The organism is Myxococcus sp. AB036A (genome assembly GCF_006547355.1).
Lineage (GTDB): Bacteria > Myxococcota > Myxococcia > Myxococcales > Myxococcaceae > Myxococcus > Myxococcus virescens.
This window is the reverse complement of record NZ_VHLC01000079.1, coordinates 1-42,611: the sequence shown is the minus strand read 5'-3', so window position 1 is coordinate 42,611 and position 42,611 is coordinate 1. Positions and strand designations below refer to the sequence as shown.

At 69.7% G+C, this 42,611-nt stretch carries 32 protein-coding genes; 18 read left to right on the top strand and 14 right to left on the bottom strand.

From position 1 onward, the window contains the following. Window positions 1-52: 52 nt before the first annotated feature. Both FL344_RS27295 and FL344_RS27290 read right to left on the bottom strand, forming a co-directional pair. The gene (locus FL344_RS27295; protein WP_228565414.1) at window positions 53-2,146 is read right to left on the bottom strand and encodes a hypothetical protein; all 2,094 of its coding nucleotides are present in this window, start codon (window positions 2,144-2,146) and stop codon (window positions 53-55) included. 112 nt (window positions 2,147-2,258) lie between these two features. Further along, a complete protein-coding gene (locus tag FL344_RS27290) occupies window positions 2,259-2,450 on the bottom strand; it encodes a hypothetical protein (protein WP_090486295.1) in 192 nt (63 codons plus the stop codon). 132 nt (window positions 2,451-2,582) lie between these two features. Between FL344_RS27290 and FL344_RS27285 the strand changes: the two genes are divergently transcribed. Next, complete coding sequence (locus FL344_RS27285; protein ID WP_141593023.1) at window positions 2,583-3,356, top strand: alpha/beta hydrolase; 774 nt, start codon at window positions 2,583-2,585, stop codon at window positions 3,354-3,356. 10 nt (window positions 3,357-3,366) lie between these two features. Continuing rightward, window positions 3,367-3,939, top strand: coding sequence for a DUF2378 family protein (locus FL344_RS27280; protein WP_171452352.1), 573 nt, complete (start codon window positions 3,367-3,369; stop codon window positions 3,937-3,939). Window positions 3,940-3,944: 5 nt separating this feature from the next. Here the strand turns inward: FL344_RS27280 and FL344_RS27275 are convergent, their stop codons facing one another. The 4 genes from FL344_RS27275 to htpX form a co-directional block, all read right to left on the bottom strand. Then, the gene (locus FL344_RS27275; RefSeq protein ID WP_194863276.1) at window positions 3,945-5,108 is read right to left on the bottom strand and encodes an acetyl-CoA carboxylase biotin carboxylase subunit family protein; all 1,164 of its coding nucleotides are present in this window, start codon (window positions 5,106-5,108) and stop codon (window positions 3,945-3,947) included. A gap of 150 nt (window positions 5,109-5,258) precedes the next feature. Next, entirely contained in the window at window positions 5,259-6,869 is a 1,611-nt protein-coding gene (locus tag FL344_RS27270) for a LysM peptidoglycan-binding domain-containing protein (protein ID WP_228565413.1), read from the bottom strand. A 183-nt stretch (window positions 6,870-7,052) separates the two neighbouring features. Beyond that, window positions 7,053-8,387 carry a porin gene (locus FL344_RS27265; RefSeq protein WP_194863275.1) on the bottom strand — a complete coding sequence of 445 codons (1,335 nt, stop codon included), beginning with the start codon at window positions 8,385-8,387 and terminating at the stop codon, window positions 7,053-7,055. Window positions 8,388-8,589: 202 nt separating this feature from the next. Then, the gene (gene htpX / locus FL344_RS27260) at window positions 8,590-9,507 is read right to left on the bottom strand and encodes a protease HtpX (protein ID WP_090486319.1); all 918 of its coding nucleotides are present in this window, start codon (window positions 9,505-9,507) and stop codon (window positions 8,590-8,592) included. A gap of 531 nt (window positions 9,508-10,038) precedes the next feature. Here htpX and FL344_RS39955 point away from each other — a divergent pair. After that, window positions 10,039-10,947, top strand: a complete 909-nt coding sequence (locus FL344_RS39955; protein ID WP_141620589.1) for a peptidoglycan-binding protein — start codon at window positions 10,039-10,041, stop codon at window positions 10,945-10,947. A gap of 14 nt (window positions 10,948-10,961) precedes the next feature. Then, window positions 10,962-11,207, top strand: a complete 246-nt coding sequence (locus tag FL344_RS27250) for a hypothetical protein (protein WP_090486325.1) — start codon at window positions 10,962-10,964, stop codon at window positions 11,205-11,207. 60 nt (window positions 11,208-11,267) lie between these two features. Here FL344_RS27250 and ettA read toward each other — a convergent pair whose 3' ends face one another. Beyond that, window positions 11,268-12,947 carry an energy-dependent translational throttle protein EttA gene (ettA, locus tag FL344_RS27245; protein ID WP_090486328.1) on the bottom strand — a complete coding sequence of 560 codons (1,680 nt, stop codon included), beginning with the start codon at window positions 12,945-12,947 and terminating at the stop codon, window positions 11,268-11,270. Between the two features lie 291 nt (window positions 12,948-13,238). Between ettA and FL344_RS27240 the strand changes: the two genes are divergently transcribed. The 7 genes from FL344_RS27240 (at window position 13,239) to FL344_RS27210 (ending at window position 20,548) form a co-directional block, all read left to right on the top strand. Further along, a complete protein-coding gene (locus tag FL344_RS27240) occupies window positions 13,239-14,069 on the top strand; it encodes a metallophosphoesterase (protein ID WP_141620588.1) in 831 nt (276 codons plus the stop codon). 123 nt (window positions 14,070-14,192) lie between these two features. Continuing rightward, entirely contained in the window at window positions 14,193-15,125 is a 933-nt protein-coding gene (locus FL344_RS27235; protein WP_141620587.1) for an ABC transporter ATP-binding protein, read from the top strand. A 24-nt stretch (window positions 15,126-15,149) separates the two neighbouring features. Continuing rightward, window positions 15,150-15,896 (top strand): ABC transporter permease, encoded by a 747-nt coding sequence (locus FL344_RS27230; protein ID WP_194858580.1) that lies wholly within the window; start codon window positions 15,150-15,152, stop codon window positions 15,894-15,896. A 124-nt stretch (window positions 15,897-16,020) separates the two neighbouring features. Continuing rightward, the gene (locus tag FL344_RS27225) at window positions 16,021-17,691 is read left to right on the top strand and encodes a serine/threonine-protein kinase (protein ID WP_141620586.1); all 1,671 of its coding nucleotides are present in this window, start codon (window positions 16,021-16,023) and stop codon (window positions 17,689-17,691) included. A 95-nt stretch (window positions 17,692-17,786) separates the two neighbouring features. Beyond that, on the top strand, window positions 17,787-19,001 hold the full coding sequence (locus FL344_RS27220; RefSeq protein WP_228565412.1) for a hypothetical protein: 1,215 nt from the start codon (window positions 17,787-17,789) through the stop codon (window positions 18,999-19,001). A gap of 14 nt (window positions 19,002-19,015) precedes the next feature. Then, window positions 19,016-19,990 (top strand): HEAT repeat domain-containing protein, encoded by a 975-nt coding sequence (locus FL344_RS27215; protein WP_141620584.1) that lies wholly within the window; start codon window positions 19,016-19,018, stop codon window positions 19,988-19,990. A gap of 27 nt (window positions 19,991-20,017) precedes the next feature. Next, on the top strand, window positions 20,018-20,548 hold the full coding sequence (locus FL344_RS27210) for a hypothetical protein (RefSeq protein ID WP_141593038.1): 531 nt from the start codon (window positions 20,018-20,020) through the stop codon (window positions 20,546-20,548). Window positions 20,549-20,632: 84 nt separating this feature from the next. On the opposite strand, the gene FL344_RS27205 is transcribed toward FL344_RS27210, so the two are convergent. Continuing rightward, the gene (locus FL344_RS27205; protein WP_141620583.1) at window positions 20,633-21,205 is read right to left on the bottom strand and encodes a glutathione S-transferase family protein; all 573 of its coding nucleotides are present in this window, start codon (window positions 21,203-21,205) and stop codon (window positions 20,633-20,635) included. Between the two features lie 20 nt (window positions 21,206-21,225). On the opposite strand from FL344_RS27205, the gene FL344_RS27200 reads away from it, so the two are divergent. The 4 genes from FL344_RS27200 to FL344_RS27185 all read left to right on the top strand — a co-directional run bounded on the left by FL344_RS27200 (window position 21,226) and on the right by FL344_RS27185 (window position 26,129). Then, entirely contained in the window at window positions 21,226-22,539 is a 1,314-nt protein-coding gene (locus FL344_RS27200) for a hypothetical protein (RefSeq protein ID WP_141620582.1), read from the top strand. Window positions 22,540-22,542: 3 nt separating this feature from the next. After that, window positions 22,543-23,850 (top strand): cupin domain-containing protein, encoded by a 1,308-nt coding sequence (locus FL344_RS27195; RefSeq protein WP_141620581.1) that lies wholly within the window; start codon window positions 22,543-22,545, stop codon window positions 23,848-23,850. A gap of 52 nt (window positions 23,851-23,902) precedes the next feature. After that, on the top strand, window positions 23,903-24,085 hold the full coding sequence (locus FL344_RS27190; RefSeq protein WP_011550677.1) for a hypothetical protein: 183 nt from the start codon (window positions 23,903-23,905) through the stop codon (window positions 24,083-24,085). A gap of 118 nt (window positions 24,086-24,203) precedes the next feature. After that, the gene (locus FL344_RS27185) at window positions 24,204-26,129 is read left to right on the top strand and encodes a type 2 lantipeptide synthetase LanM (protein WP_228565411.1); all 1,926 of its coding nucleotides are present in this window, start codon (window positions 24,204-24,206) and stop codon (window positions 26,127-26,129) included. On the opposite strand, the gene FL344_RS27180 is transcribed toward FL344_RS27185, so the two are convergent. From FL344_RS27180 to treZ, 3 genes are all read right to left on the bottom strand, one after another. Then, a complete protein-coding gene (locus FL344_RS27180; protein WP_194858581.1) occupies window positions 26,119-27,555 on the bottom strand; it encodes a M20 family metallopeptidase in 1,437 nt (478 codons plus the stop codon). The genes FL344_RS27185 and FL344_RS27180 overlap by 11 nt on opposite strands. Window positions 27,556-27,714: 159 nt before the next feature. Then, window positions 27,715-29,067 (bottom strand): discoidin domain-containing protein, encoded by a 1,353-nt coding sequence (locus tag FL344_RS27175; RefSeq protein WP_141593044.1) that lies wholly within the window; start codon window positions 29,065-29,067, stop codon window positions 27,715-27,717. A 306-nt stretch (window positions 29,068-29,373) separates the two neighbouring features. Continuing rightward, window positions 29,374-31,239 (bottom strand): malto-oligosyltrehalose trehalohydrolase, encoded by a 1,866-nt coding sequence (gene treZ, locus FL344_RS27170; protein ID WP_141620579.1) that lies wholly within the window; start codon window positions 31,237-31,239, stop codon window positions 29,374-29,376. Window positions 31,240-31,489: 250 nt separating this feature from the next. Here treZ and FL344_RS27165 point away from each other — a divergent pair, with 250 nt between their 5' ends. Both FL344_RS27165 and FL344_RS27160 read left to right on the top strand, forming a co-directional pair. Then, window positions 31,490-32,635: an AAA family ATPase gene (locus tag FL344_RS27165; protein WP_194858582.1), complete on the top strand. Its 1,146-nt coding sequence runs from the start codon at window positions 31,490-31,492 to the stop codon at window positions 32,633-32,635. A gap of 108 nt (window positions 32,636-32,743) precedes the next feature. Continuing rightward, window positions 32,744-33,124, top strand: a complete 381-nt coding sequence (locus tag FL344_RS27160) for a DUF5335 family protein (RefSeq protein ID WP_194858583.1) — start codon at window positions 32,744-32,746, stop codon at window positions 33,122-33,124. A gap of 127 nt (window positions 33,125-33,251) precedes the next feature. Here FL344_RS27160 and FL344_RS27155 read toward each other — a convergent pair whose 3' ends face one another. Continuing rightward, window positions 33,252-34,082: a M57 family metalloprotease gene (locus FL344_RS27155; protein WP_194858584.1), complete on the bottom strand. Its 831-nt coding sequence runs from the start codon at window positions 34,080-34,082 to the stop codon at window positions 33,252-33,254. Window positions 34,083-34,621: 539 nt separating this feature from the next. Between FL344_RS27155 and FL344_RS27150 the strand changes: the two genes are divergently transcribed. Continuing rightward, window positions 34,622-36,082 carry a phospholipase D-like domain-containing protein gene (locus FL344_RS27150; protein WP_141620577.1) on the top strand — a complete coding sequence of 487 codons (1,461 nt, stop codon included), beginning with the start codon at window positions 34,622-34,624 and terminating at the stop codon, window positions 36,080-36,082. Here the strand turns inward: FL344_RS27150 and FL344_RS27145 are convergent. Together FL344_RS27145 and FL344_RS27140 are read right to left on the bottom strand one after the other, a co-directional pair. Further along, window positions 36,079-37,473, bottom strand: coding sequence for an MBL fold metallo-hydrolase (locus FL344_RS27145; protein WP_194863274.1), 1,395 nt, complete (start codon window positions 37,471-37,473; stop codon window positions 36,079-36,081). The genes FL344_RS27150 and FL344_RS27145 overlap by 4 nt on opposite strands. A gap of 264 nt (window positions 37,474-37,737) precedes the next feature. Continuing rightward, window positions 37,738-42,585: a DNA topoisomerase 3 gene (locus FL344_RS27140; RefSeq protein WP_228565410.1), complete on the bottom strand. Its 4,848-nt coding sequence runs from the start codon at window positions 42,583-42,585 to the stop codon at window positions 37,738-37,740. Between the last annotated feature and the right edge of the window lie 26 nt (window positions 42,586-42,611).

The following is a 42,611-nucleotide window of genomic DNA, read 5'->3' as shown; positions in this document are numbered from 1 at the left end:
CCCAAGTACCTGCCCCAACCCTTCATTCCCTGCCCCCTCACGTTCAGCTCCGTCAAAAGCGCGTCTCCAACTCCAGGTGGAAGAGGTGGCGCGGCGGGTCGGGAGGCACACGCGCCACGCGCGCGTCCTTCAAGTCGAGCACCCACGCGTACCGGCCCCGGGCGGACACGGCGCTCGACACCCTCCACGCGACATCCAGCGCGGTCCGCAGCTCCTGTTGGAGCCGGCTGCGCTCGGAGAGGTCCTGGTCCTTCCACACCAATCGCCCATACAACTTCAGCGACGAAAGCGGCTGGGCGCGGACATCCAACACGGCCTGCGCGTCGTAGCGAAGCCCCTTCGTCTCGGGGGCCTGCACGCGCGCGTGTCCGTACTGGAGCGAAACCGTCAGCCCCTTCGCGACGTCGGAGCGCACCCGGGCGGTGACGCCGTACCGCGCGCTGGCGCACAGGTCCGCCACCTCTTGCTCGGACAGCGAGTCATCCGCGCACGCCCCCATCCCGCCCACGCCGTTGTCACGCAACTCCACCTGGAGCGAGGGCTGCAACCAGGGCCGCACCCGAAGGTCCCCGCGCACCGAGGCACGCGCGTGCAGCGTGCCCGCGCTCCCGGACACCGCCCCATCCGCGGGCAGCGTCCAGGCGTCCACCTGCCCTCGCAGTCGCCATGCGCCTTCCTCGCGGTGGAGGTAGCGCAGCCGGGCGCCCAGCTCGTTGCGAACGCGCAGGCCTTCCAGCGCATCCGGGCCTGATGGCGCGCCGCTGTAGGGATTGGCGAAACCGCGCCCGTAGTAGCGCAGCGACAGCTCCAGCTCGCGCGACTCCCCTGACAGCACGGTGCGCTGCACCGCACCGAAGTCCCCGCCGCCACCCGGCGCGGCATCGAAGCTGCGCGTGCCTTCCAAGAAGACGTCCAGCGCGCCACGCCCCCACGCGGCGTCGAGCCCGACTGCGCCAAAGGCACCGCCCGCCGGGTAGCGGGCGCTGGGTTGGAAGTCGAGCTTCGCCCCCTCCTGACCCCACACGGGCCGAGCCATCCAACCGGTGAGCCCCACATGGCTCCGCGACGACAGCGCCAGCGTCGCGTTGCCACCGCCCGCCAGCTCTCGGAACATCCCTGGCAACGTCCGCGCCGTGAGCTTCTCCCACCGGCCCTCCGCCACGGACACCCAGACGTCAGGGGCCTTGCACACGCCACGGGCGGACGACGGACACAACGAGCGGTCCAGCACCGCATGCCGTGCCAGCGCACGGGACTGATACGAGCCGAAGCCGGTGAGCGACAGCGCGGCCCACGTCCCCAATGGGCCTCGCACCGTGCCCGCGACGCCCCGGAAGCCCTCGTCCCAGCGGAAGTCCGGGGTGACGTCCGACAGGCGTTCCTCGGGCTCGCAACCCGCACTGCCCACCAGGCACGCGCGCTCCAATCCCGCCGGAGGACGCACGTCATCGTCAGGCAGGAACCCGTCCGGTGACGGCAGCGCCGTGGTGTCCAGCGTGAGCCGCTGCCCGAAGCCCAGCCGGTACGCCCCCGCCAGCAGCGACGCGCGCGCTCCCGTCCACTGCACGTACAGCTTGGGCAGCGTGACGGACGTCCCGGGCGCCTCCACCACGAAGGCACGCCGCCGCGCGTCCCTGCGCGGAGGAGCCAGCGTCCGCCGGGCCAGCGTCGTCATCAGCCCCCCCCGAAGCCCCGCGAGCCCTCCAGCGCGGACCTGCAACGCCAGCGGTGGCGGCAGCCCATCCGACGCCGCGAAGGCCATCATCAACCGCGCATCACCCGACAACCGCCCCGGCGTCCGCACGTCCAGGAACGGCGTGAGCCGCCGCGACGCCGCCTCCGTCAACGCGCCCCCCGCGGCGCTGCCTTCTCCCCGCGACCGCAGCAGCACGTCCACGTCCGAGTACGTCAGCCCCGGCAAGCCGTAGAGCGAGGCACGCGACGCCAGCCCCAGGTCCACGCCTGTCCGTCGCAAGGCCAGCAGCGCGGAGAGTGTCTCGGCGGAGATGGCACCCTCTTCCACGAGCGCGAGCAGGTCCTGCACGCCCACGGACTCGGGCTCCACTTCATACGGCGCGGCATGCACGGGCAGCGCGCCCGCCAGCCACCAACCCAAACACCATCCCACCCAGAGCACCCGACGCACGCACCGCGCCTTGTGCACATCCGGGACCACGATTCCCTACAGCAGCACCCTGCTCACAGGTCGTCCGGCAGGCGGACGCGCCGTCCAAAGGCGGGACACGCGGACCAGGCGCTCAGGCCCGGCCCATGCGCGGGTCGACTTCCAGCAGGTCCCACGCCAGGAAGTACGCGGCCTCCGCGCGGCTCTCCGCGGCGACGTAGCGAAGGCGTGACTCCTCGCTGCCATCCAAGGCCTCGCGCGCCTCGCGCAAGTCGGCCTCGGTGGTGAGCAGCAGGACCGCCAGATGCGGATGTTCCAGCTCCATGAGGGAACTCCAGATTAAACAGCATTCCGCGCAGATTGGGAGCACCGCGCGGTCCGCCCGTCGCCTGTGCATCCCCGGGGCCAGCGCTTCCCGACCGGTCACCCCCTCCAGGTATGCTGGCACCCGGTTCCCATGGGCCACGTCCACATCGTCCGAGACTTCCCCTCCCCCCAGGAGGGCTTCGCGCGCACCGTGCGCGTCTACACCCCCCACGCATACGATGCGATGCCGGGCCATCGGTTCCCCGTGCTGTACATGCACGACGGGCAGAACGTGTTCGCCCACCCCGAATCCGCCCTCTTCGAGACCTGGTGCGCCAACCTCGCGTTGGAGCACGGCGTGGGCGAAGGAAGCCTGGAGCCGTGGCTCATCGTCGCCGTGGATTCCGGCGCGGGGCGCGTGCACGACTATTCGCCGTGGAATGAACCGCGCAGCCCGATGCACGCGCGCGGCGAGGCCTACGGCCGCTTCCTGGTGGAGCACCTCAAGCCGCTGGTGGACCGCACCTACCGCACCCGGCCGGAGCCGCAGTGGACGGGCGCCATGGGCTCGTCGCTGGGCGGCCTGATTTCGCTCTACCTCGGGTGCCGCTATCCGGAGGTGTTCGGCCGTATCGGCGCCCTGTCTCCCACCGTGACGTGGGGCGCCAACCAGCTCTTCGGCGCCTGGTCGGCGCACAGCCGCCGTTGGACGCGCATCTACCTGGACGCGGGCGCCCACGAGTACACGGACGCCAGCGGCGTGCCCGTCTACTACGGCGAATCCACACGCGCCTTCTACGAGCACCTCAAGCACCTGGGCTACGCGGACCACGAGCTGGCGCTGGTGTTGGATCCACACGGCGGGCACCACGAACGGGACTGGCAGCGGCGCCTGCCATCCGCCATGCGCTGGCTGCTGGGGTGAGGTGCTTCGAATGAAGCACCGCGGGACGGTCCCCCTGGAGCAGCGGCTCGTCTACGTCCAGGTGGTGGAGGGCCTGCTCGAGCACGGGCTGCGCGGCAGCGTGTCGCCCCGCCTCAAGCATCGGCTGCGGCAGGCGGGCATCGACCTGGACCGGCCACTGCTGCCGGGCTACCCGGTGCTCCTGTGGGGAAAGTGCCTCGACGTCATCGTCGAGGAGACCCTTCCGGGCCTGCCCCGGGAGGAGGCCTTCCGCCAGCTCGCCGAGCGCCACGTGCAGGGCTACGGGCGCACCGTCGTGGGCCGCGCGGTGTACGGCGTGATGCGGCTGCTGGGCCCCCGCCGCATGGTGCAGCGCCTGCCGCAGACGCTGCGCGCCACCGACAACTACACGGAGGTGGAGCTCACCGAGCAGGGCCCCACCACCTACGCCATGCGGATGAACTCGCGGGTGGACGCGCCCGGCTACGCGGAGGCGCTCTTCGAATCCCTGCTGCGCCTGGGCGGCGCCGAGTCCCCCCGCGTGGCGCGCATCCACGAGGACGCGGACAGCACCACCTACCAGCTCACCTGGACGGAGCGCTGAGCGCGCTACGCCTTGTCCTGGATGAAGCGCACCGTGTCCCGCAGGGCGTCCATGTCCGCGTGGCGGGTGAGGTACATCTCCTCGCCCAGGAGGCTGTGGTAGATGCTCGGCAGCTCGCGGTGGAGGATGAGCGACGTGCCCAGCTTCTTCTCCACGTCCGCGTGCGGGTGCCGGTAGCGGCGGGACTTGCGGCGCGCGCTGTGACAGACGTGGTAGCGCGGCGTGAAGCGAAAGTCCGCCACCGGGTCGCCCGTCACCACCCGCGCCCAGAGCCGGTACACGTCGATGTCACACGTGTAGTTCATCATGTCCACCATGAAGCCGCCGGGCGGCCGCAGGTTGGCCTCCAGCACCATGAAGCGGCCATCCGGCAGACGGAAGAACTCCAGGTGGAACCAGCGCTCGCGCAGGCCGAAGGCGGCCACCACCTGCCGGCCCAGCACGTCCAGCGCGGGGGGAATCTCCGTGTGGCTCCAGAAGGAGATGTCGCGCTGCTCCACCACCGTCTCCATGCCTCCGTCGCTGTACTCGTGACTGAGGTTGAAGACGATGACGCCGTGCCGGTCCACGATGCCGTCGTAGGTGACGATGGTGCCGCGCACGAAGGGCTGCGCCACGTAGGTGGTGGGCAGCGGATGGGACAGGGCCGCGTCCACCTCCGCGTCGCTGGCCACCTTGAAGGTGTTGGCGGCGCCCACGCCCACGTCCGGCTTGAGCACCAGCGGGTAGCCCACGCGCGCGGCGAACGCCTTCACCTGCGCGGCGTCCCGGACGCGGATGAGGTCCGGGTGCGGCACGCCCGCTTCGTGGAACACCTCCGCCATGCCGGACTTGGAGCGCAGCCGGTGGATGTCCTCCGGCTGCAGGCCCGGCACGTTGAAGTCCCCACGCAAGCGCGCCTCCACCTCCAGCCAGGACTCGTTGAGCGAGTCGATGCGGTGGATGCGGCCGTGCCGCCACGTGAGGTAGCCCGCCGCGCGAGTGAGCGCATCCTCGTCCATGAGGCTGGGGACGAAGTAGTACTCGCGCAGGGACGCCTTCAACTCGGGACGGAGCGACTCGTAGGACGCGTCACCGATGCCCAGGACCGTGACGCCCCGCTCCCGCAGCGCTGAGATGAAGTGAAGGTAATGCGGAGGGAAGTGGGGGGAGATGAAGACGAAGTTCATGGCTCCTCGGGGCACAGGCGACCATATCGCGCCGCGCGCCCGCGCCCAGTTCCTGACTGAACGCCCAGAGGCGGGGAGTCACTCCTCCCCGCCCCGGGTGCGCCTGGAATCTGGGCTTCCCAACGCCCCGCCCGTCACTCAGCGGAACGACTAGGCGTTCGGCCGGACCATCGACACCTCGAAGTGCCGCTGGACGACGTTGCCCGTGGTGGGACCCTCCCGGTAGAGGTTGCCCGTGTCCTGGTCCACGTAGAAGCGGTTGTTCGGGTTGGTGTCCGCGCCGCGCTGCTGGTGGTTCGTCGCCGGGTCGTGGAACGTGTAGTACGTGCGGCCCTGCTCGTCCGTGCCGCGGCCCGTAATCACCACGAAGTGGTCGGTGATGCCGTCCACGTTGTCCGAGTTCCGGCCCGAGCGGTGGTCCACGCCCACGACGACGGGCTTGCCCGCGTCGAGCTGGCCATCGATGTACTCACGGCCCCGGCGCGCCGCCGCGGCGTTCACCGTGACGCCGCCGTTCGGGTCATCCCCGGTGGCCACCTGGATGCGGTTGTCCGGCCCCGTCACGGTGGCCCCGGCGCCCGCGGCCATCACCACCGCGGCGCGGAAGCAGGCCTTGTCACCGGCGCGCTCCACCTTCGACGCGTTGTACTGGCTGACCCACGGCGTGGCCGTCTGCACCGCCGGGCGGTCCGCCGCGGGTGCGATCTCCGCCGTGTCGTTCAAGTCAGTGGGCGTCGCGCCCCCGGTGGTGTTGGAGGCCTGGAGGTTCTCCGGGCGCGGACGCGGGATGGGGACCTCGGCGGGCAGCGCCGTGGTGCCCGACGTGAGGTTCTCCGGACGCGGGCGCGGGATGGGCGCGTTCTCGACCGCACCACCCCCGTCGCGGTAGCCGCGCGCGTCCAGGGCCCGGACCAGCGCCGTCTCACGCCGCGTCTGGTCGGCGCGCAGGCGCTGCTCGTTGTGGTCGAAGCCGGAGGCGCTGATCTGCCCGTTGTCCGTGCGGTACGCATTCACGCGCGCGTCGACGAGCGCCTCGGGCGTCACGCCACGCGGGTCCTGCGCCAGCCTGGGCAGCTCGCGCTTGAGGAAGTTCTGCGCCGCGCGGGGCGACTGCGTGTGCAGGTCGTAGAAGGTGGAGGCCAGCAGCGCGTTGTTCGGGTCCAGGCCCGCGCGCTCGGCGGCGCGCTGGTACTGCGGCGTGACGCGGCCCAGCTCGCGGTTCCAGATTTCGTCCGCGTGCGACGGAGAGTTCGCGCCGCCCCCCTGGTAGGAGAACGAGCCACGGTTGTGCTTGGCGTTGCCCGGGTCGGTGTGGCCCCCGTAGCTCGCCGTGAAGCCACCGTTCGGCGTGCGGTTGCCTTCCGAGGTGCCAACGACAATGGCGGACTCGGAGTTGGACCCGCCCTGGCGGAAGGTCGTCAGGTCGACGTTGCGATACCCATTCTGGGTGCCAGACACCCCAGCGGTCCCCGCCGGCGTGACGCCCTGCGTCGCGGTGCCCTGCGCGGTGCCGGGCTCAAAGCTGTCACGGTTCTGTGACGTCCCCGTCGGCCGGTTGGCCGGGCGCGGCATCGGCCGAGGCGCATTGGCCTCGAAACCATCGTTGGCGCCCGGGATGATCAGGGTCTTCCCGGCGATGATGCGGTCCGGGCTCTGGAGGTTGTTCGCTCGCGCCAGCGCATCGACGGTCGTGTTGTGGCGCCGGGCGATGGCGCTGAGCGAATCACCCTGGCGGATTCGATAGGAGTTGCTACCAGTCATCAGCGGCTCCATGGGGGCGAAGTAAGTCAGACGCCTCCATGATTTTCCGGATCAATGTCCGAAAGTTGCGCAAGCCACCAAACAACAGCCAGGGTGTTCGAATCCAGTACCCATGAACAAACCCTGACGCGCCGCACCAATCACAGGACTGTGACAGCCCCCCGCGGCAGCCTCCAGAATTGCTCAATAATTGACTTGGAGCTGGATGCGCGTCACGTGTCCCTGCTCCTGGATATACGGATAGCGGGACGAGGTGCGGTCCGAGATGAGGTAGGTGCCCGTCAGCTCCAAGGCCTTGTTGAGCTGCCACTCGGCGCCCATCTCCAGCTCCCGCACGTCGTAGAGCGGCGCGTTCGTCTCGAACTTCTTGCCGCCGTCGTAGAGGGTGCCCCGGATGTAGGGGATGAGGGAGATGCCCAGCACGCCGTCCAGCTTGTACATGAGCTGCGCATAGCCGCCCCGGAGCCGGCGGCTGTCGATGAGCAGGCCCTCAACGGGCCCCTCGCCCAGCGAGGGACCGCGGCCCAGGTTGAACTCGGCCAGGAGGCCCAGCGGCTGCGGGTAGATGACCAGGCTGACGATGGCGCGCGCGTCCACCATGTCGGCGCCCCGGGCGAGCGCGTAGGGCGCGCCGTCACGCGGCGAGGCATTGAGGTTGAAGCGGCCGTAGTAGCCGCCCACGCCCGCCTCCACGTACTGCGAGCCGAACAGGAAGGGCCACGTGACGCGAACGACACCATGCGGCGTGTCATTGCGCTCGGCGCGGTTGGCCGTCTGGCCGTTGAAGACGCCGAGGCCGACCACGCCGTAGTCGCCGGAGCCCTTCAGGTTGTTGTCCACGAGGAACTTGAAGCGCTTCCGGATTTCGTCGGGCGCCCAGTAGAAGAAGACGCCCAGGTCGCGCTCGTCCTTGAGCCCGCTGTTGATGGCGTCGTTGCGGTCCAGCGCGAGGCGGTTCTGGCTGGACTGGAGGTTCTCGAAGCCGAACGGCACCTTCGACTGGCCCACGCGCAGACGGAACTCCTTCTTCGCGTCCAGGAAGATGTCCGCGTACCAGTCCCGCATGATGGTGACGTTGTACTGGTCCCCGATGACCGACGCGAAGTCCGGCTGGAGGTAGATGGACACGCGGTCGTGGACGTCACCGAACAGCACGAGGCGCGCGCGCCGGATGCCAAAGCCGGTGTTCTTGCCGAGGAAGCGGTCGCCCTGGTCGTTGATCAGCTCGTCATTCACCCGGAAGCTGGGCAGCCGGTTGTAGCGGAACTGCGTATAGCCCCGGATGCGGATGCGGTCGTACCAGGCCCGCTCCTCCTTCTTCGCCTCGGGCTTCGCCTCCGACTCGGGCATCGCCGCCTCGGGAACCGGCGTCGGCGTGGACTCTGATGCGGGAGGCTGCTCGGTGGCGGACGAGGGCGCGGCCTCGTCCTGCTGCGCGTGGGCAAGGGGCGCCAGAAGCAGCGCGGAGCCGGACAACAGGACCTGGAGAGCAGCGCGGAACGAAGCAGTGGGGGTCATGACGGCGCGGAACTGCCAGCAGCGCGCGAAAGCGCGCACGAACTCGAGTTTGCAGTCCCGTTACAGGACGGAATGCACGACCGCAACGCACGGGCCCTCGTTTTTGCCTCACCGTCACAGGCCCCGTCGCCGCGTCACAGAACAGCCCGGCGCATGTCACCAGTTCGTGACATGCGCCGGGGTGACGACTACCGCGCTCGCGTCAGCGCTTCCAGCTGCCGTCCATCAGGCGCTGGATGCGCAGCTCCAGCGGCGGGTGGCTGGAGAAGAGGGCCATCATCCCGCCGCCCCGGATGCCGAACGCCTGCATGTTGGACGGCAACATGGCCGGCTCCCCCTGCTGCATGCGCAGCCGGTTCAGCGCGCGTGCCATGGCGCCCGGGTCCACCAGCTGCGCGCCCCCGTCATCCGCGCGGAACTCACGCCGGCGGCTGTACCAGGCCACGATCATGCTGGCGCCAATGCCAAACACGATTTGGAGCACGATGCTGGTGATGAAGTAGGCCGGCCCCGAGCCGCCGCTCTCCTCGCCATCCTCGGAGCGGCTGAGGAAGCGGTCCACGAAGAAGCCCACCACGCGGCTGAGGAAGATGACGAAGGTGTTGAGCACGCCCTGCAGGAGCGTGAGCGTCACCATGTCACCGTTGGCCACGTGGGCCACCTCATGACCGAGCACGGCCTCCACCTCGTCCCGCTTCATGCCATGGAGCAGGCCGGTGGACACCGCGACCAGGGCGCTGTTGCGCCTGGCGCCCGTGGCGAAGGCGTTCATGTCCGGGCTGTCGTAGATGGCCACGTCGGGCATGCCGATGCCCGCGTCGCGGGCCAGCCGGTGCACCGTCTCCACCAGCCAGCGCTCGTCCTCCGAACGCGGCGACGTGATGACCTGCGCCCCCGTGCTCCACTTGGCCATGGGCTTGGAGATGAGCAGCGAGAAGATGGCGCCGCCGAAGCCCATCACCGCCGCCATGATGAGCAGGCCCGGGAGGTTCAGCCCCACGCCGCGGCGGGCGAGCAGGTTCTCCACGCCGATGAGCTGCCCGACGATCGCCAGCATCGCGACCACCGCGAGGTTGGTCAGGACGAAAAGTGTGATGCGCTTGGCGAAGCTTCCCTTCATGACTCTCTCTCTCTCCCTAGAAAAAACCTTGGGGACAACATTCAGCAGCGTGGGACGAATGCAAGCTTCGTCGGCCACTTCTTGTCCCGACCCGACTAGAACAGCCTTCCGGCGGGGCACTTCCCAAGGTTGTTCCTTCAGGAACCTGAGATTTTCTCTATGAAACGACCTTGGCGGGCGTTTCCGCGGGGCGTGGTCGGCCGCCGGGTTGGGGGCCTGGGGCCTGCGCATGCGGCTCCACACCAAGGGTGCGTCCGGGGCGCCAAACATGCGACTCCACCGCCCACCTCACGCATCAGCCAATACCAAACCAGACGGCAAAGGCAGAATATTTCCACAACAGTGAATGCCACGAATCCCGTCTGCCCGATGTCACCTTCGCGCAAATTTTCCGTCACGCCACGAAACACAGCTCAATCATGAGCGCGCGCTTGGATTGACACGCGTTTTTGACGGAATCCCAGGCAACTTTCTCTGAGCGGTTGGGAAAATGGCTCCAACTCCATTCTTCTTTCAAGGGAAGAGCCCCCCATGGTAGCCATTGCCCGCTCCTCCGCGGCTGCGTCCAGCAGCGCGTCTCGCTCCGCCTCGCCCACGCTGCGCAGCGGCGCTCGCGGCGCGGCCGTGACGCAACTCCAGAACAAGCTCAGGGCCGCGGGCTTCAATCCAGGCGCCTCGGATGGCGTGTTCGGTCCGAAGACGCAGTCGGCGGTGCAGGCCTTCCAGCGTGCGCGTGGGCTCCAGGTGGACGGCATCGTCGGTCCCAAGACGTGGAACGCGCTCAACTCGGCGGGCGGAACGGGCGGCTCGGGTCCCACGCTGCGCAATGGCGCGCGGGGTGAGCCGGTGCGTGCGCTCCAGCAGCGGCTCAACGTGCTGGGCTTCAAGTCGGGCACGGCGGACGGCGTGTTCGGTCCGAAGACGCAGTCGGCGGTGAAGGCCTTCCAGCAGTCCCGCGGTCTGGTGGCGGACGGCATCGTCGGTCCCAAGACGTGGGACAAGCTGGGCATCAACGTGAAGGGCCCCGTCACCAACCCGGGCGGTGGCGGTGGCGGTCGGGTCGTCACGGGCTATGTGAACGGGAAGCCTCGGCAGATTTCGCTCTCGTCGATCCCGAACGGCAAGGAGATGCGCTCGGACGCGGCGGCGGCGTTCAACCGCATGCACGCGGCGGCGCGGGCGCAGGGCATCACCCTGAAGGTGAACAGCGGCTTCCGCAGCATGGCGGAGCAGGAAGCGCTGTACCGCGCGTACAAGAACGGCACGGGCAACCTCGCCGCGGCTCCGGGCTACTCCAACCACCAGGGCGGCATCGCGGTGGACATCAACACGGGCGGCACGGGCACCTCGACGTACCGGTGGCTGGCCAACAACGCGAAGAACTTCGGCTTCGTGCGCACCGTCCCGTCCGAGCCCTGGCACTGGGAGTACCGACCCTGACACAGGAGAGTGACATGAAGAAGCTGCTCTTGACGTTCGCGGTGCTGGCGGCTCCCGCTGGCGTTGTCGTCGGCGGCCTGGGCTACACGCCCACGGCCGAGGCGCAGTCGTCCCGGCTGGCGTGTACGTACACGTATTACAATGACGAGGCGCTCACGGAGTACGTAATGACGCTGCACTGCTCCTGCGCGAACCCGGACTGCCACGCCACCGAGGACGTGACGCCGTTCTTCACGGTGGAGTGCATCGACGCCTGCTGAGATGAAGTGCCGTCGAGCCACCGCACCTTGCCGGTACGGTGGCTCCGGACTTCCAGCGGCTCAGCTCTTCGTAATCGGGCGGTAGCGGATGCGGTGCGGCTCCAGGGCCTCGGGGCCCAGGCGCTTCTTCTTGTCCGCCTCGTAGTCCTCGAAGTTGCCCTCGAAGAAGAACACCTTGCTGTCGCCCTCGAACGCCAGGATGTGCGTGGCGATGCGGTCGAGGAACCAGCGGTCGTGGCTGATGACCACGGCGCAGCCCGCGAAGCCGAGCAGCGCGTCCTCCAGGCTGCGCAGCGTCTCCACGTCCAGGTCGTTGGTGGGCTCGTCGAGCAGCAGGAGGTTGCCGCCGCTCTTGAGCATCTTCGCCAGGTGCACGCGGTTGCGCTCACCACCGGACAGGTCCTTCACCCGCTTCTGCTGGTCCTGCCCCTTGAAGGCGAAGCCCGCCAGGTACGCGCGGCTGGGCACCTGCCCCGCCTTGCCCAGGTCCAGGTGGTCCAGCCCGCCGCTCACCTCCTGGAACACCGAGTTGTCGCCGTCCAGCGCGTCGCGGCTCTGGTCCACGTAGGCCAGCTTCACCGTCTCGCCGATGTTCAGCTCGCCCTCGTCCGGCTTCTCCACGCCCGTCATCATCCGGAACAGCGTCGTCTTGCCCGCGCCGTTGGGACCGATGACGCCCACGATGCCACCGCGAGGAAGCTTGAAGTTCAGGTCCTCGATGAGCAGTCGGTCGCCGTACGCCTTGCGCAGCCCCTTGGCCTCGACCACCAGACCACCGAGCTGCGGGCCGGGCGGGATGATGACCTCGCCCGTCGCGTCGCGCTTGTCCTGCGTCTGGTTGAGCAGCTCCTCGTAGGCCGCGATGCGCGCCTTGCTCTTGGCCTGACGGGCCTTCGGGGAGGCACGCACCCACTCCAGCTCGCGCTTGAGCGTCTTCTGGCGGTGGCTCTCCGACTTCTCCTCCAGCTCCAGGCGCTTCTGCTTCTGCTCCAGCCAGCTGGAGTAGTTGCCCTTCCAGGGCACACCCTCGCCGCGGTCCAGCTCCAGAATCCACTCGGCCGCGTTGTCCAGGAAGTACCGGTCGTGGGTGATGCAGACGATGGTGCCCTTGTACTCCTTGAGCGCCTGCTCCAGCCACGCGACGCTCTCCGCGTCCAGGTGGTTGGTGGGCTCGTCCAGGAGGAGCAGGTCCGGCTTCTCCAGCAGGATGCGGCACAGCGCCACGCGGCGCTTCTCACCACCGGACAGCTTCGTCACGTCCGCGTCGCCCGGCGGCAGGCGCAGCGCGTCCATGGCCATCTCGATGGTGCGATCCAACTCCCAGCCATTCACCGCGTCGATGGCGTCCTGCAGCCGGCCCTGCTCGGCCAGCAGCTTCTCCATCTCCGCGTCGCTCATGGGCTCGGCGAACTTCGCGCTGACCTCGTTGAAGCGGTCCAGCGTGGCGCGAATCTCCTTCAGGCCCAGCTCCACGTTGCCCTTCACGTCGAGCGAGGCATCGAGCTGTGGCTCCTGCGCCAGGTAGCCAACCTTGGCGCTGGGGTCCGGCTTGGCGACACCGAAGAACTCCGTGTCCACGCCCGCCATGATGCGCAGCAGCGTCGACTTACCGGAGCCGTTGGGGCCAATGACGCCAATCTTCGCGCCGGGGAAGAACGAGAGGTAGATGCCCTTGAGGATCTCCTTGCCGTTCTTGACCTTGCGCAGGTCCTGCATCGTGAAGATGAAATTCTGGGCCATCTGGGCCTTCCTGCTTAAGGTGGAGTGAGGGGCTCTGCGGATACCAGGGTGCAACAACGCACTCAAGGCGAGAGCGTCCCCCAACCCCGTGGGGCTCGAACGACCGGCCCCGGCAGGTGGGGGCAGCCCGGAACAAGCCGTTGCCCCCTTGGCCCGCTCCGCCGGCGTGGAAAAGCGAACGGTGCCTCCAGGAGCCCTCTGTGGCCACCGCACGCGCCGCCTCCCGTCAGTCCCAAAGCACCGCCCCCGTCCTCGCCCGCGACTCGAGCCTGAACCGGAACGGAAACCGCCATGTCCTCCTCCCAGACGTTCTTCTTCGCCGTGGTGGGCGACGTCCACGGGCACATGCACCGGATGGTGAATCACCTCACCGCCTGGGAGGAACGCAGCCAAAGGCCGCTCGACTTCGTTCTCCAGGTGGGCGACTTCGAGCCCCACCGTCACGACGCCGACCTGGCCACCATGGCCGCCCCCACGAAGTACAGGCACCTGGGGGACTTCGCGGCCTACCACCAGCGACGGCGCCGCTTCCCCTGGCCCGTCTACTTCATCGGCGGCAACCACGAGCCCTACGGCCACCTCGACCTGCACCCCGAGGGATTCGCGCTGGCGCCGCACTGCCACTACCTGGGCCGGAGCGGCGCGGTGGAGCTGAACGGCCTCCGCGTGGCGGGCCTGTCCGGCATCCACCGAGAAGCCACCTTCTGCAAGTCCCGCCCGCCGCTGGCCTCCATGGGTGACGTGTCCACCAAGGACTTCACCTTCTTCAACGAACAGGACGTCGAGCGAATCCTGGCGCTCGGGCGCGCGGACGTGCTCCTGCTGCATGACTGGCCCTCCGGCATCATCCCGCCCGAGGAGGCCGCGGACTTCCAGGGACAGCGCCGCGGCGCGAGCCACGACCTCGTCGGCAACGCGTACGCACGGCTGCTGGTGGACGCGCTCCAACCCCGGCTGGTCCTCTGTGGCCACCTGCACCGGCGCTACGCCGGCACCGTCCAGCACCCCGGCGGCCAGCGTTCGCTCGTGCGGTGCCTCGCCAGCGTGGAGCAGGGCGCGGATGCGTTCGCGGTCTTCCAGTGCCGCGAGGGCACGCTCCAGGAAGTCGCCATGCGGGAGTGACACCGGGTGGACAACGCGACGCGCCACCCTGCCCGACGTGCGCTGGCGAGTCACCGGGGACGGACACCCCGCCCGCACACAAGCCGAGCGCGGCGCGACCGGAGGTGTTACAGGAAGGGCCCCATGTCCGTCCCCGCCCTCGAACTCCAGGGACTCTCCAAGCGCTACGGAGAGTTCACGGCACTTCACACCGTGGACCTCGCCATCCGTCCCGGTGAAATCTTCGCCCTGCTGGGCCCCAACGGCGCGGGCAAGACGACGATGATTGGCAGCGTCTGCGGCCTGGTGAAGAAGTCCTCCGGCAGCATCCGCGTCTTCGGCAAGGACCTGGACCAGGACCCGGTGGGTCCGCGCTACGGCATCGGGCTGGTGCCGCAGGAAATCAACTTCGACCCCTTCTTCACCGTGGCCGAATCGCTGCGCATCCAGATGGGCTTCTACGGCCGCCCCGCGGATGACGCGCGCATCGACGAGGTGCTCACCGCCCTCAACCTGCACGCGAAGAAGGACGCGTACACGCGCGCGCTGTCCGGCGGCATGAAGCGCCGGCTGCTCATCGCCAAGGCGCTGGTGCACAAGCCCCGCCTCGTCTTCCTCGACGAGCCCACCGCCGGCGTGGACGTGGAGCTGCGCCGAGACTTGTGGACCTACGTGCGCAAGCTCGCCTCGGAGGGCACCACCATCGTCCTCACCACCCACTACCTGGAAGAGGCCGAGGAGCTGGCCGACCGCGTGGGCATCATCAACGAAGGCCGCCTCCTCATGGTGGAGGACAAGGCCACCCTGCTGCGCCGCTTCGGCGAGCGCCGCGTCATCATCACCTTCGAGCAGCCGCAGCCGGGCCTGTCCGAGGCCGGCAAGCGCTTCGCCGCCCGCCTCAGCGAGGACGGCCGCACCCTCACCTACGTGGAGCGCGACGGCTGCGCCCCGTCCGGCGAGCTGCTCCGCGCCCTCTATGCCGAAGGGCAGCTCATCTCCGACGTGGAGACGCGCCGCTCTCGCATGGAGGACGTGCTCATCGAAATCCTCCGTGGCCGCCCACAGCAGGCCGCCTGAGCCCTCATCATGAACGTCCTTGGGATGAAGACCCTTCTGGCGAAGGAGGTCCGGCGCTTCATGCGCGTGCCGGGTCAAACCGTCCTGTCGCCTCTCATCAGCACCACGCTGTATTTCATCGTCTTCGGCGTCTCCATCTCCGGCCGCGTCCAGACGGTGGAGGGACTGCCGTACCTGCACTTCATCGTGCCGGGGCTCGTGTTCCTCGGCATCGCCAACAACGCCTTCCTCAACAGCTCCTCCTCGCTGTTCATTACCAAGATTCAGGGCACCGTGGTGGACCTGCTGGTGGCGCCGCTGGGGCCCGGTGAGCTGATGGCGGGCTTCATCGGTGGCGCCATGGTGCGCGGGCTCGTGGTGGGTCTGCTCACCTGGGCCGTGGCCACCTTCTTCACCGGCTTCAGCCTGGAGCACGCGGGAGTGGCCGCGTACTTCCTCATCCTGTCGTCCTACGTCTTCAGTGTGCTGGGCATGCTCGCTGCGGTGTGGGCGGAGAAGTTCGAGCAGATCAACTTCTTCCCCACCTTCGTCATGCTGCCCCTCACCTTCCTGGGCGGCGTCTTCTATTCCGTGCGCGAGCTGCCCGCGCCCTGGAACACCGTCAGCCTCTTCAACCCCATGGTCTACATGGTGGAAGGGCTGCGCTACGGCATGCTCGGCCGCAGCATCTATTCGCCCCTGGGCGCCGGGAGCATCCTCTTCGCCGTCGCCGTGGGGGCCACCGCGCTCACCTACGCCGTCCTGCGCTCCGGCTACAAGATGAAAGCCTGACTCACCCCGGAAAGCCGGGCAGGCCGTTCACGCCTGCCTGCCTGCTCGCTCCCAACCCTGTGGGGTAATTCGCGACTGAGCAATTCCCACGAGCTAAGAAAGAGCGATATCCTGGTGGGCACACATGGCTGTGCCATTCGGTAAGTACGAGCTGCTGCGCAAGATTGCCTCTGGGGGAATGGGTCAGGTGTTCCTGGCCCGCGAACATGGGACGGGGTTCGAGCGACTTGTCGTCCTCAAGCTCATCCTTCCCCACCTCGCGGAGGATGATGAGTTCCTCTCCATGTTCCTGGACGAGGCGGGGCTCGTAGCGCGCCTGACGCACCCGAACCTCATCACCATCCTCGACCTGACAGAGATTGAGGGCCGCCACTGTCTGGCGATGGAGTACGTGCAGGGCGACGACGTGCGCCGCCTGGACAAGACGTCCCGCGCGCAGGGCAAGACGCTGCCGGTGGGACTCATCCTCCGCATCATCGCGGACGCGGCCGCCGGGCTCCACTACGCGCACCAGGCGCGTGACGCCCAGGGCAAGCCGCTGCGGCTGGTGCACCGCGACGTGTCGCCGCAGAACATCCTGGTCGGCTTCGACGGCGGGGTGAAGGTCATCGACTTCGGCGTGGCGAAGGCGGCCACCAGCAGCCAGAACACAGCCACCGGCGTCCTCAAGGGCAAGTACCCGTACATGTCCCCGGAGCAGGCCAGCGGGCTCGCCATCGACGCGCGCAGTGACTTGTTCGCGCTGGGCGTCGTCATGTGGGAGTTGCTCACCGGCAAGCGCCTCTTCAAGGGCGAGTCGGACATGATGACGCTGCGGCTGGTGAAGGACTGCCAGGTGCCGCGGCCGTCACAGCTCAACCCGCGCCTGCCACCGGGCCTGGATGACGTGGTGCTCAAGGCCCTGGCGCCCTCGCCGGACCAGCGCTACCCGGACTGCGGCGCCTTCCGGCTGGCGCTGGAGGACTACGCGCTCAACCTGCGGCTGCCCTCCAGCAGCGCGCACCTGGCCGCCTTCCTGCGGGAGCTCTACGCGGACCGCATCGCCCATGAGACGGACCCAGCGAAGCTGGACCAGCTCGCGGAGGACGCGGACCTGGACTCGCGCTCCAACTCGTCGCTCAGCGGCGTGCCGGGGCTGCTGGGCCCCGCGGGGCGCTCCTCCGCGTCGCGGGCCATGCGCGGCTCCCCCCATGGCGTCGTCCCCGGGACGCGCTCGCGGCAGGCCGCCGCCCCGCCGCAGCCGAAAGAGAAGACGCGAGGCACCGCGCCCCTGGCCCGCCCCCCTCCGGAGCCGGCCCGGCGCATTCCCTGGCTCCCGGTGGCCACGGCGGGGCTGGGCCTGCTCATCGCGGGCGCGGGCATCGTCTTCTTCCGCTCGCCCGCGGACGCCACCCCGGTCCGTCCGCCGGTGGAAGTGGCCGTGCCGCACCAGCCGGAAATCGCGCCGGAAGTGCAGCCGCCTCCACGCAGGGACCCCGAGCCGGTGCGCCACGTGAAGCTGCCCGTCATCACCGAGCCCCCTGGAGCCCGGGTGAGCGTCAACGGCGAGGAGCGCGGCGAAACACCGCTGCGCCTGGAGCTGGAGGCCGGGGCCGCCCCGGTGTCGGTGACCCTGGCCCTCAACGGCTACGAGCCCGTGACACGGCAGGTGTCCGCCACGGACGAGGAGCTGCGCCTGGAGCTGCGGCGCGCCGGAGGCGGCAAGTCCGTCCCGGGCACGCCTACCGCCGGGACGAAGCGGCCCGCCAATTCCGGCCAGGGCGGCGGCGGCCTGGGCATCAAGACGGGCCGCTGAGCCTCGCGCGGGAAAATCCGCGCGAAATGATTTTCTGAGACGGCAGGCGCGCTGGGCCCTCAGGGGGATTGGACCCCCTCACAGGCCCAGGCGCCATGACTCCAGAATCCCTCCACCATTCCGCCGCCCCCGCTCCGGGCCGCCGCGTGCCCAAGGCGCTGGCGTGGCTCGCGGGCGCGGCCTTGCTCGCGGGAGGCGTGGCGCTGCTGTCGTCGCGTGGCGGAGATGGCGCGTCGTCCGATGCCGAAGCCGGCGGCACCGCCGCGGCGTCCCGCGAGGCCGCCTCCGGCGGGCGAGGCCACGGCGGGCGCGCGGGCGCGGGTGGGACGCACGACGAAGAGCCGCCGCCCCCTCGCTTCGACGAGGCCGTGTGCTGGCGCGAGCTGGAGCGCTTCGACGCGGCGGTGACGCTGGAGAACTTCCGCGCGTGGGCCGCGCCGCTGCTCGCGTCGGGGGATTCGCTGGTCGCGGACTACCTGGCGGGGCGCCTGACGGAGCTGATTGGCCAGGACCCGGGCCGAGCGAGCGAGGTGCTGTCCTGGGCGCGCACCGCGGGGCCCGACGAGTTCGACGTCCTCCTGACGGCGCTGCGTGGCTCGGAGGCGGTGCACCACGCCCAGGTGGCCACCCGGCTGCTGGCGCAGGGCATGGACGCCACGCTCGACGGCGGACGGCGCGCGGGCCTCCTGTCCGCGCTGGACACACAGAAGCGCTTCGAGCCGGCGGCGCTGGACACCCTGACGTCCTTCGCGAAGGACCCCGTCTCCGGCGAGGCGGGCTGGGCCGCCACGCGCACCATCGCCCGCGTCATGAAGCGCGACTTCGAGGCGAAGGGCAACGCCGCGCCCTACATGGACGCGCTGCTCACCATCGGCACCGAGTCCCCCGACGAGCAGATTCGCTACCTGGCGCTGTCCACGCCCATGCACGCCACGCCCGTGCTGGATGAGCGCACCCGCGCGCAGTACGCGAAGGTGCTCACGCAGGAGGGCAGCCCGGACGGACGCGAGGCCGCCGCGCACAACCTCTCCATCTCCGGAGACAACCAGCAGGTGCTGGAGCTGTTCGCCCAGGCCTTCGCCCGGGAGCAGGAGACGTGCGTGCGGTGGGCCCTCTTCCGCTTCGCCGCCCGCGCATCCGGCCGCGAGGCCCTGCCCGTGATGGCCAACATGGCGATGGCCGACCCGCGCTTCCAGCCCATCTACCAGGTTTTCGAACAGCTCTACGCGAGCGGGCTCCACGACTTCGTCCGGCTCTGGAACAGCCTGCCCGACCAGGACCCCTTCGGCTGTCTCGTCGGTCACGACTGAGCACGGGAGCTTCCATGAAACGACTCTGCCTTCTGCTCACGCTGCCCCTCCTCCCCCTGCTGTCCACCCACGCGCACGCGGCCTCCACCGACGCTCAGCCCGCGCTCCGGGCCAGCACCTGCTCCGTGCGCGGGTTGATGGATGACATCCGCCGCGGACTGGGCTCCGGCTCACCGTCCTACCAGCGCTACCTGCGCACCCTGCTGCGCGAGGCCGCCGTCACGCTGCCGGACGCGGAGCTGCGCGACGCCTTCGCGCGGGAGACAGACCCCGTCATGGCCGAACACCTGGCGGCGGCGCTGGTGGCCCGCGCGGAGCGTGAAGCGGACACCCAGGCCATGGACGTGGTGGCGCAGCGCGCGTTGCACGACGCGGACCCGTCCGTGCGCGCCGCCACGCTGCGGGCCATGCGGCGCACCAGCGCGCTGGAGCGCACCGGTGATTTGTACGAGCGCATGGTGCGGGACGAGTCGCCCCAGGTGCGGCAGGAGGCGGCGACCAACCTCATCGAGGACAACGCACACGTGTACGCCGGCCAGTACGGCCCGGCGGCGGACACGGCGGTGACGGCCGCGGTGGCCTCCACGGACCCGGCGGTGACGGCGCGCATCCTGGACAACCTCTCCACTGAGAAAATCAGCGCCGAGTCCGCGGACCGCATCACGTCCCTGCTGCGCAGCGATGACGCGAGCGTGCGCAAGGCCGCCGTCAACGCGCTGGGCGGCGTCCCGGCGGGGCAGATGCAGGGCGCCCGCGAGTCCCTGCTCGCCATGTACCGCGAGGAGACGGACGAGGGCGTGCGCAAGGCGCTGCTCCAGAGCGTCGCGCAGCTCGGCTTCGAGGGCGCGATTCCCGACCTCCAACGCCTGCGCGCCATGGACCCGCGCCTGGCGCAGGAGGCCGACGCGTGGATTCAGGTTCTCGGCATGGGCCTTCAGGAGTGGAGCCTGCTCCTGAGGGAGAAGCAGCGGTTGCAGCAGGCTCCGTGACAGGCAGTCCATTGAAAGGAACACCTCATGCGTAGCAGCACCTGGAAGAACTCCCTGGCCGCGCTGGCCGCGCTGGCGCTCATCCCCGCGTCCGTGACGGCGCACACCGTCAAGGGCACCCACACCGGCTCGGTGACGGCCCTGACCAACTACAGCAGCGGCAAGTTCCACGGCGCGGTGGACATCGGCGCGGGCGGCCGTTGCAACTACTGGGGCGCGGAGACGGGCGTGGTGGGCTCCGTCTACTGGGCGGTGACCATCCGCACCACCGGCGTCGTCTGCAACGGCAGCGGCAGCGGCAACCAGAACGAGGCGCGCCACGTCTGGGCGAGCGGCTGGACGTTCCGTCAGTGGCACTTCATCAAGACGGCGGACTCCCGCAGCCGCACGTGTGACCGCTGCCAGGTGGGCAACATCGGCGGCACCGGCAACTCCACCGGCCCCCACGCGCACCTCCAGCAGGACAAGCTGGGGACGAAGAACACGTCCTGGTACAAGGGCTACGTCAGCGTGGGCAGCTCCGTCACGCGCGCGAAGACCATCGGCGTTCTGGACTGACGCACGGGCCCACCTGGGCCACCAGGAGGCCCGGACACGTTCCCATCGGAAGGTCCGGGCCTTCGACCTCGCGCGAGGCGCCGCTCAGCCCAGCTTCATGCTCTTCGGGCGGGCCAGCAGCCGTTCGATGTAGGCCTCCAGCGCGGGACGGCCCGTCTGGCTGCCGAAGATGCGCATCCAGATGAACATCGAACCCACCATCACGTCCGCCGCGGTGAAGCGCTCACCGAACAGGTAGGGGCCCTGTCCCAATTCGCCCTCGACGACGTTCAGCACCGTCTCGAAGTCCGTCCAGCCCCGCGCGGGCCCCGTCGGCAGCTTCATCAGGTGGTCACCCATGGAGGGCTCCAGCTGCGACGAGGAGTACACCATCAACGACAGGTAGCGCCCCCAGTCCTTGTCACCCGGCTTCGGCGAGAGCTGCGCGTCCGGGAATTTCTCCGCCAGGTAGAGACAGATGGCCGCGCATTCGAACAGCCGCGTGTCTCCGTCCACCAAGGCCGGCAATTTCCCAGCGGGGTTGATTTTCAAGAACTCAGGCGACTTGTGCTCCTTCTTCTCGAGGTCGATGGGGACGATTTCATACTGCGCGCCGCACTCATCCAGCATCCACCTGGCAATGACCGCGCGGCTTCTGGGGTTGAAATAGAGTTTCATCGTCGAACCTGAACTTTCGGATGGAGGACCGCGCTGTCTCCTACCAGAACGACGGCACGGGGCACGGCATCATGCGCGTGAAGAAATCCACCGCTGGGCGCTCGCCCCCCCGTCAGACTTCGATGGTGGAATCCCCGCCGATGAGACACGCACCCGAAGACTGGGCCCGCTTCGCGAGCACGCACTGGGAGCAGTCCCCCACGCGGCTGCGGCTGGGCACCCCGCTCATTCCGCCCGAGCAGGCCTTCCAGGGGCTCGTCTCAATCAGCGCGCCCTTCCGCTTCGGCACCCGCTTCCGCGCCCTGCCCGACGTGCGCTTCTTCGCGGACACCGCGCGCATGCGCGCGCCCGGCACGCTCCTGCCCGGGGAGCAGGACGCGGACGCCGCCGCGTATCTCCAGCGCGTCGGCCGCGAGCTCGGCGCGGCGCGCGGCTTCCAGTGCTTCGTGGAACAGCCGCTCATGCTGGACTACGCGCAGTGGGAGCGGGTGCGCGCCTTCGTCGACGGCGTGCTGGCGCGAGTCGGCGTGCCCGTGCTGCCCATCATCAGCGACCTGTGGCTGGGACGCTTCACCGAGCCGCCGCAGGGCGCCGCGCGCCGGGAACACCATGCCCGCTTCACCGCGGTGCTCCACGGGCGGCTGCGCGTGCGCCAGTGGACGAAGGACGCCCACAAGGCCCGGACGGTGGAGGCCCGGGCGGGGGACGTGCTGTATGCGCCGTCCCACGTCTGGCAGGAGGAGGCGAGCGACGAGGGCGCCCTGGTGCTGCGGCTGTGGATTCCGGTGCGCGGCAGCGAGCCCCTGGAGGCCGTGAGGGCCCTGGCGGTGAAGCTCCTGGAGGCCCGGGGCGAGGCGGATGACGCCGTCCCGTACCTGCCCTTTCCCGGGACGCGTGGACGCACGCCCGTGCCACGACTGGCGCACGCCGCGAGCGCGCTGCGGGCCGTGACGCACGGCCCGGACCTGCGGCAACTGCTGCGCATCGCGTGGGCCCAGCGCGTCAGCGCCTCCGCGCTGGAGCCGGTGCCTCCGCCGCGTGCCCACGAGCCCCTGGAAGAAGACGCCTACGTGCGGAAGACGCCGCCGGGCCGCGTGGTGCGGATGCTGGACAGCCCAGGGCAGTGGCTGTGGGCCGTCAACGGCCACGCCTTCGCCGGCCCAGGCCCCTTCGCGGCGCACGTACTGGACGCGCTGGCACCGGGCGTCCCCGTGCGGGTGGGCGCCCTGTGCGGCCTGGGGCGAGGCGCGTCCCAACGCGAGCAGGTGCGGGCCTTGCTGGAAACCCTTCATGCGCTGCGCGGTATCGAGCGCGTGCCGTCGAAGGAGGCATGACGGATGGCCCGCATCGACATCCAGCGCCGGTTCGACTGGGACACCTTCGTCACGCGCTACTGGAACCAGCGGCCGGTGCTCTACCAGGCGACGGGCGTCAATCCGTTCATGGACACGGACGTGTTCGACGCGGCGCTCGGGGCCTCGCGCGGCGCCATGGCCCCGCCCACGGCGCTCGAGGCGCGCACGGACGTCCAGTTCACCATCGACCAGGGGCAGCCCGTCCAACTCGGGCCCTGGCTTCCCCGCGACACCGACGGCTCGCTGGACGGCTACGACTCGCGGCTCGCGGACGCGCTGGGAACACGCCGCTACGCGCTCATCATCTCCCTGCTGCATTCCCACGGCTTCGGACTCTGGTCCCGCGAGCGGGCCTTCTTCTCCGACCTCTGGCGGCGCGTGGGGCTGCCCCTGTCGGGCGGCATCACCACGCTGTTCCATGGGAACTACGAGCACAGTCCGGTGGGCGTCCACCTGGACCGCTTCACCACGTTCCTCTTCGCCATCCGGGGCCGCAAGCGGATGCGCTTCTGGGCCAGGCGTCCCTGGAGCATGCCCGTCACCACCCTGGTGGACTACGCGCCCTACCTGGTGAAGTCCTTCACCGCGGAGGTGGGGCCCGGCGACATCCTCTACTGGCCCGCCAGCTACTACCACGTCGGAGAGAGCGCGAGCCGGGACGTCGCCACCAGCGTCAACGTGGGCATCCCCGTCACCGGACACCAGGCCCGCTATGACGTGGAGGACCTCGTGGGCCCAGGCCGCGGCAACGCACCCCGCGCTCGCGACACGGCGCGTGGCCGTGCGCTGGTACCGGGTCTGCTCGACGGTGACGGCGTGCTGCCGCGTGAGCTGCCCGCGGCCCTGCGGCAGGCCGCGAACACCTTGCGTGAAAACAGCCGCGATGCACGAACGCAGGCCCACATCCGCACCCTGTGGCTCAACCGGCGCTCCGCGGGCGGCTTCGAGCCCCCACCTCCTCCCGCGAGGCGGCGGCCCCTCGAGGACACAGACATTCTTCACGGGAATAAAAGTTTCCCCATCCTGCTGGAGAAAACAGGCACGGGTTGGTGTTGCTCAGCCAACGGCAACGCATTGCATGTCTCAAGCCTTCGGCAGCCGGTGAATAAACTTGTCGCGACATTGAACACGGCGCGCGCGGTGAGCGTGGGTGAACTCTTGCACCCTTTCCCCTCGCGAGGCGACCTGCCGCTCCGCGCCTTGAAACCGCTGCCCGCGACGCGGGCGGGCATGCGTCGGATGCTGGAAATTCTACTGACATTTCGAGCCATCCAACTGGCGGGCCGATGACGTCGCAAGCAAAGACATCTCAACTTGACTCAAGCGAATTACACACTTTACCATGCTTGAGCTGTCTGACCCCAACGTGTGGAGGATTCCCATGGTGAAGGCGAAGACGAAGACGAAGGCGTCCAAGCAGACCAAGAAGCTGACCCAGGCGCTTCGGGAGCTGAACAAGACGACGAAGCCCGCGGGTTCCGCCAACGTGTTCAATACCTGCTCGCGCTTCATGTACTGCGTCTAGGACACGCGCCGCTGGCGCCTGATTGAACACGTCACACGCGCGTCCCGGCCTCGCCGGGCCGCGCGTTTCTATTTTCGCCCCACCGGGCCAGGGCCGACTGATGACGCGAAGGGCGCATGTGCTGCCATCCCTTGCACCAACACCTCCAGCCGCCCCACCCCGCTTTCCTCCGCAGACCCGCCGCCTCCTGGAGGCCGTCCGCAAGGGCCCCGAGGCCAGCGACTGCTTCCCGCCCATTGTCCGGCCCGGCCCCGAGCGTGTGCTGCAAGCGGCCCGCGCCTTCCAAGGCGCCAGTGACGCCGCGCGGCTGGGCGCCCTGCTCTCACAGCCCGCCTTCCAGCCGCTGGTGGGTTTCTATGAAGCCCTGGGCGACGGGTGCGACGCCATTGCCCGGCGGCACCCGGGCCTGTTCGGCGCGCGCGTCGTGCGGCTCGCCAACGCGGCGCTGTTCGGCCCCGTGCTGACGGATGCCTTCACCTTGTGCGCCGCCACCCCGGCGACACAGGGGCCCCACCCAGGGCTGCTCTGCCTGAGGGACGGGTTCCTGGCCTTCTTCGGCCTCTTCGCGAAGCGGCTCGCACGCGACCTGAAGGCCGGCGTCTTCCGCCGCGCGGGCTTCGAGGGCCCCGTCACCCGACTCTGGGCCAACCCCGAGGAGACGCACAACGGGCGGCAGCACGTCCTGCGCGTCCAGTTCCGCCGGGGTGGCGCGCTGGCGTACAAGCCCCGGCCCGCGAGCGGAGAGGCGCTCTTCCTGGCGGAGCCGGAGCGGCGTGGCCCACGCGCCTTCTTCGCCTGGGTCAACCAGCTCCCGGCGGCCTCCGGAGCGGTGCGGCTCCCCACCCTGCGCGTCCTGCGCGGACGAGGCAGGGACGCCTTCACGTACAGCTGGCAGGACTGGATTGAACGTCCCCGCCAGTGGGGCGTCCTCCGCGATTCGCCCCAGCTGAAGCTCCACGGCTGCCAGTTGCCGCCGCCCCAGGCCGCGCGCTTCTGGCACCACGCGGGCGCCCTCACCGGCACGTGCTTCGCCGTGGGCGCGGCGGACCTGCAGGGCAGCAACCTGGTGGTGGGCGTCCGGCGCGGGCAACGCGAGCCCCTGCCCTACCTGGTGGACCTGGAGCTGTTCTTCTGTCCCGTGCGCCGGCTCCCGGAGACAGGGCTGATTTCGGCGGGGAACCGGCGCGGCAACCACCACGTCGGCTTCGAGTGGCGCGCCTGGTGGTGCACCACCGGCGGTCCGCTGCTGTGCTTCTTCCCCACCCGGAACGGCGCGCTCCAGCTTCGGCCGCGAAGGCGCGCGTGGGCCCGGGAGGAGGCCCGCTCCGTGGTGGCGGACACAGACGGCCACGTGGGCTACGCGGCCCACCTGCTGCCCTTCCTGCGCGGCATGTTCGACGTGTGGACCAAGCTGCTCATGGAGCACGAACGCGTGACGGCCTTCCTCGCGCGCGCGGCGCGGCGGCACCATGTCCGCGTGCTCGTCAAACCCTCGGACGCGTATGACGCGCCGCTGGAGCACATGGTGCTGGCGTCCCCAGGGCAGGTGCCCGGCGCCAGCAACCGGGGCCGCGTGCGCTTCAGCCCCGAGGAGCGCGAGCAACTGGGCCGCTACGACGTGCCGTACTTCTTCCGCAAGGCGGACGGCGGTCCCCTGCTGATGATGGATGCGCCGCCCACGTCCGCGGCCTTCCGGCCCGTGGGCGAGCAACAGTTCCTGGGGCCCACGCCGCCCCCTGCCCCGCACATCCTGAACGGCGAACAGCTCGGCCTGATGAACCTGGGCGTGGCCCTGCGGGACGCGGTGGACGCCGTCGCCCAGGACCTGCGCCACCGCGTCCAGGAGGCGCCCCAATGGGGCGTGCGTCTGTCATTGGCGAAGGACCGCCGCACGGGCGCGGTGTCCTTCGACTGGCCGGAGACGGGCAAGCGCCTGACGTTCTCCTGGAACCGCCGCACCGTGCGCCTCACCGACGAGGCGCTGGACGAAGCGCCCGCCCCCCAGCCTGGGAGGCGGGCCCGGCGGAAGCCGCCTACCGCTTGAAGTGGTCGGCGATGACGCTGGCCACGCAGCAGGTGAGCTTCTTGCCCGTGGGGATGTGGAGGAACTCGTTGGGGCCGTGGGCGTTGCTGCCCGGGCCCAGCAGGCCGGTGATGAGGAACTGCGCCTCCGGGAAGCGCTCGCCCAGCATGCCCATGAAGGGGATGGTGCCGCCCTCGCCCATGGCCATGGCCGGCCGGCCGAAGTAGGTGTCGGACGCGGACTCCACCGCGTTCGACAGCCAGGAGGCCAGCGGCGGCGCGTCCCAGCCGGTGCTGGACTTCTCACCTTCGAACGTCACCGTCGCCCCGTAAGGCGGGTCCTTCACCAGCGCCTGCGTCAGCGCCTCCATGGCCGCCTTGGGGTCCACGCGCGGCGGGATGCGCATGGACAGCTTCACCGTGGTGAAGGGCCGCAGCACGTTGCCCGCGCTGTTGAGCGCCGGCATGCCGTCCACGCCCGTCACGGACAGCGCCGGACGCCACGTCCGGTTGAGCACCAGCTCCGCGCCGTCGTCCGACATGGGGCGGATGCCGGGCACCCAGGGGAACTTGGTGAAGACCTCCTCCCCCAGCACCTTGGCCGCCGCGCGGGCCTGGTCGCGCCGCGCCTCCGGAATCTGCGTGTGCAGGGCCTCCACCAGCACCTTGCCCGTGCCCTCCTCCTCCACGCGAGACAGCACCTGCCGGAGCACGCGGAAGGACGACGGGACGATTCCGCTCGCGTCCCCGGAGTGCACGCCCTCCGTGAGCACGTCCACCCGCAGGTTGCCGGCCACCATGCCGCGCAGCGACGTGGTCATCCACAACTGCTCGTAGTTGGCGCAGCCGGAATCCAGACACACCACCAGCGACGGCTTGCCGATGCGCGGCGCCAGCGCCTCGATGTAGGCCGGCAAGTCGTAGCTGCCGCTCTCCTCGCACGCCTCGATGAGCACCACGCAGCGCGCGTGCGGCAGGCCCTGCTCGCGCAGCAGGCGGATGGCGGTGAGCGACGCGAAGGCGGAGTAGCCGTCATCCGCGCCGCCGCGCCCGTAGAGCTTGTCGCCCTCGCGCACCGGCGTCCACGGCGTCAGGCCCTCGCGCCAGCCCGTCATCTCCGGCTGCTTGTCCAGGTGGCCGTACAAGAGGATGGTGTCGTCGCCCTTCGTCCCGGGCACCTCCATGTAGATGACCGGCGTGCGCTCGCGGCCCTTCTCGTCCTTGAGGCGCACCACCTCCAGCACCAGGCCGGGCAGGTGCTGGGCCTGCGCGAGGCACCAGTCCGCGACGAGCTGAACGGCGGCCTCCATGTGGCCGGAGCGGACCCAGTCCGGGTCGAAGGCGGGCGACTTGTTGGGGATACGGATGTAGCGCTCGAGCGCGGGGAGGATTTCCTGCTCCCAGATGCGGTCGGACGAGTCGGTGGCGGTCTGGACGTTCATGGCCATATCGGGCCGAATCCAGAACACGGGAGAGGGGCCCCTGTCGACAGGGGGAATCCACCAGGAGGCCGGATGGCGTTGATGGCCCCCATCGGATGCGCTGAAAACGCCCCACCCCGGCACTCCTGGGAGTACCGGGGCGGGGCGCCAACTGTCGTCAGCCGTTTACTGCTCCGCGGGGATTTCGCGCACGGACAGCCACTTGAAGTCCACGTCGGTGGCGCTGTCCCAGCGGAACACCGCGATGGGGCCGCCCCAGGTAATCGGCATGGCGTTCACCCCGCCGCCACAGTGGCTGGCGTCGCCACCCCAGCTACCCGAGTCCACCATGTCGTAGACCTTCTTCCAGGTCTTCTTGTCGGCGTTCTCGTTGAGGTACATCTCCAGGCGCACGGCGTCCTTGCCGTTGACCTTGGTGTTGCGCATCACCGACTTGAAGCCCACCCAGCGGCCGCGGAGCGCGGACGTGCCCGTCTTGTACGACGCCTGCTCGTAGGAGACGTGCCACGTCTCCTTCTGCCAGCGCACGCGGCCGTCATAGTGCAGCGAGCCCTTGTAGGCGCTGCCCTCGCAGCCCGAGTGGTTGTCGTTGTGCTTTCCGCCACGCGCGTACCAGGCGAAGTTGTCCGAGTTGTCGGACGTGGAGTTGACCTTGATGAAGCCCGTCATCTCCACGTTCCGCCAGTCGTTCGCCGCCTGCATGTAGCCTCGGCTGGCCAGCACGTCACGGTCGTAGGTCGGAATCTTGGACGCGCTGTAGCCCGTGGAGGTGAACACGGACATGCGCACCTTGCTGTTCTTCATCTTCCAGGAGCCGTCCGAGTTGCGGGTGATGGTGTTCTGCGGGTCAAAGCGATTGTCGGACGTCGCGTTGTCCGCCAGGAACCACTGCTCGCCGCCCGACCTGGTCGGGTAGATCATCGTCACGCCGAACTTGTCCTGCGTGGGCGTGGGGCCGGGGTCCGGATTCTCCGGGTCCGGATTCTCCGGGTCCGGATTCTCCGGGTCCGGGTCCGGGATGGTGGCGCCGGAGAGGGCCGCCATGTCCGTGATGCTGCCCCAGGTCGTCTGGGTGCTGCCGTAGAAGGTGACGCGCACGTAGCGGGCGTTCACCGTGGGGAAGGTGACGCGCTCGAACTCAGCCGTCTTCCCGGAGGAGATGCCCACGAAGACGCGGGTGAACGTGGTCCCGTCCGTCGACGTGGAGATGTCGAAGAGGTTGATGCGCTCGTTGCCACGGAACCAGGCGATGTCCAGGCCGTTCAGCGGCTTCACCGCCCCCATGTCGCCGCGAATCCACTGGCCCGCGCCCGAGGCCGACCAGCGCGTGGCCTTGTTGCCGTCCACCGCCATCGAGGGAGGGGTGGGAGCGTCATAGGAGCTGGCGGTGGCGGAGACGAAGCCTCCAGCGGCCAGCGCGGGCGTCGCGAACGCGCCGACAGCCAGCGAGAACGCGGTGACAGACGTACGGAAGCGCTTCCATCCCCCCAGGGACGAAGTCGAGTGCTGTCGATTCAAGTGACTACCTCAAGTGAGGCCGCGAGCTTCCGCGACACATCGGAGCGGCCAAGGGCCTTTCCGGAGCGCCGCGTTCCCCCCGCGGCGCGTGGACTTCCATCTCCCCGTCCGCCCGGAAGGAGGCACCCGCGCCTACGCGCGGAGGCTCTCTTCAGGAGCGGCCGGAGGTGTTACCGACTCAACGTCGGACTGCGGGCCCCAATACCCTTTGAGTCGATATGGAATTCCCACGACATTTCTTGAGCATGTTTTCAGCCACGCCCGCTCGCTCTGCGGCGATACATGCAATGAAACACGGCGCGTTTATCAGTCTTTGGCGGGAAGTCTTATCACAGCCAGAGCCGAACCCTTCAACCGCACGGCGTCTTGCTTCAATGGCTGCAATTTTTCGGAGCCGCCGAAGCAAGCGTCTTCAGTCCACAGCACCAGCTCCGAGCCGGCGGGCACCGGATAATCCAGCGCGCCGCGCAGGCTGAGCAACACGTGCAGGCGCTGGCCGCCCCCACGCCGTTCGAGCACCAGGGCGTCCGGCCCCAGGGCCCGGGCCGCATAGGAGCCTCGCCCCGTCTCGCGCAGGGCGGGCTCCGACGCGCGCAGACGGAGCAGCTCCCGGTAGAGCGCTCGCACGCCCGCGTGCCCTGGCTTCTCCGCCTCTGCCCAGTCCAGTCGGGAGCGGGTGAAGGTGTCCTCCGCTTGCGGGTCCGGCACCTCCGCGCCCGCGAAGCGCGCGAAGCCGGCGAACTCCTTTCGCCGGCCCTCCGTGACGAGCTTGCCCAGCTCCGCGTTGTGCTCGGTGAAGTAGAGGAAGGGCGTGCTGGCGTTCCACTCCTGCCCCATGAAGAGCATGGGCGTGTAGGGGGACAGCAGCAGCAATCCACTCATGGCGCGGAAGGCCGCGGGGCTCACGTCGTGCCCCAGCCGCTCGCCGAAGGCACGGTTGCCCACCTGGTCATGGTTCTGGATGCAGTGGACGAAGCGCCAGGGCTCCAGCCCATCCGCCTTCGTGCCTCGCGCATGGCCCAGGTTCTTCGACACCTGCCCTTCGTAGAACCAGCCCTGGTTCAGCGTGCGCGCCAGGTCCTCCGTGTTGCCCGTGTAGTCCTGGTAGTAGCCCTCGCTGTCCCCCGCGAAGGCGCGGCGCAGCTGGTGGTGGAAGTCATCCGCCCACACTCCGTCCAGCCCCAGGCCGCCCTCCGACGCGGGGCACATCAGGCGCCGCTCGTTGCGCTCGTCCTCGGCGATGACATGCACCTGCCGGCCCGGCGCGCAGGCCCGCGCCCGCTCGGCGATTTCGGTGAGCAGGTGCGGCGTGCCGTCGTCGATGATGGCGTGCGCGGCGTCCAGGCGCAGGCCGTCCAGGTGGTAGTCGGCAATCCACATCTCCACGTTGGCCAGCACCTGGGTCCGCGCGTGGGCGCTGGCTTCGCCGTCGTAGTTCACCGCGTCACCCCACGGCGTGTGGTGGCGGCCGGTGAAGTAGTGCGGCGAATACACCCGCAGGTAATTCCCATCCGGTCCGAAGTGGTTGTAGACGGCATCCATCAGCACCGCGAGCCCGTGCGCGTGCGCGGCGTCCACCAACCGGCGCAGCCCCTCCGGACCGCCGTAGGCCTGCTGGGGCGCGAACAGGCTCACGCCGTCGTAGCCCCAGTTGCGGCGTCCCGGGAAGGACGCCACCGGCATCAGCTCCAGCGCGGTGATGCCCAGCGCCTTGAGGCCGGCCAGCCGCGGAATGAGCGACTCGAAGGTGCCTTCGGGCGTGGCCGTGCCCACGTGCACCTCGTAGATGACCAGCGCCTGCGTCGCCACGCCCTTCCAGCCCGCGTCCGTCCAGGCGAAGTCGGGCACCACCACTTCGGACGGCCCATGCACGCCCTGGGGCTGCGAACGCGACCACGGGTCCGGGAAGGGGCCTTCTCCGTCCACGCGCAGCTTGTAGCGAAGCCCCGCGCCCTGCCCTTCCAGCACCGCGCCGAAGCAGTCGCCAGGCTCCGGCGTCATCGGCAAGACGCGGCCGGGATTGCCTTGCGCGTCGTGCAGCACCACCTCCACGCGCTGGTGGCCGGGCGCCCAGACACGCCACCGCACCCGCCCGTCCGCCTCCACCCACGCCCCCAAGAGAGGGGCCTTCGACCGCGCTGCCCGAGACTCATCCGCTGGACCCATGGGCATGTCCCTGTAATGCGTCACCCCTGCCCTTGAGGAGCACTCCTTGAGGCCGGCCGCGCCCGCCGCGCGGCGGATGTTCACGGGTAGGCATGGTGCCCGGAAGGAATGGGAACCGGCCGACGGTGTTCGTGACGACGACACCCCGGCTGGAAGATGACCGTGAGCAGGCGCACGGGCCGTCTTGTCGGCCCCGCTCCCCGCCAGGATGATGCGCCCGCCGGCGGCCACCCGCCCCTGATTGGAGTCCCCTGGAATGAGCATCACCCACCCTGGCCTGGAGCCGCTGCCCGAATCGCCTGACGAGGACGTGCGCGCACGCGTCGCCGCCATCGAGGTCCTCTCTCCCCGCGAAATCGACGAGCGGTTGTCGGACCTGGGCTACCGGGGGCAGACGGAGGCGCGCCGCGCGGCATCCGTGCTGGCGTACCGGCACCTGCGCCGCATCCGTCACCTGTTCCTGGAGGGGCTCGCCCCCGAACCGGGCATGCGGGAGAACTGCCTCTTCCTGGGGCCCACCGGCTCGGGGAAGACGTTCCTCGTGGAGCTGCTGTTCCGCGAAATCCTCGCCGTGCCCACCGTGCTGGCGGACGCCACGCAGTTCTCCGAAACGGGCTACGTGGGCGACGACGTGAGCACGCTGCTGTCGCGCCTGTACGAAGCCGCGGACCGGAACGCGGCCTGGGCCGGCTGCGGCGTGGTGTGCATGGACGAGTTCGACAAGCTCGCCACCAGCCGCTCCGACAGCCGCTTCGCCGGCCAGCAGACCACGAAGGACGTCAGCGGCTTCGGCGTGCAGCGCAGCCTGCTGCACATGCTGTCCGCCCCCAGCGCGGACTTCCCGCCCGACTTCGGCTTCACCAGCCGCCAGCGGCCCGACACCATGGAGCTGGCCTGCGTCACCTTCATCGCGTGCGGCGCCTTCAGTGGCCTGGGCGCCACCGCGGAGGGGCTGGCCCGGAGCGAACACCTGGGCTTCGGCCGCGAACCGCTCCCGGCGCGGGCGGAGAGCATCGCCACGCGGGTGACGGAGGAGCAGTTGGAACAGACCACTGCCTTCGCGCGCTACGGCTTCATCCCGGAGCTCATTGGCCGCTTCAACCGGCTGGTCTCCTTCTCGCCCCTGGACGCGGGCACCCTGGGCGACATCCTCCAGCACAACGTGCTGCGTGCCTACGAGCGCGAGTTCGAGCAGGAAGGGCTGCGCCTGCAGGTGGACACCGAGGTGCGGGAGTTCGTCGTGGCCCGCGCGCTCAAGCGGGAGACGGGCGCGCGAGGGCTGCGCACCACGCTCGCCCCCTTGCTGGAGCGGGCCGCCTACGAGCACTTTGGCCAGCGGGACAACGACGGCACGCTCCGGCTGACACTGGAGGGCGGCGAGGTCCAGGCGCGGCGGGTGTAGCCGCGCGCCTTCCGGCCAGGTGACGTGCCAGGGAAGCAGGCCCGTTCCACACCCCGCACGCACAAGCCTTACGGTTTTGCTGAGCAACGGAATCCGGAGGGCAGACACATGCATCACACTCGGGAGATACCCAGGGAAGGCTGGGGGGACTACCTCGCCTTGCTGAGCAACCTGGAGCGCGACCACTGGGTGCGCATCGAGACGGAGAGCGTCGACTTCGGCGACCAGCCGCTCGCCGGCAGGCTGCCGCTGGTGGAGATTGCCCTCGAGTCGAAGGGAAGCGACCAGGGCTCCGTGGAAATCATCGTGGGCCGGCCGGGCGGAGAAGTCACCCACCGCATCCTCAAGCCCGACCACATCTACGCGGACGAGAGCGAGAGCGGCGAGCTGGAGTGCCTGGACATCGAGGACGCGGACCACGTGAAGACGCTCATCTTCTTCGAGTCGCAACGCGCGGGCGAAGAGCCGAGCATCGGCGCGCCGTCCTGACGACGGGCCCCAGGCGAGCACGATGAGGCCGGAAGGCACCCGCCCGAGCACGGGGTGCCCTCCAGCCAGCGCGCCTTCCTGACCGGGCCTCACGGCGCGGCCAGGGCGGCGGTCCTGCATCGTGGGATTACGGGTACAGCGCGCGAGCGCCCTGCTTGTCCAGGGTGGTGAGCACCAGGTCGCCCGTCTGGGTGCCAGCGCACTGCGGGTAGTGCATGACGGACGCGCGGTCATACGTCGACGTCAGGGCGCGCCACGCGTTGTCCTCGAAGCAGCCGCTGCCCGTGGAGCGGGTGTGCTCGTGGCGGAAGCCCAGCACGTGGCCCAGCTCGTGGCGCATGATGCCCTCCAGCGTCCAGGGCGAGATGGGGCCGAAGGCGGTGTTGTCCACCAGCACGTTGCGGCCCGAGCGCCCCGAGTTCGGGAAGAAGGCGCGCGCCAGGTACTGGCCGCCCGAGTTCACCGGACGCACGTCGAAGAGCACGTTGTTGTTCGAAGCGGTGCAGGCCCCGTCCTGCGCCGTCACGTGGGTGAAGTTGACGTTCGCGGTGGCCTCCCAGGCCGCCGTGGCGCTGTTCATCGCCGTCACCACGCGCGACTTGTTGCCGGAGAAGGTGCTGCTGACGCAGTACGTGAGGTTGCGCGCCTGGGTGGCGCTCCACTTCACATCCCCGCTGAGGGCCTTGGTGGGGCTGGTGTTGTAGACGGCCAGGCCACCCCGGCTGGTGCCCGTCTCCGCCGCGACGTGGTTGTCGAAGAAGGCGCGCAGCTCCTCCTCGCTGTCCAGCGCCATGTCGCCGTCGAAAATCAGCTTGCCCTCGGGATCCTCGTACACCGAGGCCCGGAACTCCTCCCACGTCATCTTCGTCGGCTCGGACTCGGAGGCCTCCGGGCCACCGCACGCGGAACCGAGAAGGGCCACACCAGCAACCAGCGCAACGGAGCGGAACTTGAGCATCTTGGGGTTTCCTCTGACGCCTACTTCGGGGGACGCACCCGCCGCCCGGCGATTCCGCCAGCCGCGGCCTGGAACGCTCCGCCCTTGAGCAACCGCCGCGCCAATCCGACGCCCAGAGGACAAATCAAGCTTTCACGACATTACATGGACTAAAGACATTCCATGTTTGGAGTCAAAGGACGTAAACGCTCCTGACGGCGCGCCCGGCAACGTGGCGTCGGCACGGAGGAATCGCGTCTTCCGAGGGAGCTGCATCCAAACCAGACAGTGCTGTCTGGTTGTCGGTCACCTGCCCCGTGGGTCAGGTCCGCTGCGCCCGGGGGGAAAACCACCCGTTGCAAAACGCCAGACATTGGCAAGATGCATTCCCAGACAGCCTGCGTCAACCCTCTCACCGCAGCAGGGCTGGATTCATCCAGCCTGCGCCAGCACACGGGGGATGGCGGGCGTGGGGGTTGATTCCCGACGCCCGGGGGCGCTGAGGACTGCGCGCTCCATGCGGGCGTGATAGGCGGAACAGGAGGACCCCGCCGTTCGCTATGCACCTGTTCGACATCCCCGCGTGGTTGGAGGTGGCCTGGCCCCATGTGGTGGCGGCGCTGACCGTGCTCATCAGCGTGGTGGCCAGCGCCCATGCGGTGCTGCACAAGCGGGACGTGCGGGCTGCGGTGGGCTGGGTGGGGCTGGCGTGGCTGGTGCCGGTGCTGGGTGGGGTGCTGTACGTCCTGCTGGGCATCAACCGCATCCGGCGCCGGGCGCGCTCGTTGATGCTGAAACAAGAGCACGGCCGCTTTCCGCCGCTGTTCCAGGTGGCGCCCATGAAGGCGGAGACGGTGAGCGGCCCCCACCCAGAGGCCGCACCCCTGGCACCCCTGGTGCGGCTGGGGGACGCGGTGGTGGGACGGCCGCTGCTGCCGGGCAACCGCTTCACCGTGCTGGAATCCCGCCGGGACGCCTACCCCGCCATGCTGGAGGCGATTGACGCGGCGCGCACGACGCTGTCGCTGTGCAGCTACATCTTCGACAATGACGTGGCGGGCCGGCGCTTCGTGGAGGCGCTGAGCGCGGCGGTGAAGCGGGGCGTGGAGGTGCGGGTGCTGGTGGACGCGGTGGGCTCGCGCTACACGTGGCCGCCCATCCTGGGCCGGCTGCGGCGAGCCGGCGTCCGCGCCGCGCGCTTCCTGCCGTCGCTGATGCCCTACCGGCTGCCCTTCGCCAACCTGCGCAACCACCGCAAGCTGATGGTGGTGGACGGGCGCGTGGGCTTCACGGGTGGCATGAACATCCGCAAGGCCTTCTGGCCCGGCGAACATGCCGCCGTGGACCTGCACTTCCGCGTCGAAGGACCGCTGGTGGGGCAGCTCCAGGAGACCTTCGCGGAGGACTGGGCCTTCACCACGCGCGAGCGGCTGACAGGCGAGGCCTGGTTCCCGCCGCTCACCGAAGTGGGCACCGTGCTCGCGCGGGGCATCGCGGACGGCCCGGACGAGGACTTCGAGACGCTGCGCACGGTGCTGCTGGGGGCCCTGGCCACGGCGCGGACGTCGGTGCGCATCGTCACGCCCTACTTCCTCCCGGACACGGCGCTCATCACCGCGCTGAGCGTGGCGGCGCTGCGCGGCGTCCAGGTGGACATCCTCCTTCCCGAGAAGGGCAATCTTCCGCTGGTGCAGTGGGCCGCCTGGGCGCAGCTGTGGCAGGTGCTTCGGCCGGGCTGCCGCATCTTCCTCACCGCCCCGCCCTTCGACCACACGAAGCTGATGGTGGTGGACGGCGTGTGGTCGCTCATCGGCTCGGCCAACTGGGACCCGCGCTCGCTGCGGCTCAACTTCGAGTTCAACGTGGAGTGCTACGACACCGCGCTGGCCACGCAGCTGGAGGGCGTGGTGGCCGCGCGGCTGCGCAACGCGCGGCCCCTCACGTTGGAGCAGGTGGACGCGCGCGCCCTGCCCATCCGCTTGCGGGATGGGCTGGCGCGGCTGCTGTCGCCGTACCTCTAGAGCAGGGCGCGCCGGACCCGCCAGAAGGTCTCCTTGGCGGCACGGTAGCCCCGCGAGTCCTGGGGCAGCAGCATGCGCAGCAGCTCCGCGGACTGCGTCTGCAGGGGCCGCACGCAATGCGTCTCCACCTGGGCACGCAGGAAGCCCAGCGGGTCGCGCTTGCGGTAGTCCGCGAAATAGGTCCGCAGCTCGTTGCGCGTGCGCGCCTGCCCGTTGTCCGCGTACTTGGCCACATAGGGACTGAAGTCCGGGTAGAGCCGCCCCGCGCCGAAGTCGCCGTGCAGCGTCGTCTTCATGAAGTTGCCGATGAGCAGGTCGTCGAAGACCTGGTAGCGCACGGCCGACATCAGCGAGCCGCGAGGCACCTCGAAGGTGATGCCCCGGCGGAAGCGGCGCTTCTGGAATTCGATGACGTGCTCCCGGCCGCCCACGCGGAAGCGCAGGAAGTCGAGCGTGCGCCCCAGGTGCTCCACGCCGAGGAAGTAGGTGGTGAGCGCCGTCACATCGTCCGTGTCCAGTGAATCGCTCCAGTCGTCACCGAAGGTCTTGGGGTCCACCGGGCGCAGGACGCGCTCCCGGGGCTGGATGCGCTCCGTCTGACCGCGGATGAAGTCGTGGCGGATGAACGCGGGCAGCAGCGAGCAGGTGCGCGACTCGAAGCCCCGGCCGTAGTCCTCCAGCCGGGTGGTGTACTCGGAGGCCCAGACGCTGTCGGCCCGCTGGTACTTGTGCATGGAGCTGAAGGGGATGAAGTAGCGCACCCCATAGAACTCCGCCTGCCGGGCGATGGTCCGTCCCACGGGCGTCTTCGCCGCGGCATGGGGCGCGATGCGCTGCCCGTCCTCGGTGAAGAAGTTGATCATGTCCGCGTCGCCATACCCGGACAGGGCCAGCAGATACGACTCCTGATACCCGCTGACCACCTTGCGCACGAAGTGGCTGGCCCCGCGGTCCCCCGCGTCGTTGAGGTTGACCAGCAGCCGCCCGTCCATGTCCACCAGCAGGACGGCGTCCTGGTTCACGTCCGGCAGGCACATGACGCGGATGCGCGGTGACAACTGCGTCCACACCCGGTCCGCCAGCACGTGCACCTTGAAGCCCTGCCCGCGCAGGTCATCGCGCATGCGGTGGCCGAAATGGTTGGGCACCAGCAGCGTGCGCGAGCGCAGCGCGCCCAGCGATTCCATGCTCAGGTGGTCCGGGTGGCCATGAGACAGCCACACGTAGGGACAAGCCTGGATGGCCTCGCGCTGCGCCGCGGGAATCTCATGCGACAGCGTCCAACTCCCGAAGTATGCGCTGCCGTCCGTCCACGGGTCGGTCACCAGCACCGGACCGTGGTCGTGGCAGATGAGCGTGGCGTTTCCAATCGTCTCGAAGCCCAGTTCCATCGCGTGCCCCCCTTCGCCCTGCGTCCGCGCACAAGTCCGCTGGTTTGGCCGGTCCAACGTGACGATGCGCGGACGCCGCCTGCACTGCCCGGCAGCACGGTGAAGATGATTCGTTGCCTGGCCGCACGCTGCCCGTTCCTGCGGGCGTGGAGACGCGGCCCCTTGCGCCCCGCCCCCGGACTTGCGCTGGAATCTCCGTGGCGCGCGGAGGGAAACGCCCTTCCCTTCGTGGGAAGGCCGCCTCCTTCCGCGAGGCGCCCGGGCTCAGCTCCTGCGCGCCACGAGGGAAAGAATCTGCGCGCCGTAGCGCTCCGTGAGGGAGGGCCCCACCCCGTGGATGGCCATCAACTCCGAGCCATTCTCCGGACAGGCCGACGCGATGGCCTCCAGCACCCGGTCCGTGAGGATGCGGAAGGCGGGCACGCGCCGCTTGCGCGCCTCCGCGAGCCGCCAGGCCTTCAAGGCCTCCACCATCTTCGGAGAAGGCTCTGCAACGGCGCGGCGGCCCGGCGCGGAGGCACTCAGAGCCCCCGTGCTCCGGGACGCACGCGGAGCCCCAGCGGTGCTCTTCGAGGGAGCGTTCGCGCGCCAGTGCGTCGGCGGGTCTTCCTCATCGGATTCGGATGCCGTGCGCCGCGTCGCGGCCCCGGCCTTCGCGCGGACCGTACGCTTCTTGGCCGTGGCCCGCTTCGCGGTGCCCTTCTCCGCGCCCTTGCCCCGCTTGCGCTTCGCGGCCTTCTCCAGGGGCAACGGCAAAACAACCCGCTGGGGGTCCACCGCACGCGTGCGCCGGCCCTCGTCCGTCAGGGCGAGGCGCTGGAACGAGATGACCTGCCCGTCCTTGTCGAACGAGTCCACCTCCAAGCGCGTCAGCCCGGCGCGGACCAGTCCCCCCACCAGTCGCTCGAAGTCGCGCCGTGGCAGGGATTCTCCGAACAACTCGCGGTGGAGCCGTCCGGTGGCCTGTCCGTCCCACTCCTGGAGCGACTCCAGGATGCGCTCCAGCCAGTGCCGCTCCGCGGAGGTCGGCTCGGCGAAGCGCAGCGTGGCGCAGGCCTCCGGCGCACAGACGTCACACAGGCCACAGGGTTCACCCGAATCCTGGGTGTCACCGAAGTGCCCCACGAGCTGCTTCATGCGGCAGCCATGGGCCTCCGCGTAGCGCCCCATCTGCTCCAGGTGCAGCAGCTTGCGATCGCGCTGGGCCGAGTACGACGCGGACCAGCCCGGCTTCCCGCGCATCACCGTCTCGTCAGGCGTCATGACGACGCCGCCGTGAATCCAGAGCTGCTCCAGTGCCTTGTCGAAGACCTCGGGGTCTCCTCGCACGCGACCCTGGAGCACGGCCTTGGGCTCGAGCTGCGGCGCCGTGGACTTGAACAGCCGCTCCAGCACGTACGCTTCCGGGTAGTCGCGCCTGTGGAAGAACTCGTGCGTGCGCCGGTCGATGTACGAATGCAGCAGCACCGCGCGCGACGGCTTTCCATCGCGGCCCGCTCGGCCCAGCTCCTGGTAGTAGCCCTCCAGGCTGGCGGGGAGCGCCGCGTGGATGACGGTGCGCACGTCCGCCTTGTCGATGCCCATGCCGAACGCCGTGGTGGCCACGATGACCTCCAGCGAGCCTCGGAGGAACTCGGCCTGCACCCGGTCTCGCTCCGAAGGCTGGAGCCCCGCGTGATAGGCGGCCGCGGGGAACTCGCCCGCGAGCTGGTCCGCGAGCTGCTCGGCGTGCTTGCGCGTGGCCGCGTAGACAATCGCGGGCCGGTTCTCCTCGTCCTCGAGCAGTCCCTGGATGGCGTCGCCGCGCGCGCCGGGGTTCAGCTCCCGCACCTCGATGGCGATGTTGGTGCGGCGGAAGCCGTGAATGAAGGTGCGCGCCTTGCCCCCGGGGCCTTGCAGGCCGAGCTGCTGGACGATGTCCCGCTGCACGTCCGGCGTGGCCGTGGCGGTGAGCGCCACCACGGGCGCGGGGCGCAGCAGGGGCAAACGCGCGCCCAGGAGCCGGTAGTCCGGGCGGAAGTCGTGTCCCCACTGGGAGATGCAGTGGGCCTCGTCCACCGCGATGAGCGCGGGCGTGCGGCGCGCCAGGAACTCCACGAAGCCCGGGACGCCGAGCCGCTCGGGCGCGATGAACAGGAAGTCGAGCCGGTCCTCCAGGTAGTCCGCGCACACCTGCCGCGACATGGCCCGGTCTCTTCCGGAGTGGATGCGGTCCGCCGCGAAGCCGAGCGACTGGAGCCGCGCCACCTGGTCCTCCATCAGCGCGATGAGCGGACTCACCACCAACGTGGTGCCCGCGCGCGCCAGACCCGGCAACTGGTAGCAGAGCGACTTGCCCGCGCCCGTGGGCATCACGAGCAGCAGGTCCTCTCCCGCCGTGGCCGCGCGGCACACGGCCTCCTGATACGGCCGGAAGTCCGAGAAGCCGAACGCCTCCTTCAGCAGCGGACGCAGCGCCTCGGGCGCCGTCGGTGCGCGCCGCACGCGCTCCGGCCGCTGCCCGGTGGACGCGGCAGACGCCGAGGTCCTCGCACGGTTCGCTGGAGCGCGAGCGGCGCCCGTGTTCTCCCAGGCCCCGGCGTTCCAACCCGCGCCGTCCGCCCGCGGAAGTCGTGAGGCCGCTCCTCCGCCCGGTGACATGGTGGAGGACAGCGGCTCGCCATGAGGCTCCGAGCGCCCCACGGAGCCCGAGGTCCTGCTCCGCCGCGTCCCGAAGAGCGGCTCCGAAGCCTCCGAGAACGCGCCCGGGCGTCCCTGTCCCGACACACCCGGCGCGGCATCCGCGAAGCGCTCGGCAGAAGCCTCCGCGAACGCCCCCTGCCGGCCACGCCCCGACACTCCCGACGCGGCATCCGCGAAGCGCTCGGCAGAAGCCTCCGTGAACGCCCCCTGCCGGCCACGCCCCGACACTCCCGCCGAAGCATCCCCGAAGCCCTCGGCAGACGACTCCGCGAACGCCCCCTGCCCGCCAGGGCCACGCGCTCCCGCGCCAGCGCCGTGCGCTGCGGCCTCGCTCGCCACCTGCGCCGCACCGCCCTGCCCCCAACCTGCTCCAGGTGGAACCCCCAACACCTCGTTGCGCGGAGGACGTTGCGGTGCGGTGGCGCCATGGCCCACCACCTCGATGACATACGCCTCAATGCCTCGGATGAACTCATCGAGCTGGCCTTCACCACGCTCGATGCGCTGGAGCCACGCTTCCCACTGGCCCGTCATGGCCGGCGTCTTCACATCCGGGTGCACCACCTGGATGAGATGGATGCCCTTCTCCGTGGCCTCCATCACCTTGCCCCGGCGGCGCAGGTACTCGCGGTCCAGCAGCACCTCGATGATGGCCGCGCGGGTGGCGGGAGTCCCCAGGCCCGTCTCGCGCATCGCGTCCGCGAGCTCCTTCTCATCCAGCGCCCGCCCCGCCGACTCCATGGCCGTCAGCAGCGTCGCATCCGTGAAGCGCGGAGGCGGACGCGTGCGCTTCTTCACCGCCTCCACGTCCTCCACGGACTGCGGCTGCGCGCGCGCCAACCCCGACGGCAGCGTCTGGGGCTCGTCCTCCGGCTCCCGCTCCGCGTCCTCGCCCTTGCGCCCCTCCGACTTCAGCCGCGGCGCCTTCTGTCCGCCGCCAATGTCCAGCACCTTCCAGCCCACCTGCTCCACCTGGGTGCCCGTGCTCTGGAAGCGGTCCACCACGGGCGGCGCTCCTTCCGACGTCACCGCGGTGATGACCGTGGTGACCCGCCAGACGTGGTCCTCGTGCCACGCCTGGAGCAGACGCCGGCACACCAGGTCATAGACGCGCTGCTCGTCCGGAGACAGCCGCACCCCGCCCGGCGACGTGGGCGTGGGGATGATGGCGTGGTGGTCCGTCACCTTCGCGTCATCCACATAGCGCTTGCCCAGCGCCCGAGCCCCCGTACCGACGGCCAGGTCCTCCTCGTAGGGCCCGCGAATGGCGTTCACCACCTCCGGCAGCGTGTCCGCCACGGTGCGCGACAGGTGCCGGCTGGCGGTGCGCGGATAGCTCAACAGCTTGTGCTTCTCGTAGAGCGCCTGCGCCACCTCCAGCGTGCGCTGCGCGCTGAAGCCGTGGAGCCGGTTGGCGTGCCGCTGCAACTCCGTCAAGTCGTAGAGGAGCGGAGGCGCCATCCTCTTCTCCTCTGACTCCAGCGATTCGATGATGGCCCGCCCGGCGCGCACCCGGTCGATGATGGCCTGCGCCTCCACGCCGTTCGCATCCAGCCGCCGCGCCTCGCGCACGCCTTCGAAGCCCGGGGGCGCCACGGGCTTGCCATCCGGGCCCGAGCGGAACCACGTGCCCTTGTACAACGCGTCCGGCGGAACCCCCTTCGCCCTGGGCGCGAAGGTGGCCACGAGCTCCAAGTAGTCACGCGGCACGAAGTCGCGGATGGCCAGCTCGCGCTCCACCACCATGGCCAGCGTGGGCGTCTGCACCCGGCCCACGCTCAGCATCTCTCCATGGCCCCCGTGCGCCAGCGTGTACAGGCGCGACAGGTTCATCCCCACCAGCCAGTCCGCCCGGCTGCGCCCCATGGCTGCGGCGGCCAGCGCTTCGTATTCACGGCCGTCCGCGAGCCGGCGGAAGCCGTCCTGGATGGCCCGCTCCGTCAGCGACGACACCCACAGCCGCTGGACCGGCTTGCGGCACTTCGCCGCGTCGTAGATGTACCGGAAGATGAGCTCGCCCTCGCGCCCCGCGTCTGTGGCGCACACCACCGAGGACACCTCCGGCGCGTTGAGCACCTGCTTCACCACCTCGAACTGACTGCGCGTCTCCTTGGAGACGACCAGCGGCCAGTCCGCCGGGAGCATGGGCAGCAGCGCGCGGCTCCACTTCTTCCAGTCCGCGCGAATCTCATGGGGCTGCGCCAGACCCACCAGGTGCCCGATGGCCCACGTCACCACGTAGCCATTGCCGCGCAGCCAGCCCTCACCGCGTTCGTTCGCCCCCAGCACCCGCGCGATGTCGCGCGCCACCGAGGGCTTCTCCGCCAGCACGGCCAGCAGGGAGGGGCGACCGGAGGACGCCTTCGTACCGCCGTCCCTGCCTCCGCGCCTGTCCTCCCGGGGCGTCTCGCCCATCTCTTCCCACCTCATGTGCCCTGTCCCCTCCCGCCCACCAC

Excerpts from the sequence above, each read along its gene's own strand:
- FL344_RS27145 (WP_194863274.1), bottom strand. The coding sequence starts at position 37,473 with ATGGAACTGGGCTTCGAGACGATTGGAAACGCCACGCTCATCTGCCAC.
- FL344_RS27220 (WP_228565412.1), top strand. The coding sequence starts at position 17,787 with ATGACTCCAGAATCCCTCCACCATTCCGCCGCCCCCGCTCCGGGCCGC.
- FL344_RS27285 (WP_141593023.1), top strand. The coding sequence starts at position 2,583 with ATGGGCCACGTCCACATCGTCCGAGACTTCCCCTCCCCCCAGGAGGGC.
- FL344_RS39955 (WP_141620589.1), top strand. The coding sequence starts at position 10,039 with ATGGTAGCCATTGCCCGCTCCTCCGCGGCTGCGTCCAGCAGCGCGTCT.
- FL344_RS27155 (WP_194858584.1), bottom strand. The coding sequence starts at position 34,082 with ATGCTCAAGTTCCGCTCCGTTGCGCTGGTTGCTGGTGTGGCCCTTCTC.
- ettA (WP_090486328.1), bottom strand. The coding sequence starts at position 12,947 with ATGGCCCAGAATTTCATCTTCACGATGCAGGACCTGCGCAAGGTCAAG.
- FL344_RS27235 (WP_141620587.1), top strand. The coding sequence starts at position 14,193 with ATGTCCGTCCCCGCCCTCGAACTCCAGGGACTCTCCAAGCGCTACGGA.
- FL344_RS27265 (WP_194863275.1), bottom strand. The coding sequence starts at position 8,387 with ATGACCCCCACTGCTTCGTTCCGCGCTGCTCTCCAGGTCCTGTTGTCC.
- FL344_RS27180 (WP_194858581.1), bottom strand. The coding sequence starts at position 27,555 with ATGGCCATGAACGTCCAGACCGCCACCGACTCGTCCGACCGCATCTGG.
- FL344_RS27250 (WP_090486325.1), top strand. The coding sequence starts at position 10,962 with ATGAAGAAGCTGCTCTTGACGTTCGCGGTGCTGGCGGCTCCCGCTGGC.
- FL344_RS27230 (WP_194858580.1), top strand. The coding sequence starts at position 15,150 with ATGAAGACCCTTCTGGCGAAGGAGGTCCGGCGCTTCATGCGCGTGCCG.
- FL344_RS27150 (WP_141620577.1), top strand. The coding sequence starts at position 34,622 with ATGCACCTGTTCGACATCCCCGCGTGGTTGGAGGTGGCCTGGCCCCAT.
- FL344_RS27165 (WP_194858582.1), top strand. The coding sequence starts at position 31,490 with ATGAGCATCACCCACCCTGGCCTGGAGCCGCTGCCCGAATCGCCTGAC.
- FL344_RS27200 (WP_141620582.1), top strand. The coding sequence starts at position 21,226 with ATGGAGGACCGCGCTGTCTCCTACCAGAACGACGGCACGGGGCACGGC.
- FL344_RS27225 (WP_141620586.1), top strand. The coding sequence starts at position 16,021 with ATGGCTGTGCCATTCGGTAAGTACGAGCTGCTGCGCAAGATTGCCTCT.
- treZ (WP_141620579.1), bottom strand. The coding sequence starts at position 31,239 with ATGCCCATGGGTCCAGCGGATGAGTCTCGGGCAGCGCGGTCGAAGGCC.
- FL344_RS27205 (WP_141620583.1), bottom strand. The coding sequence starts at position 21,205 with ATGAAACTCTATTTCAACCCCAGAAGCCGCGCGGTCATTGCCAGGTGG.
- FL344_RS27275 (WP_194863276.1), bottom strand. The coding sequence starts at position 5,108 with ATGAACTTCGTCTTCATCTCCCCCCACTTCCCTCCGCATTACCTTCAC.
- FL344_RS27195 (WP_141620581.1), top strand. The coding sequence starts at position 22,543 with ATGGCCCGCATCGACATCCAGCGCCGGTTCGACTGGGACACCTTCGTC.
- FL344_RS27190 (WP_011550677.1), top strand. The coding sequence starts at position 23,903 with ATGCTTGAGCTGTCTGACCCCAACGTGTGGAGGATTCCCATGGTGAAG.
- FL344_RS27280 (WP_171452352.1), top strand. The coding sequence starts at position 3,367 with ATGAAGCACCGCGGGACGGTCCCCCTGGAGCAGCGGCTCGTCTACGTC.
- FL344_RS27210 (WP_141593038.1), top strand. The coding sequence starts at position 20,018 with ATGCGTAGCAGCACCTGGAAGAACTCCCTGGCCGCGCTGGCCGCGCTG.
- FL344_RS27140 (WP_228565410.1), bottom strand. The coding sequence starts at position 42,585 with ATGAGGTGGGAAGAGATGGGCGAGACGCCCCGGGAGGACAGGCGCGGA.
- htpX (WP_090486319.1), bottom strand. The coding sequence starts at position 9,507 with ATGAAGGGAAGCTTCGCCAAGCGCATCACACTTTTCGTCCTGACCAAC.
- FL344_RS27215 (WP_141620584.1), top strand. The coding sequence starts at position 19,016 with ATGAAACGACTCTGCCTTCTGCTCACGCTGCCCCTCCTCCCCCTGCTG.
- FL344_RS27160 (WP_194858583.1), top strand. The coding sequence starts at position 32,744 with ATGCATCACACTCGGGAGATACCCAGGGAAGGCTGGGGGGACTACCTC.
- FL344_RS27290 (WP_090486295.1), bottom strand. The coding sequence starts at position 2,450 with ATGGAGCTGGAACATCCGCATCTGGCGGTCCTGCTGCTCACCACCGAG.
- FL344_RS27240 (WP_141620588.1), top strand. The coding sequence starts at position 13,239 with ATGTCCTCCTCCCAGACGTTCTTCTTCGCCGTGGTGGGCGACGTCCAC.
- FL344_RS27270 (WP_228565413.1), bottom strand. The coding sequence starts at position 6,869 with ATGACTGGTAGCAACTCCTATCGAATCCGCCAGGGTGATTCGCTCAGC.